54 protein-coding genes are annotated in these 57671 nt (G+C 36.1%); 38 read left to right on the top strand and 16 right to left on the bottom strand.

From position 1 onward, the window contains the following. Positions 1-328 precede the first annotated feature (328 nt). The 3 genes from QRN68_RS06630 (at position 329) to QRN68_RS26915 (ending at position 2530) form a co-directional block, all read left to right on the top strand. Positions 329-1948 carry an amidohydrolase gene (locus tag QRN68_RS06630; RefSeq protein WP_285395972.1) on the top strand — a complete coding sequence of 540 codons (1620 nt, stop codon included), beginning with the start codon at positions 329-331 and terminating at the stop codon, positions 1946-1948. A gap of 203 nt (positions 1949-2151) precedes the next feature. Then, complete coding sequence (locus QRN68_RS26920; RefSeq protein ID WP_350224342.1) at positions 2152-2370, top strand: transposase; 219 nt, start codon at positions 2152-2154, stop codon at positions 2368-2370. A 49-nt stretch (positions 2371-2419) separates the two neighbouring features. Then, a complete protein-coding gene (locus QRN68_RS26915) occupies positions 2420-2530 on the top strand; it encodes a hypothetical protein (RefSeq protein ID WP_350224341.1) in 111 nt (36 codons plus the stop codon). A gap of 271 nt (positions 2531-2801) precedes the next feature. Here the strand turns inward: QRN68_RS26915 and QRN68_RS06625 are convergent, their stop codons facing one another. Then, positions 2802-3713 (bottom strand): LysR family transcriptional regulator, encoded by a 912-nt coding sequence (locus QRN68_RS06625; RefSeq protein ID WP_285395970.1) that lies wholly within the window; start codon positions 3711-3713, stop codon positions 2802-2804. Positions 3714-3922: 209 nt separating this feature from the next. On the opposite strand from QRN68_RS06625, the gene QRN68_RS06620 reads away from it, so the two are divergent. From QRN68_RS06620 to QRN68_RS06565, 12 genes are all read left to right on the top strand, one after another. Continuing rightward, positions 3923-5299 (top strand): aminotransferase family protein, encoded by a 1377-nt coding sequence (locus QRN68_RS06620; protein ID WP_285395969.1) that lies wholly within the window; start codon positions 3923-3925, stop codon positions 5297-5299. A 62-nt stretch (positions 5300-5361) separates the two neighbouring features. Continuing rightward, complete coding sequence (locus tag QRN68_RS06615) at positions 5362-6783, top strand: NAD-dependent succinate-semialdehyde dehydrogenase (RefSeq protein ID WP_285395968.1); 1422 nt, start codon at positions 5362-5364, stop codon at positions 6781-6783. 167 nt (positions 6784-6950) lie between these two features. After that, the gene (locus QRN68_RS06610; protein WP_285395967.1) at positions 6951-7607 is read left to right on the top strand and encodes a GNAT family N-acetyltransferase; all 657 of its coding nucleotides are present in this window, start codon (positions 6951-6953) and stop codon (positions 7605-7607) included. Between the two features lie 157 nt (positions 7608-7764). Then, positions 7765-9399, top strand: coding sequence for an amidohydrolase (locus QRN68_RS06605; RefSeq protein WP_285395966.1), 1635 nt, complete (start codon positions 7765-7767; stop codon positions 9397-9399). 300 nt (positions 9400-9699) lie between these two features. Further along, positions 9700-11040 carry an APC family permease gene (locus tag QRN68_RS06600; protein WP_285395965.1) on the top strand — a complete coding sequence of 447 codons (1341 nt, stop codon included), beginning with the start codon at positions 9700-9702 and terminating at the stop codon, positions 11038-11040. A gap of 58 nt (positions 11041-11098) precedes the next feature. Beyond that, the gene (locus QRN68_RS06595) at positions 11099-12487 is read left to right on the top strand and encodes an APC family permease (protein WP_285395963.1); all 1389 of its coding nucleotides are present in this window, start codon (positions 11099-11101) and stop codon (positions 12485-12487) included. A gap of 77 nt (positions 12488-12564) precedes the next feature. After that, positions 12565-13818: an ArgE/DapE family deacylase gene (locus QRN68_RS06590; protein WP_285395962.1), complete on the top strand. Its 1254-nt coding sequence runs from the start codon at positions 12565-12567 to the stop codon at positions 13816-13818. 863 nt (positions 13819-14681) lie between these two features. Further along, on the top strand, positions 14682-15992 hold the full coding sequence (locus QRN68_RS06585; RefSeq protein ID WP_285395961.1) for an aminotransferase family protein: 1311 nt from the start codon (positions 14682-14684) through the stop codon (positions 15990-15992). 22 nt (positions 15993-16014) lie between these two features. Next, on the top strand, positions 16015-17436 hold the full coding sequence (locus tag QRN68_RS06580; protein ID WP_481817434.1) for an aldehyde dehydrogenase family protein: 1422 nt from the start codon (positions 16015-16017) through the stop codon (positions 17434-17436). A gap of 26 nt (positions 17437-17462) precedes the next feature. Further along, positions 17463-18608: an alanine dehydrogenase gene (gene ald / locus QRN68_RS06575; RefSeq protein WP_285395960.1), complete on the top strand. Its 1146-nt coding sequence runs from the start codon at positions 17463-17465 to the stop codon at positions 18606-18608. A 350-nt stretch (positions 18609-18958) separates the two neighbouring features. After that, a complete protein-coding gene (locus QRN68_RS06570) occupies positions 18959-20230 on the top strand; it encodes an MFS transporter (RefSeq protein ID WP_285395959.1) in 1272 nt (423 codons plus the stop codon). Positions 20231-20396: 166 nt separating this feature from the next. Next, positions 20397-21155 (top strand): IclR family transcriptional regulator, encoded by a 759-nt coding sequence (locus tag QRN68_RS06565; protein WP_285395958.1) that lies wholly within the window; start codon positions 20397-20399, stop codon positions 21153-21155. Between the two features lie 111 nt (positions 21156-21266). On the opposite strand, the gene QRN68_RS06560 is transcribed toward QRN68_RS06565, so the two are convergent. Further along, positions 21267-22268, bottom strand: a complete 1002-nt coding sequence (locus QRN68_RS06560; protein ID WP_285395957.1) for a 5-oxoprolinase subunit C family protein — start codon at positions 22266-22268, stop codon at positions 21267-21269. Continuing rightward, on the bottom strand, positions 22259-22999 hold the full coding sequence (gene pxpB, locus QRN68_RS06555) for a 5-oxoprolinase subunit PxpB (RefSeq protein WP_285395956.1): 741 nt from the start codon (positions 22997-22999) through the stop codon (positions 22259-22261). The genes QRN68_RS06560 and pxpB overlap by 10 nt, the downstream gene beginning before the upstream one ends. A gap of 278 nt (positions 23000-23277) precedes the next feature. On the opposite strand from pxpB, the gene QRN68_RS06550 reads away from it, so the two are divergent. From QRN68_RS06550 to QRN68_RS06525, 6 genes are all read left to right on the top strand, one after another. Beyond that, a complete protein-coding gene (locus tag QRN68_RS06550; protein ID WP_285395955.1) occupies positions 23278-24042 on the top strand; it encodes a LamB/YcsF family protein in 765 nt (254 codons plus the stop codon). Positions 24043-24085: 43 nt separating this feature from the next. After that, positions 24086-25303, top strand: a complete 1218-nt coding sequence (locus QRN68_RS06545; protein ID WP_285396027.1) for an NRAMP family divalent metal transporter — start codon at positions 24086-24088, stop codon at positions 25301-25303. Positions 25304-25559: 256 nt separating this feature from the next. Further along, entirely contained in the window at positions 25560-26351 is a 792-nt protein-coding gene (locus tag QRN68_RS06540; RefSeq protein ID WP_285395953.1) for a putative hydro-lyase, read from the top strand. A 268-nt stretch (positions 26352-26619) separates the two neighbouring features. Then, positions 26620-28050 carry a MocR-like pyridoxine biosynthesis transcription factor PdxR gene (gene pdxR / locus QRN68_RS06535; protein ID WP_285395952.1) on the top strand — a complete coding sequence of 477 codons (1431 nt, stop codon included), beginning with the start codon at positions 26620-26622 and terminating at the stop codon, positions 28048-28050. A 192-nt stretch (positions 28051-28242) separates the two neighbouring features. Further along, on the top strand, positions 28243-28668 hold the full coding sequence (locus tag QRN68_RS06530; RefSeq protein ID WP_285395951.1) for a YfmQ family protein: 426 nt from the start codon (positions 28243-28245) through the stop codon (positions 28666-28668). 312 nt (positions 28669-28980) lie between these two features. Further along, positions 28981-30111 (top strand): DUF4261 domain-containing protein, encoded by a 1131-nt coding sequence (locus tag QRN68_RS06525; RefSeq protein ID WP_285395950.1) that lies wholly within the window; start codon positions 28981-28983, stop codon positions 30109-30111. A gap of 174 nt (positions 30112-30285) precedes the next feature. On the opposite strand, the gene QRN68_RS06520 is transcribed toward QRN68_RS06525, so the two are convergent. Both QRN68_RS06520 and QRN68_RS06515 read right to left on the bottom strand, forming a co-directional pair. Then, a complete protein-coding gene (locus tag QRN68_RS06520) occupies positions 30286-30768 on the bottom strand; it encodes a hypothetical protein (RefSeq protein WP_285395949.1) in 483 nt (160 codons plus the stop codon). Between the two features lie 543 nt (positions 30769-31311). Then, a complete protein-coding gene (locus tag QRN68_RS06515; RefSeq protein ID WP_285395948.1) occupies positions 31312-31839 on the bottom strand; it encodes an AAA family ATPase in 528 nt (175 codons plus the stop codon). A 407-nt stretch (positions 31840-32246) separates the two neighbouring features. Here QRN68_RS06515 and QRN68_RS06510 point away from each other — a divergent pair, with 407 nt between their 5' ends. The 3 genes from QRN68_RS06510 (at position 32247) to QRN68_RS06500 (ending at position 35161) form a co-directional block, all read left to right on the top strand. Next, positions 32247-33779 (top strand): thiol-activated cytolysin family protein, encoded by a 1533-nt coding sequence (locus QRN68_RS06510; protein WP_285395947.1) that lies wholly within the window; start codon positions 32247-32249, stop codon positions 33777-33779. Positions 33780-34106: 327 nt separating this feature from the next. Beyond that, positions 34107-34814 (top strand): DNA alkylation repair protein, encoded by a 708-nt coding sequence (locus tag QRN68_RS06505; RefSeq protein ID WP_285395946.1) that lies wholly within the window; start codon positions 34107-34109, stop codon positions 34812-34814. A 146-nt stretch (positions 34815-34960) separates the two neighbouring features. Next, positions 34961-35161, top strand: a complete 201-nt coding sequence (locus tag QRN68_RS06500) for a hypothetical protein (RefSeq protein WP_285395945.1) — start codon at positions 34961-34963, stop codon at positions 35159-35161. A gap of 221 nt (positions 35162-35382) precedes the next feature. Here QRN68_RS06500 and QRN68_RS06495 read toward each other — a convergent pair whose 3' ends face one another. Further along, entirely contained in the window at positions 35383-35949 is a 567-nt protein-coding gene (locus QRN68_RS06495) for a histidine phosphatase family protein (protein WP_285395943.1), read from the bottom strand. 597 nt (positions 35950-36546) lie between these two features. Here QRN68_RS06495 and QRN68_RS06490 point away from each other — a divergent pair. After that, on the top strand, positions 36547-37782 hold the full coding sequence (locus QRN68_RS06490) for a chloride channel protein (RefSeq protein WP_285395942.1): 1236 nt from the start codon (positions 36547-36549) through the stop codon (positions 37780-37782). Between the two features lie 301 nt (positions 37783-38083). Next, complete coding sequence (locus QRN68_RS06485) at positions 38084-38461, top strand: SET domain-containing protein (protein ID WP_285395941.1); 378 nt, start codon at positions 38084-38086, stop codon at positions 38459-38461. 392 nt (positions 38462-38853) lie between these two features. Here the strand turns inward: QRN68_RS06485 and QRN68_RS06480 are convergent, their stop codons facing one another. Next, positions 38854-39798 (bottom strand): tetratricopeptide repeat protein, encoded by a 945-nt coding sequence (locus tag QRN68_RS06480; protein WP_285395939.1) that lies wholly within the window; start codon positions 39796-39798, stop codon positions 38854-38856. Between the two features lie 446 nt (positions 39799-40244). On the opposite strand from QRN68_RS06480, the gene QRN68_RS06475 reads away from it, so the two are divergent. Next, complete coding sequence (locus QRN68_RS06475; protein WP_285395938.1) at positions 40245-40532, top strand: hypothetical protein; 288 nt, start codon at positions 40245-40247, stop codon at positions 40530-40532. A gap of 93 nt (positions 40533-40625) precedes the next feature. On the opposite strand, the gene QRN68_RS06470 is transcribed toward QRN68_RS06475, so the two are convergent. From QRN68_RS06470 to fdhF, 3 genes are read right to left on the bottom strand one after another with little or no spacing between them, the layout of a single operon-like run. Beyond that, positions 40626-41669, bottom strand: coding sequence for an Mrp/NBP35 family ATP-binding protein (locus QRN68_RS06470; protein ID WP_285395937.1), 1044 nt, complete (start codon positions 41667-41669; stop codon positions 40626-40628). Between the two features lie 15 nt (positions 41670-41684). Then, complete coding sequence (locus QRN68_RS06465; RefSeq protein ID WP_285395936.1) at positions 41685-42161, bottom strand: helical membrane plugin domain-containing protein; 477 nt, start codon at positions 42159-42161, stop codon at positions 41685-41687. A 4-nt stretch (positions 42162-42165) separates the two neighbouring features. Further along, the gene (fdhF, locus tag QRN68_RS06460; protein WP_285395935.1) at positions 42166-45099 is read right to left on the bottom strand and encodes a formate dehydrogenase subunit alpha; all 2934 of its coding nucleotides are present in this window, start codon (positions 45097-45099) and stop codon (positions 42166-42168) included. A gap of 604 nt (positions 45100-45703) precedes the next feature. Here fdhF and QRN68_RS06455 point away from each other — a divergent pair. The 3 genes from QRN68_RS06455 to moaA all read left to right on the top strand — a co-directional run bounded on the left by QRN68_RS06455 (position 45704) and on the right by moaA (position 48059). Next, positions 45704-46051 (top strand): Na-translocating system protein MpsC family protein, encoded by a 348-nt coding sequence (locus tag QRN68_RS06455; protein WP_285395934.1) that lies wholly within the window; start codon positions 45704-45706, stop codon positions 46049-46051. 12 nt (positions 46052-46063) lie between these two features. Then, entirely contained in the window at positions 46064-46870 is an 807-nt protein-coding gene (gene fdhD, locus QRN68_RS06450; RefSeq protein WP_285395933.1) for a formate dehydrogenase accessory sulfurtransferase FdhD, read from the top strand. 172 nt (positions 46871-47042) lie between these two features. After that, the gene (gene moaA / locus QRN68_RS06445; RefSeq protein WP_285396026.1) at positions 47043-48059 is read left to right on the top strand and encodes a GTP 3',8-cyclase MoaA; all 1017 of its coding nucleotides are present in this window, start codon (positions 47043-47045) and stop codon (positions 48057-48059) included. An 82-nt stretch (positions 48060-48141) separates the two neighbouring features. On the opposite strand, the gene moaC is transcribed toward moaA, so the two are convergent. Genes moaC through QRN68_RS06430 form a run of 3 tightly spaced genes read right to left on the bottom strand, consistent with a single transcriptional unit; the run spans position 48142 to position 49698 of the window. After that, entirely contained in the window at positions 48142-48624 is a 483-nt protein-coding gene (gene moaC / locus QRN68_RS06440) for a cyclic pyranopterin monophosphate synthase MoaC (RefSeq protein ID WP_285395932.1), read from the bottom strand. Further along, on the bottom strand, positions 48617-49201 hold the full coding sequence (locus QRN68_RS06435; protein ID WP_285395931.1) for a molybdenum cofactor guanylyltransferase: 585 nt from the start codon (positions 49199-49201) through the stop codon (positions 48617-48619). The genes moaC and QRN68_RS06435 overlap by 8 nt, the downstream gene beginning before the upstream one ends. A gap of 2 nt (positions 49202-49203) precedes the next feature. Continuing rightward, on the bottom strand, positions 49204-49698 hold the full coding sequence (locus QRN68_RS06430) for a MogA/MoaB family molybdenum cofactor biosynthesis protein (RefSeq protein WP_285395930.1): 495 nt from the start codon (positions 49696-49698) through the stop codon (positions 49204-49206). Between the two features lie 119 nt (positions 49699-49817). Between QRN68_RS06430 and QRN68_RS06425 the strand changes: the two genes are divergently transcribed. From QRN68_RS06425 to QRN68_RS06400, 6 genes are all read left to right on the top strand, one after another. Then, positions 49818-50834, top strand: a complete 1017-nt coding sequence (locus tag QRN68_RS06425) for a thiazole biosynthesis adenylyltransferase ThiF (protein ID WP_285395929.1) — start codon at positions 49818-49820, stop codon at positions 50832-50834. Between the two features lie 13 nt (positions 50835-50847). Further along, a complete protein-coding gene (locus QRN68_RS06420; RefSeq protein ID WP_285395927.1) occupies positions 50848-52140 on the top strand; it encodes a molybdopterin molybdotransferase MoeA in 1293 nt (430 codons plus the stop codon). Beyond that, entirely contained in the window at positions 52107-52631 is a 525-nt protein-coding gene (mobB, locus tag QRN68_RS06415; RefSeq protein WP_285395926.1) for a molybdopterin-guanine dinucleotide biosynthesis protein B, read from the top strand. Before QRN68_RS06420 ends, mobB begins: the two co-directional genes overlap by 34 nt. A 180-nt stretch (positions 52632-52811) precedes the next feature. After that, complete coding sequence (locus QRN68_RS06410; protein ID WP_285395925.1) at positions 52812-53291, top strand: molybdenum cofactor biosynthesis protein MoaE; 480 nt, start codon at positions 52812-52814, stop codon at positions 53289-53291. Beyond that, positions 53284-53517 (top strand): molybdopterin converting factor subunit 1, encoded by a 234-nt coding sequence (moaD, locus tag QRN68_RS06405; RefSeq protein ID WP_285395924.1) that lies wholly within the window; start codon positions 53284-53286, stop codon positions 53515-53517. Before QRN68_RS06410 ends, moaD begins: the two co-directional genes overlap by 8 nt. 205 nt (positions 53518-53722) lie before the next feature. Continuing rightward, positions 53723-54028 (top strand): hypothetical protein, encoded by a 306-nt coding sequence (locus tag QRN68_RS06400; RefSeq protein ID WP_285395923.1) that lies wholly within the window; start codon positions 53723-53725, stop codon positions 54026-54028. Between the two features lie 112 nt (positions 54029-54140). On the opposite strand, the gene modB is transcribed toward QRN68_RS06400, so the two are convergent. Together modB and modA are read right to left on the bottom strand one after the other, a co-directional pair. After that, positions 54141-54797 carry a molybdate ABC transporter permease subunit gene (gene modB / locus QRN68_RS06395; RefSeq protein ID WP_285395922.1) on the bottom strand — a complete coding sequence of 219 codons (657 nt, stop codon included), beginning with the start codon at positions 54795-54797 and terminating at the stop codon, positions 54141-54143. Between the two features lie 3 nt (positions 54798-54800). Beyond that, positions 54801-55586 carry a molybdate ABC transporter substrate-binding protein gene (modA, locus tag QRN68_RS06390; RefSeq protein ID WP_285395921.1) on the bottom strand — a complete coding sequence of 262 codons (786 nt, stop codon included), beginning with the start codon at positions 55584-55586 and terminating at the stop codon, positions 54801-54803. A gap of 163 nt (positions 55587-55749) precedes the next feature. Between modA and QRN68_RS06385 the strand changes: the two genes are divergently transcribed. Together QRN68_RS06385 and QRN68_RS06380 are read left to right on the top strand one after the other, a co-directional pair. Continuing rightward, positions 55750-56673, top strand: a complete 924-nt coding sequence (locus tag QRN68_RS06385; RefSeq protein ID WP_285395920.1) for a helix-turn-helix transcriptional regulator — start codon at positions 55750-55752, stop codon at positions 56671-56673. A 76-nt stretch (positions 56674-56749) separates the two neighbouring features. Beyond that, the gene (locus QRN68_RS06380; RefSeq protein ID WP_285395919.1) at positions 56750-57232 is read left to right on the top strand and encodes an NUDIX hydrolase; all 483 of its coding nucleotides are present in this window, start codon (positions 56750-56752) and stop codon (positions 57230-57232) included. A gap of 83 nt (positions 57233-57315) precedes the next feature. On the opposite strand, the gene QRN68_RS06375 is transcribed toward QRN68_RS06380, so the two are convergent. Further along, the coding region (locus QRN68_RS06375) for an ATP-binding protein (RefSeq protein WP_285395918.1) at positions 57316-57671 on the bottom strand (356 nt) is incomplete at its 5' end.

Here is a 57671-nt window from a genome sequence, read left to right as displayed (position 1 = left end):
TTCGCTAATGTATTCCAATCTAAAACTGATTGTAGCGTCTCCGCAGGAAATCGAGAAAGACGAGACCCTGCACGAGCGAATGTTTTCTGTGGAAAGCGTAGTGCTAACGTAGCGACAGCAATGTTTTATCTGTGCGAAAGCGGAGTGTTAACGAAGCAGCAGCGACAACACCAGAGGAGGAAGCGGCTCGGCGCTCACTCGCAGGAAAGCGATTGGCCCGTAGCGGAATCAGCCTCTTCGAATTAATTTAAATGTATAAAAATGGTTAATCAACACACCCGCTGATATTTATTAGATGAATTCAAAGAGTCGAAGGAGGATGTAACAAATGAAAGCAGATTTAGTATTTATAAATGGTGAAGTTATTACAATGGATGCAGATTCTCGAATTGAAGAAGCTGTTGCAATTAAGGAAAATCGTATTATTTTTGTAGGTTCTACCTTAGAGGTACAGCAAATGATAGACAGTAAAACAGAAATTATTGATTTGTGCGGAAAATCATTGCTACCAGGGTTTATAGATGCTCATATTCATTTAGTTATGTATGGATTAAACCAACTAGCTATTAGTTGCAAGGCTCATAATATTACTTCAAATGAGGACATAAAACAGGAATTACGAAAAAAAGTTCAAACTGTTCCTAAAGGTCAATGGATTCGAGCGTGGGGCTTTAATGAAACGACAATAAAAGAAAATCGTTACTTATCTATTAAGGAGCTAGATGAAATTTCTACAGAACATCCGATTATGATTACTCGTACTTGTGGTCATATTTCTATTGTAAACAGTAAAGCATTAGAATTAGCCGAAATTGATGCTAATACAAGCAATCCTGATGGGGGAATAATTGAGCGAGATACTAATGGTGCATTAACAGGTAAATTAATTGAAAAAGCGAATATGCGAATGAATGAAATTGCTAAATATACAGAGGTTGAGTTAAGACAAGCGATGAAAATAGCCTCTGATCATTTTGTTCAAGCAGGTATTACTAGTATCCATGAAGCAGGTGTTTCTGATACAGATACCTATCGTCTTTTACAGGAAGCGGTAAAAAATAAGGATATCGCTGTTCGTGTTTATGCAATTATTTGTACTTTAAATAATTCACATGAATTTGTAGGGAAAATGCTATCTGCAGGAGTACTAACAGGTACGGGTGATGAACGCTTTAAAATTGGTCCAGCCAAAATTTTTACGGATGGAAGTAGTACAGGTCCTACTATTGCAACAAGAGAGCCGTATACAAGTAACCCAAATGATCATGGCATTCTTTACTATAGTGAAGAAGAAATCTATCGTGTATTAGGTGAAGCTCATAAAAAAGGATATCAAATAACTGTACATGCTCAAGGGGATCGAGCTATTGAAATGTATTTGAATTGTGTAGAAAAGGCGCTTAATGAGCATCCAAGAGAAGATCATCGCCATCGAATTGAGCATGCGGGCATTTCTACACCAGATTTACAAGATAGAATGAAGAACCTTGGTGTTATTCCAATTCCAAATCCACCTTTCCATTTTGAATTCGGAGATATTTATGTGAAGAACTATGGAGAAAGAGTTAATTATATGTATCCAGTACGTGACTTTATTGATAAAGGTATTATATGTGCAGGTGGTTCTGATGCACCAGTTACGGATTATAATCCTCTACTAGGCATTCATACAGCAGTCAATCGAATAAGTAGCAGTAATTCTGAAATTGGAGTGAATCAAAAAGTTACAATATTGGAAGCTATAAAAATATATACGATCAATGGAGCATATGCGAGTTTCGAAGAAGATATTAAAGGTAGCTTAGAGGTAGGGAAATTAGCAGATTTAGTAGTATTAGATAACAGTATTCTAAGTCAAAATAATCATAGTATAAAAGATTTAAAAGTAGAAATGACGATTATAGATGGAAAAATTTTATACAAAAATGAAGCTCTAGTAAAAGCATAGAATAACATTTCGTATAACTTGAAAAGAATGTAGCACGATGTTATGTATTGGTCTGCCATACCTAAAAGTAACGCATAATGACCTGGTCCGCCATGTACACATAATATCAAGCACAATGGACATATAAAAATCCTAATCCGTACACTGACCGCCTTGTTTTTTTGTGTCGATTCATCACCCTAGAATTTCCTTGATGATGGTATATCGATAGAATAGTAGAGAAATGTAGTTTAATACTGAGTGGTCCAACCACAATTCGAGTAAAAGTTCTAATAAGACGGAGTTGTAAAGTAAGGGGAATCATCATTTTGCAAGGCAGTGTTGGGAAAGACCATATTCATTTGTTACTATCATGCCCACCAAGTTTGGCACCAAGCAAAATCTTGCAATTTCTAAAAGGAAGTTCGTCAAGACTGTTGTAAGACGAATTTCCTGAATAAAAAAAGATATTGGGACCAACATCTATGGGCGATGGGATACTTTTGTGTGACAGTTGGTACAGTAAACGAGGAAATTATAAGAAATTACATTGCGAAACAATTTAATGAACATGAGAATGATGTTTTCTGTATTGAAGAATGAGTTTAGTCCATATTCACTGTGCTTGAGCACAAGAGCTTTGAGAAGGGCTTCAGCCTTAGATAAAAAAGACTTTAGTCGTGGACATTCATGACAAAATCCACCTGCTAAAAAAACTCGATCCATTCAGTATATTGGGCGAGTTTTTTTAGCAGGTGGTAATTTAAAGCACTCTTATCTTAACTTAACTGATGTTAAAGTGAGAATGCTTATTTTGACTTATTATGCATTATCTACCGAGTAATTTAACTTGATGGCCATTACTTAAATCACATTAATCATTGAAAATGCTTGTCATTTTCTCTGCAACCTCTTCGGTAATCGCAAGAAATCGTTTGGAAATTGATGTCATGTAACGATCCTTAAGTGTAATTATATTAAGTTTTGTTTGTAACACTGGATTTGCTAGTGGTCTAAGTACCGGTAAATCAGGAGAATTAAGTAGCTTGAAACAGCTAGGTACAAAACAAATTCCTGCGTCTTTCATTACCATCATAAGTGTTGGTAATGTTTCTGTCCCCCAGTAAACGACATTAGGCGTAAATCCACTTTTTTGGCATGCCTCAATCACATCATCAGCAACACCTGATCCATAAGATGTTGTATTTAAAAGAAATCGTTCGTTCTTCAAGTCTGCAATATCAATAGAATCTTTTTCACATAGATGATGGTTTGGTGGAAGAGCTAAAAGTAAAGGTTCTGTTAGTAGTAATGAAGTATGGATGTCCTCAGCTCTCACTGAAGTTCGGACAATTCCAATATCTATTTTATGACTTCGTAATTCTTCTAAAATATAGGATGTATTACCCTCACGAACATGTGTAACTATGTTAGGAGTTTCCTTTTGAATTTTTTTTAAAACATTTGGCAAAATAAATAGATTTGCTGAAGTAGTACAACCCAATTTCACAGTACCTCTAATTCCTTCATGAAACTCGACTAATTGCTTCTCCGTATTCTCAGATAAATCAAGTAATTCTTTTCCTTTTTCATATAAAAATACTCCACTTGGTGTTAATTCAAGAGATCTACCTAAACGATTAAACAAAGTGACATTTAATTCTTGTTCAAATTTTCTAATTAAAATACTTAAGGGGGGTTGAGTCATTTGCAGTACAGTAGCAGCTTTTGTAATGCTACCTTCCTCAACTACTGTAATAAAACAATGTAAACGATGAAGGTTCATTTTGATAACTCCTCCTTTTAGTATTCATAAAATATATGGAAGTCATATAAATATTATAATTTACATTATAAAAATGTAAAGATATACTATTTTTATAATTAAGAATAGTTAGAAAATTGGTTCTGAACTGTATTTCAGTTTTAAGTTAGTTGATACCAGAGTGTGTCCATCCAATCGCAAATATTAATTTATAAATGGAGGTTTTATCAATGACAACTAAAATTACTCAACAATCAAAAACTGTAGCGTTAGCTAAACTGGACAAAAAGCACTTGCTACATCCAGCTACAAATCCGAAGGCTTTAATTGACAATGGACCGCCTATTATCTTTGTTAAAGGTAAAGGCGTTACAGTTACAAGTACGGATGATGTGGAATACATCGACGGGATGTCAATGCTTTGGAACGTGAACTTAGGGCATGGGAATCAAGAACTTGCAGATGCTGGTAATAGTCAATTATCTACCCTCGCGTATGCATCATCATTTAAAGGATTCTCAAATGAACCATCCATTCTACTTGCTGAAAAATTAGCTGAGTTAGCACCAGGAGATTTAAATAGTGTATTCTACACTTCTGGTGGGTCAGAATCAAATGATACAGCAATTAAATTAGCTCGTTTCTACTGGGAGCTTAAAGGGAAATCAGAAAAAAGAAAGATTATTGCGCTAACGAATGCTTATCACGGTGTAACAATAGGAGCGCAAACAGCTACTGGTCTTGCAGCATACCACAAGTTCGCATCATCAAATATAGAAGGAGTTGTTCGTGCAACAGCCCACCTATTAAACAGCGAGTTAGGTGATAAAAGTGACCCGAACTATGCAGATTCTATCCGTGGAACAATTGAAAGAGAAGGTGCGGAGACGATTGCCGGAATTATTATTGAACCTGTGCAAGGTGCGGGCGGAGTTAATATTCCACCAGAAGGTTACTTAGAAGCAGTTCGTAAAATCTGTGACGAGCACAATATCCTTTTCATGGCAGATGAAGTTATTTGCGGATTTGGTCGTACGGGGAAAATGTTTGGTGTAAGCAACTGGAATGTTGTCCCTGATATGATGTCAATTGCAAAAGGAATTACGAGTGGTTATTCGCAACTTGGCGGGGTCATGATGAATGATGAAATTAGAGAAACAATTGCTAACTTCGATGCTGTTATCCCACATGGTTTCACATATAGTGGCCATCCGACTGCTTGTGCGATTGGACTGAAAAACATTGAAATACTAGAGCGTAATCATATTATTGACCACGTAAACGAAATGGAGAAAGAACTTAAAAAAGGTTTAGATTACTTAGCTGAAAAACATAGTATTGTAACAAATTGCAGAGTAATTGGTCTGTTGGCTGCATTTGAACTTTATGAAGATCCAACAAATGGAAAATTGTTTGATCCAACTGTTTTTCCAGCAAACGCGGTAGTTGACGCATGTTTCAATCGCCAATTAATATTAAGAGCGCTTGGAGCGTATAACCAAATTGTGGCAATTGCACCACCGCTTATTATTAACAAAGAAGAAATTGAAAAAATGATTCAAATTATAGACGATTCGATTACTGCTTTTAAACAGACACGCAACTAAACTATTCCTATAAAGTAAGTTGAGTAGTGGTGGTTAAAGTTAAAAAAGGGGGAGGTGCTCTAGTGCTTTATATAAATGGTGAATGGCGAGATACAGGAAATAAATTGGATGTAACAAATCCTGCGACAGGAGAAATAATTAGAACTGTTGCTACAGGTGGTAAAACTGAAACTAAAGAAGCAATCGAAAGTGCGAAGAGAGCATTTGAATTCTGGGGTAAGACAACTGGAAATGAGCGCAGCAACTACCTGTTTCAAGTGGTTCAATTGATGAAAGAAAAAACAAAAGAATTAGCTGAAACAATTACACTTGAAAATGGTAAGCCTTTACCAGATGCTACTCGTGAAGTTGCAGGTGCGATCGGTTATTTAGAATGGTATGCAGAGGAAGCTAAGAGAATTTATGGGGAAACAATTCCTGCATCTGCAGCTGATAAACACTTAATGGTAATTCGCGAACCTGTTGGGGTATGTGCAGCTATTACACCATGGAATTTCCCGTTATCGATGATTACAAGAAAAATTGCACCTGCACTTGCTGCAGGTTGTACGATTGTTTTAAAACCGGCTGACTTAACTCCTCTTTCAGCGATAAAAGTATTCGAATGCTTTCATGAAGTTGGACTACCTGCTGGAGTTGCAAACCTGGTAATTGGCCCAGCTGAAGAAATTGGAAACGAGATGACGAGTAACCCAGACGTTCGTAAAATCACATTTACTGGCTCGACGCGTGTGGGGAAAAAACTTATCCGTGATTCGTCTGATACAGTGAAGAAAATATCAATGGAGCTTGGTGGACACGCACCGTATATTGTGTTTGAAGATGCTGATATTGACGCAGCAGTTAATGGTATCTTAGTGTCTAAGTTTATTAACTCAGGTCAAACTTGCATCAGCACCAACCGGATTTACGTAGCAGAAACTGTAGCTGATGAATTCTCAGGAAAGTTAGCTGAAAAGGTATCTAAATTAGTTGTAGGAAATGGATTAGAAGATGGCGTAAATGTCGGTCCAGTAATTAATAAAGTGGCTCTTGAAAAAGTGAAAAGTCAAGTAGAAGACGCTGTGAAACATGATGGTAAAGTAATTGCGGGTGGTAATGTATTTACATTAAATAATGGTAGCGGTTACTTCTTTGAGCCCACAGTTATTCAATATGCAAGCGATAATATGAAGATTACAACAGAAGAAACATTTGGACCAGTTGCACCAATTTATACATTTAAGACGGAAGAAGAGGTAGTTGAAAGAGCAAACCATCCTGAATATGGTCTTGCAGCTTATTGTTATACGCGAGACATTGGTCGAGGCTTACGAATGATGCGTGCTTTAGAGTTCGGAATTGTTGGTATTAATGATCCAGCTCCAGTGGTTGTACAAGCTCCGTTTGGTGGTATGAAGGAAAGTGGAATGGGGAAAGAAGGCGGTTGGTACGGACTTGAGGAGTACTTGGAGAAGAAGTTTGTATCGATTTATTTAAAATAATAGAAAATGTCACTAATCTAGGTAACTAAATATATTGTAGTAGACTTATCTACATTCTCCATGTCTCCCATACCGTGTTTCTAAAGAATGTATGGGAGACAGTCTACACAATTAATAAAGTTATAAACTTTAATTTTATTCCAATAAAAGAAGAGGGTGAATTTATTATGTCTCAAGTAAATTTAAAAAATAATGGACAAGAAATAGTTGTCCGCAATATTTTAAAAGAGGATCTTGCTGAAGTTGCCGCACTTTCTATGAAGTGTTTTGGACCTGATATGGCATTAAAATATGAGCATTTTGAAAGTCAGATTGAGTTGTTTCCAGAAGGTCAAATTTGTCTAGAATATAACGGTAAAATTGTAGGAACCGCTTTAAGTCTAATTGTAAATTTTGAAGATTACGGAGATAGTCACTCATATTTTCAAATCTGTGATTTAGGATTTATTCGAAATCATAACCCTAATGGTAGAAACCTATATGGTATTGAAATTGGAGTACACGAAGATTTTAGAGGGTTACAATTGGGACGTCATTTGTATGATGGCCGAAAAAGAATATGTGAGAAACTTAACTTAGAAAGTATCTTAGTAGGTGGTCGTATACCTTTTTACTATAAATATGCTGAGCAGATGAGTGCAGATGAGTATGCACTAGAGGTAATGAAAGGGAAAATATATGATCCTGTATTAACATTCCAAATGAAAAACGGATACGTATTAAATAAAGTAATGCCAGGCTATTTACCTGGGGATGTTGAGTCATTAGAATATGCAACACTTTTGGAATGGAAAAATCCAGTTTACAAGCTTAAATTAGTATGAGTCTTTTGTCCGTTATGTTCGCCTATTTTTATAGGCGAACAGTGGATGTCCATTGTTTAATGCGGTTATTTAACTTCTTTATTTGTGTAAGCGCTTTCAATTGATTGTTATAAGAGTTCCATTAGAAGTAAATCTTAGGTAAAGAGAGGAGTTATAAATGGTTATCGCTGATAAAGTTATTTCGAGTGAAGCAGTATTTACAGGTTTAGAAAATGAAGCAAAGCCAGCTGCTATTGCGATTAAAGGTAACAAAATCATTGCGGTAGGTTCGATGGATGAAATAAAACCATTTATAGGTTTAGACACGAAGGAATTTCATTATGGCAACCAACTCATTATGCCAGGATTTCATGATGCGCACCTTCATCTCATGTTTGGTAGTCTTTTCACGCATGCAAGTATCAATTTATCGGATGCTCATTCGGAAGAAGAAGTTGCTAGTTTAGTAAAGCAATTCTCGGAAAACGTGCATGCTGATGAGTGGATTATAGGTTATGGATGGGATCATACAAATTGGCCAGAGAAATGCTTGCCGACACGTTTTTCTTTAGACAAAGTAGTTCCTAATCGCCCGATTATTCTTTTCCACGCAGAAGGTCATTATTCGTGGGTTAATAGTTTAGCACTTGAAAATGCAAGGGTTACAAATGAAACTGAAGACCCTCCTAATGGTACGATTCAAAAAGATGAAAATAATGAAATCACAGGAATTCTTCTTGAAACAGCAATGAATTTAGTTGTGGATATTGCTCTCGCATTTCCGGATAAACGAAAAGAAGAATTGTTTGAAGAGTTCTTAAAAAAATCAGCTCAATTAGGCATTACATCAGTAAATGATTTGTTTGCAAGTAGTTTTGATAAGTTAAATAGTTTCGATATGTATAAGGCATATGAGGAAGCTGGAAAACTTACGACTCGAATTCATCTTTACCCTGAGTTAAATGATGATATAGATAGAGCGATAAGCTTGCGAGAAAAGTACAATTCCGAAAAAATACAGCTTGCAGGACTTAAGCAGTTTATTGATGGCGTTGTAACTGGACATACCGCATACATGTTAGATCCTTATTTAGACAAACCTATAACACGAGGGAGTACAGCTTTTCCTGTAGAAACAATCAAAAACTGGGTGACAAAAGCGGACAAAGAAGGATTTCAAATTCGCTTCCACACAATTGGTGATGGTGCAGTTAGGCTTGCTCTAGATATATTTGAAGCAGCAAGGATGGATAATGGTGTGAGAGATTCACGACACGCGCTAGAGCATATTGAAGTGATTCATCCGACAGATATTAAGAGATTTAAAGAATTGGGGGTTGTTCCATCTGTACAGCCTTCTCATCTAGCATTGATGCCAAAAGAAAGTCATACTTTGCGTGTCGGTAAAGAGAAAGACCCTTATACGTATTTATGTAAAACGTTATACGACGCAGTCGAGTATATTGCTCTTGGTACAGACTATCCAATTGCAACATTAGACCCTTTTAAAGAAATTTTCCATGCGATTACGAGACTAGACTTTACTGGTGATTATGAGTGGAATAGTCAAGAGCAGATAACACTCGCAGAAGCGTTGAAATCGTATACAAAAGGTTCAGCATACAGCACATTCAGAGAAAAAGATTTGGGTACATTAGAAGTTGGAAAATTAGCAGATATTATTGTACTAGATAAAAACCTCTTTGAAGTAGAAAATAAAGAAATTCTTCAAACGAAAGTTTTGTTAACAATTATGGATGGTGAAGTTGTTTATCTTTATTCAGCAGAAGACTCCCACCTCTATAGGTGGTGAGATGAATGCGATTTTTGGTACCTTTTCAGTGGGTGTCCAAACACCTACTGAAATAGAGGAACGCCGTCTAAAAGGGCCACGTCCTGTGGCAACGACGGCATGACCAACATAATGTTGGCCTAAAGCCTCCGGCGGATGTCACGGATTTTTAAAGGAATGAATTGTGCGGGCACAATTCAAAATCCGGACGCAATTACGCCAAGGCGTAATTGATAGTGAATTAGTCTACGATCCTACTATTTTAGTTAATTGATCATTTTACCGGGAAGATTTTTTTATTACTATTCGAGGAGTGAAAAAATGAAACATCCTGTTAATTTGTCTAGATCGCTTTCTTTAACGTCTGTTGTTGTTACTGGGTTGGCCTTTATGGCTTTAACTACAGTGTTTAGCACATACGGCATAGCCTCTCAAATATCTCATGGTATGGTCGCTGGATCGTATGTAATTGCATTAATTGTGATGATGTTTACAGCTCATAGTTATGGTCAAATGGCAAAAGCGTACCCCATTGCGGGATCTGCCTATACTTATGCGCAAAAAGCGATTAATTCTCATGTTGGTTTCTTAGTGGGATGGGCAATTTTAATGGATTATCTCTTGATCCCAATGGTTAATTTTTTACTATTTGGTATTTTCTTCTCAGCAGCCATACCTGAAGTTCCACAGTATGTTTGGATACTTACATTAGTAGTTCTTGTGACGTTTGTAAATGTTAAAGGTGTAAAGTTAAGCGCAAATATCAACATGATTGTAATAGGCTTATCGGTATTATTTATACTTGTCTTTTGCATCTTATCAGTTAAATCAATAGTAACTGGAACCGGGACTGGCATTTTATTTAACCTTGATCCCTTTATTAATACCGAGGAGTCATTTAAGTATATAGTTGCTGGTGCTGCACTATTATGTTTCTCTTTCCTCGGTTTTGATGCAGTTTCTACTTTTTCAGAAGAAGTAAAAAATCCGGAGAAAAACATACCACGTGCAATATCTTTAGTAACAATAATTGGTGGATTATGTTTTGTAGTCGTATCTTATCTTGCACATAATGTTTGGCCAGATTATACGAGTTTTAAAGATGCTGATTCTGCTGCCTATGAAATTGCTTTCCTAGTAGGCGGGAATGCCTTACAAGCAGCATTCCTAGCAAAAACTGCAGTGGTTGTATTTGGTTCCGCGTCCGCATCTCAAGCAAGTGCTGCACGTGTATTATACGCAATGGGAAGAGATGGACAATTACCTAAAAATTTTTTTGGAAAACTAAATAAAAGAACGAGAACCCCAGTCAACAACATTTTATTAATTGGTCTTTTATCATTATCTGCAATGTTTTTAAGTCTAACCTTTGTCGCGTCTTTCATTAACTTTGGCGCCCTACTTGCATTTACTGCTGTGAATCTATCCGTTGTATTTTTATATTACGGTAAGCGAAAAGAACGCTCCTTAAAGGGGATAATCTTCTATTTGATTTTTCCATTAATCGGAGCAGTACTGACAACTTGTTTGCTTTTCAATCTAGATGTTTATTCGATTACTCTTGGTAGTATTTGGTTGGGTATTGGTGTTATTTATTTATTATTTATGACAAAAGGTCTTAAGCATAAACCACCAGTGCTCAATACAGATCAGATTGATTAGTCGCAGTTTAAAACATTAATGAAGCAGCTAAAAATATGTAAAGAGGATGGATGAATGAATGACAGATAACACTACGCTCAAAAGGTCATTAGGTGTTTGGTCAATTGTTGCATTGGGATTAGGATATATGACGCCTACAGTGGTCTTTGATACGTTTGGAATTGTATCAAAATTAACAAATGGTGTAGTACCAATGGCTTATTTTGTCGCCTTGTTAGTAATGGTATTGACAGCGATTAGTTATGGAAAGATGGTACAGGTATTCCCGGCTGCTGGTTCAGCATATACATACACCCGGGAAACAATGGGGTCTCATCTAGGATTCCTAGTAGGATGGGCATCGTTATTAGATTATTTATTATTACCTTTAGTTAATGCATTAATTATTCGAATATATATGGAATCTCTGTTTCCGAATGTACCTGTTTGGATTTGGGTTTTTGCTTATGTCATTGTAGTTACTGCAATTAATGCTTATAGTATGGAATCAACATCCAGCTTAAACTTTATACTCGTTGTTTTCACGATTTGTTTAATAGGTATCTTCATAATACTTGCTTCTGTACAACTTTATAACGGTATGGGAACTGGTACTTTATTCACGATTCATCCACTATCACATGAAAATGTAAAATTAATAGCCGTTTTAACTGGGGCAACAGTAGTAGCTTTCTCGTTTATCGGTTTCGACGCAATAACAATGTATACGGAAGAAGCAAAGGATACATCAACAGTTCCTAGAGCAATCCTTCTAACTGTTTTAATCGGTGGGGGTATTTTCTTTATTGCTTCTTATTTTACACAAGCATTATTCCCGGATGTTTCTGTGTTCAAAAATGTAGATGATACATTGCCGGAAATTGGTTTATATGTAGGAGGTAAGTTATTCCAACTGCTTTTCATTGCAGGAGCTTTCGCTGCTACTGTAGCTTCAGGACTTGCATCTCATGCAAGTGCATCTCGTTTGCTGTTTGTTATGGGCAGAAATGGTGTACTTCCTAAAAAAACTTTCGGATACTTACACCCTAAATTTAGAACGCCTGTTTTTACGATTGTTTTGACGGGAATCGTATCATTATTTGCAATAGGACCAAATTTAGAATTAATTGCTTCAGTCATTAACTTTGGGGCATTAATTGCATTCACATTCGTTAACCTATCTGTTATTGTTCATTTCTATATTCGTCAGAAAAGGAGATCAGGCAGTGAAACCTTTAAGTACTTAATTATGCCTTCTTTCGGAGCATTAGCTACTGGAGTTCTTTGGTATCATTTACACGCTGATGCATTTATAGGTGGAATCGTTTGGCTTATAATCGGAATCATTTACATGCTGTTTATAACAAGATTCTTTAAAAAAGAACTTGGAAGCATGGACTCTATTGATGACTTGGAGTCATTAGATAAAGAGATTTTTAATGAAGATAAGATTAAAGTCTTGAATTAACTATTTAGAGGATGAGAATCTCTTAGATAATCTTCCTCTTTTTAATGACACAAGAAGTAAATAAAGGAGTGATTGCTTTGAAAGAAAAAATTCGACTGTATATAGAAGAAAATAAAGAAGAATTATTTAAAACAATTCAAGATGTCGTACGTATAAAAAGCGTTGTTGGTAATGAACAAGAGATGCAATTATACATGAAAAAAAAATATGAAGAACTTAACTTGATTTTGCATGAGATTGAACCAAAATATGAGAAGGTTTCAGCTCATGAAGCGTTTATTGATTCAGGTATTCCGTTTGAAGACCGAAAAAATATTATCGGAATACATAAAGGTGTCTCCAATGGTAAGTCATTAACGATTCATGGGCATGTAGATGTTGTTTCTCCAGAACCATATTCAAATTGGACGATGGACCCATGGAGTGGAGATATTATTGGAAACAAGTTATACGGTCGAGGCTCTGCAGATATGAAAGCAGGACTTATTTCAAATTGGTTCGCATTGAAAACATTAATTGATTTAGGTTATCCAATTGCTGGAGATGTTCAGCTACATTCAGTAATAGAAGAAGAAGCTGGTGGTGGAGGCGGAGCTTTAGCATGTTTGGAGGAGGGCTTCGTAACAGATGGGTACATTTCGACAGAGCCACATAATTTGAATATGACAATAAGTCATGGGGGGATTATGTATTTCCGAGTGTACGTAAAGGGAAGAACAGCACATGCTGGTTTAGCGCATGAAGGCATAAATGCTATTTCAAAAATGATGAAAATCCTTAGTGCGCTGGATGAATTAAGTGAATGGCGTGCTAAAAATGTTAAGTTTGATTTATTTGAAAAGGGGTCTGGACAGTCCGTTCACTTAAACTTAGGTGTACTAAAAGCTGGGGACTGGGTATCGACAGTTCCAGGGGAAGCGATCCTCGAAGGAAGAATTGGTTTTATCCCAGGGGAAACTCGCGAAGAAATTAAGCAACTAGTACAAGACACGATTATGAAATCTGTCTTAGGCGATGAGTGGATGGATAAAAATCCACCTGTTATAGAGTGGTTTGGATGGTCAACGGAGCCATGGTACCAAGATCCTGAGAACCCTTTTGTAAAATTATTCATCGAAAATTCAGAAGATGTTATGGGACAAAAAGTAATAATGGTTGGAAGAGCTGGAGGAAATGATGCACGATTTACTCAGTATTACGGAAAACAAGGATTGTGCTTTGGGCCAATTGGAGAAAATATGCATGGACCAGATGAATGTGTTCATTTAGATAGCGTAGTAGAAGTAACGAATGTTTTGGCAAATTATATTATTAAGTGGAGCGAGAGTTAATCATCGTTAACTTTTGGGAATATCCATTTCAAACTAATAAAGTGTCTCTCATAATGCTTCTAGTTTGGGTAGCTGAATGATTAGGAATGTTATGGGAAAAAGGTGTAGGCTTAATGCAATTGGGATTAGATTTAAAACAAAATCTAGCATTAAAAATGACACAAGAAATGCAACAATCTTTGCAACTTCTATAAATGTCGTCTTTTGAATCCATGACTATTTATTGGACAAGGCGATCGAAAACCATTTAATAAATATTGAGAAGATGGCACTTATGAATAATCAGCCTAGCACTGCTAGTACAACCAAACGAATACGTGAGGATTATTTGTACACTAAAAAAACTTTTATTCAGAAAATTATTATTGTGGAAAATTATTTGATAAAACAAATCTCTCTTAACGATTAAATCGACGAAACAATTCCTGTATTAAAAATTAATTGAAAATTAAATTAATTTATTTCCGAGATGTAAGTAAATCACTTTTTAGTAGTTGGCAAGCTTATTGTTTATCTTCATTCAGCAGAAGACTCCCACCTCTATAGGTGGTGAGATGAATGCGATTTTGATTACTTTTTCAGTGGGTGTCCAAACACCTACTGAAATAGAGGAACCCAGGCTAAGAACTTCACATCCTGTGAAAACGCCTGAGTGACCAACATCGTGCTGCTGACGCTGCGTTAGCACTACGCTTTCGCGCAAAAAACATCTGTTGGCCTAAAGCCTCCGGCGGATGTCACGGATTTTCAAAGGAATGAATTGTGCTGGCACAATTCAAAATCCGGACGCAATTACGCCAAGGCGAAATTGATTAATTGTGAGTGTATTGTTTAAAAACATTTAAAAGAGAGGATGTATTTTTATGAAAAGAAATTATTCTATTGAAGAACTTAAAGTGTTAGACCAAAAGCATTTTCTACACCCTACTTCACCAGTAAAGACGGAAAATGGACCGGTATTTATTTTTACAGAAGGAAAAGGTGTTCATCTGTATGATATTACAGGTAAAAAAGTTATTGATGGTATGTCTTCACTTTGGAATGTGAATATCGGACATGGTAGAACAGAACTTGGTGAAGTAGCGAAGGAACAAATGGATAAATTAGCCTTCAGTTCTTGTTTTGCAACGTTTAGTAATGAGCCTGCTATTCTATTAGCAAAAAAGTTAGCAGAATTAGCACCTGGTGATTTAAATACTACATTTTTTACGTCCGGTGGTTCCGAATCCAATGATAGCGCCTATAAATTGGCTCGTCATTATTGGATATTAAAAGGGGAGACTTCTCGAAAAAAAATTATCTCAAGATCGAGATCTTATCACGGGGTGGCAATCGGTGCTACAAGTGCGACGGGTTTAAAAGGATTTCGTGATTTTACAAATTCTAATGCACCGGATTTTCTATTCGTAGATCATTTCTCCATACAGGCTTTACGTGATTTGATTGAAACTGAAGGTCCAGAAACAATAGCTGCATTCATCACCGAGCCAGTACAAGGTGCAGGTGGGGTGCATGTTGCACCAGATAATTATTTTAAAGAAATTCGTGAAATTTGTAATGAGTACGGTATTTTGATGATAACTGATGAAGTTATTACAGGATTTGGTAGGACGGGTAAGTTCTTTGCGATGGAACATTTTAATGTGGTACCGGATATGATGTGCTTTGCAAAAGGTGTTACTAGTGGATATGCACAATTAGGTGGTGTAATGATCTCAGAGAAAATACACCAAGAATTTTCTGAGTTATCAGAAGGAACTATATTGCATGGATACACTTATAGTGGTCATCCAATGGCCTGTGCAGTTGGGTTGAAAAACATTGAAATTATAGAGAAAGATAATTTAGTAGCAAATGCAGAAATTCGTGGTCAAGAGCTATTAGCGGGGTTAAAAGTATTACAAGCGAAGTATCCATTTATTGTAGAGGCAAGAGGTTTAGGTTTAATGGCAGGTATAGAAATCTCTTATGAAGGAAGACTCCTCGCTCCGCAAATAGTGACAGAGGCAGCAAAGTTGGGATTAATATGTCGCTCTGTTGTACTAGATGCTCAAGATATTGTTGTATTTTCACCACCATTATCTATAAGCCAAAAGGAGTTAAGAGATTTATTGGATATTCTAGAAAAAGCGATTCAAGAAGTAGAGAATCAGGTGTTGGCAAATAAGTTGTAATACGAAAGGTGAGGTAATTATAATGAGGAAAAATTTATTTATCAATGGGGATTGGGTGGAAGCAGCAGAGTATACAGAATTACGTTCTCCATATAGTAGCGAGGTCATTGCAGAAATACCGAAGGCAAATGTCGAGGAAGTAGAAGCAGCTTTAGTAGCTGCCGATGCTGCACGTAAAACGATGGCGAATATGCCTTTGTATAAGCGTGCGATTATTCTTGAAAAATTAGCTTCTTTATTAGAAGCACGTGCTGAAGAAGCAGCAGAGCTAATAGCACTAGAAGCGGCCAAGCCTATCACAACCGCCAAAGCTGAAGTTCAGCGTACAATTCAAACGTATAAATTTGCTGCTGAAGAAGCAAAGCGAATACACGGAGAAACAATTCCTGTGGATGCTGCCCCCGGTGGAGACGGGCGCATTGCCTATACGGTTCGTGAACCATTAGGCATCGTGGCAGCTATTACACCTTTTAATTTCCCAATGAATCTAGTAGCTCATAAAGTAGGGCCAGCAATAGCATCAGGTAACACAGTTGTATTAAAACCTGCAAGTCAAACACCATTAACTTCCTATTTTATTGGTGAATTATTAGTAGAGGCAGGATTACCGAAGGGTGCGTTAAATATCGTTACTGGTGCAGGTTCTTTAATTGGTAACAAATTAGTCACGGATAATCGCGTGAAAAAGATTTCTTTTACAGGTAGCCCCGCTGTAGGTATTGGCATACGCAATCAAGCAGGTCTTAAGAAAGTAACGCTTGAATTGGGTTCTAATGCGGCTGTTATTATCGACGAAAATGTTAATATTGATAAATTAATTCCACGTGTCGTTTCCGGTGCATTTGCATTCCAAGGGCAGGTATGTATTTCAGTTCAACGAATCTATGTTCACGAAAAAATGTATGATTTGTTTGTAGATAAATTTGTAGCAGCTACAAAAGAGTTGAAACTTGGTGATCCCCTAGATCCTACAACGGATGTTTCAGCCTTAATTAGTCCACAAGATGTAAAACGAACATTAAGTTGGATTGAAGAAGCAAAGGGGCAAGGGGCAATTATTGCAACTGGTGGAGAATCTGAAGGGAATATCTTACAACCTACCGTACTATTAAATGTAAAATCGGAGCAGAAGGTTTCCTGTCAGGAGGTATTCGCACCAATCGTATCTATTATGAAGTTTACATCTATTCAAGAGGCATTTGATCAAGTAAATGACTCCAAATATGGTTTGCAAGCTGGTATTTATACAGATAATATCCATGTTGCTTTACAGGCAACGCAAAAACTCCATGTAGGTGGTGTCATTATAAATGATATTCCTACATTCCGTTTAGATCATCTACCATATGGTGGCGTAAAGGAAAGTGGTATGGGAAGAGAAGGGCTGAAGTATGCAATTGAGGAAATGACAGAAATGAAACTTGTAGTAATAAACCAAAACTAATAAAAAAATAGGTAGGAGGAAATATAATGATAATTGGTGTACCTAAAGAAATAAAAAATAATGAAAATCGAGTAGGAATTACTCCAGCAGGTGTTGTGGCTTACAAAAAAGGTGGTCATGAAGTAATAATTGAATCGAGTGCAGGGTTAGGTAGTGGATTTACAGACCAAGATTATTTAGATGTAGGCGCTCAAATTACTAAATCGACTAAGGAAGCTTGGGATGTTGATATGGTGATTAAAGTGAAGGAGCCGATTCAGGAGGAGTACAAATATTTTAAAGAGAATCTAATTCTCTACACATACCTACATTTAGCTCCAGAGCCAGAATTAACGAAAGCTTTGCTTGAAAGTAAAGTTACTGGAATTGCTTATGAAACAATTCAATTAGATTCAGGTGCCTTACCGTTGTTAACGCCAATGAGTGAAGTTGCAGGCCGAATGTCTGTACAAATTGGTGCACAGTTTTTAGAAAATTCCAAAGGAGGCAAAGGAGTTCTCTTAGGTGGTATTCCTGGTGTTGCACCTGGAAATGTAGTGATTGTAGGTGCTGGAGTTGTCGGGACGAATGCTGCGAAAATGGCAGTAGGATTAGGTGCAAACGTAACAATTTTAGACGTTAATATTACACGCTTAAGTCAAATAGATGATATGTTCCAAGGACGTGTTCGTACTCTTGCATCAAATACCTACAATATCGCTGAAGCAGTGAAAACAGCAGATTTGTTAATTGGTGCTGTGCTAATTCCAGGTTCACGTGCACCACAATTAGTTTCAAAAGAAATGATTCAAACGATGCAAAAGGGGTCTGTTGTAGTGGATGTAGCGGTAGATCAAGGGGGTTCTATTGAAACAATTGATCGAATTACTACTCATAGTAATCCTACTTATGAAGTATACGGTGTTGTGCATTACGCAGTTGCGAATATGCCAGGTGCTTGCGCGCGTACCTCAACATTGGGCTTGTCAAATGTAACTGTTCCATACGGTTTGCAAATAGCTAATAAAGGCTATCGCCAAGCTGCTTTAGATAATCCTGTTTTAGCGAAGGGGATAAACGTAGTAAATGGAAAAATAGTATATAAAGCGGTAGCTGATGCACATGGATTACCATATACGGATCTACAAGTAGAATTAGCAGAAGATTCAACTTCGGCGTTAGCAGTTAAATAGAATAAGAGAAATAATGTTCTTTTCTATCTTTAAATTTCGATTAATTTTCAAAACACATGAAAGAGCTAGATTATGTGTAAGCCCGTAATCAAATAACGCATATAAACAACCAGGCACCCCCTGTACAATAGACGTTACAATTAAGGAGGGTGCTTTTTTTATGTCCACTACACAAAACTAACAATAAGGAACAATGCGTATGGCGTAAACTATGCGTTGTAATTGTGGGTAGCTTATACTTTGTTTGAACCTGTAGCCAAATTCCAATCATAAAACTACTTTTAAAAACAGGTTTTAACGTTACCTGTATTTCATATATATAGAGTAAAAGCTTATAGGAGTAGAAATCATTGGACAAACAAAATAGCAGATATAGATGGATTGTATTTGTTTCTGTATTATTTACTTATTTGTTAATGGCGAGTCAACGAACCGCCCCAGGACTGATTACAGACCAATTGATGCGAGATTTTAATGTAACAGCATCTACGATTGGGTTATTGACGAGTATACAATTTTTTGTCTACACGAGTTTGCAAATTCCGATGGGGATTTTAGCTGATCGATTTGGACCGAATTTTTTTCTAATTATTGGTGCTACTCTTACAGGTTTAGGGACAATTATTTATAGTCTGGGTACACATGAATTCGTCCTGTTTTTTGCCAGAATACTAACTGGGGTAGGGGATGCGACCATATGGGTTAACATGGTGCTAATTTTGGCCCAATGGTTTCATACAAAGGAATTTGTTCGATTAATTGGACTGGCAGGCATGACAGGAAGTCTTGGTTTCTTATTGGCGACAGTACCTTACTCCACGTGGATACTTTTATTTGGTTGGAGGGTAACATTTTTCTCAGTAGGACTACTATTATGTTTATGTGGCATTCTCCTTTATTTTGTACTTGTGAAAAAAACAAAACATGTTTTTGGGGATGAGCAAGAAGTAGATACAGCAGAAGTGCAACGTGAAAAAACATCCGTTTTACTACGAAGAATATTTTCAAATCCGCAAGCATGGGCTCTATTCTGTTGCCATTTTGGGGTAGTCGGCGGTTATGTAGGGTTTATCAGTTCGTGGGCAGTACCATATGGGATGAATATGTATGAAATGACTCGTTCAGATGCCAGCCAACTAATTATGATCGGTCTTATCGGGGCACTTATTGGAGCACCTCTAGCTAGTTGGATTTCAAGTCTGTTAGAATCAATTAAAAGACCGTATATTGTCGTTCATATCATTGTTTTATTAGGGTGGTTTTCTTTCCTTTTATGTAATGGGCATCCTTCCTTGTTCTTTCTAATTATTATTTTCTTTATCATTGGCTTTGGATATGGGGCAAGTGCATTAACCTTTGCAGCTGTACGTCAATCTTTTAAACTGGAGGAATCAGGAATTGTTTCAGGGATTGCGAATACGGGCGGCTTTCTAAGTGCTGTATTGCTACCCATCATTTTTGGATATATATTGGATCATTTTCAATCAACTTCAGGAAATCTATTTGATGGATATTACTATGGTTTCATCACGCCGGTTATCTTCTCCATCGTTGGTTTGATTGGAGTGATTTTATTGAAGGAAAAACGTCAGAGCTTAAATAAGAATTATAAACAGGGGTAAAGAGCATGGAAGCAAAGCAACCATTCTCTTGCTCCTGTTTTTTATTCTTTTGTCAACCTGATTTACAGGCTATATAAAAACAGTAAGATGTTAGGTATAATTATTAATTGAGAGAAAAAAATTATGATTAGATTAAATCTAGTATAGAAGGAGGAGAAAACTTAAATTGACAAATAATAATAAAACGGTTATCCGTTCTATGGATATATTAAATTTATTTATCGATCATACTGAACTGACATTTCAAGAAGTAATTGAGTTATCAGGAATCCCTAAAACCTCTGCTTTTCGCATGTTGAAATCTTTTGAGGAAATGGAATTTTTAGAAAAGGGAACTGATGCAAAATATAGGTTAGGTATTCTCTTCCTTAAATTTGGACATCTAGTATCAATGCGCCTAGATGTGCGAAAAATTGCAGATCCAATTATGAATGAGTTACATAATGATGTAAAAGAAGCGATTAATTTAATCGTTCGTGATGGTAACGATGCTGTTTATATCGAGAAAATAGATACGAAGCAAAAAGTTCGACTCTACACAGCAATTGGTAGAAAAAGTCCTCTTTACGCAGGGGCATGCCCTCGTGCTGTATTATCCTTTTTACCGGATGCAGACATAAAGGAATATCTTGAATCGGTAGAACTTAAATCGTTTGCCATGGGGACGATTACAGAAAAGGAAAGGCTTTTTGAAACGATTGTGCAGGCTAGAGAACTTGGTTATACAATCAGCCATTCAGAATTAGAAAATTATACATCTGCTGTTGCAGCACCGATTTACGATCATAAAGGGGAAGTCGTTGCAGCAATGAGTATTGCGGGACTAGAAACCAATTATCAAGGAGAAAACGTTGAAATCTTCGTCGATAAACTTAAGAAGGCTACCGCCGAGATTTCTAAACAATTGGGGTATGAACAGCTTTAAAAAATGGGTAGTCTCAAAAGTCACTTGAGATTACCCATTTTGCGCTGAAGTTGCTGATTTTTGAGAAATATCACTATCTAAATAATCGAATTTTGGGCGATTGAATAGCCATTACTTAAAGTTGCTATAACCTTTTAAACGGAGCCCAAATGCTAATTCATTTCGTTTTTTTTCTTGATGGATTAATGCCAATTGAGCTTCTTCAAGAGTGACCTCTTTAAAAAAGACTCGACCATTTGCTTGCATTTGTGCTAATGATGGCAAATCTGCTGAAATCACTTGAGCTATTTTAGGATATCCACCAGTTGTTTGACGATCTGCCATTAAAACAATAGGTTGCCCATTGGAGGGCACTTGAATCGTTCCAAATGTAACCCCTTCGGATAATAATTCAAATGGCTCTTTTAATTGAATAGCTTCTCCTTCTAATCGATACCCCATTCGATCTGCGTGTGTTGTGATGGTGTAAGGCGTTGAAAGGAATTTTTTTAAACTCTCCTCATCGAAATGCTCATATTCAGAGCCTCTTATGAAGCGGATTGTTTGCGTTTTCTTAAATGTAACAAAGGATGTGTAATCAGCTGACCAAGGAAGGTACGTTGGTTCTTTTTTTAATTGTTCAAAAAGATCCTCTCCTAACTCTGATCGTCTATCTAATTCAAAGACATCATTCTTCAGCAATTTTCTTCCTTGAAATCCTCCAATTCCAGCACGTATGTAGGTACTTTTACTGCTCATCACTTCGGGCACTTGAATTCCCCCACTAAACGATACGTAGGCTCTGCAACCACTAATCGCAGTATTAAATTTTAAAACAGAGCCTTTTTGAATTAAAAGTGGTCGCCACATGGGTGCTTCTTTGCCGTCTATTGTAGGTTGTAAATTACCACCTGTAATTGCGATCAGTTCATCCGTTTCGAATAAAAGGGATGTTCCATAAAGTGTCACCTCAAGAGCGCCTTCTCCTTCCAAATTTCCAACAAGTAAATTCGCAATTCGTAAGGAATTTGAATCCATTGCTCCTCCGACGATAACACCAAACTTTTGTAGCCCATATCTTCCTAGGTCTTGAATAGTTGCCAGTATACCTGGCTGTAATACCTTTATGCCCATGTTTTCATCTCCCAATCGCTCTTATATTCTTCCAACGAAATTGGTACAAACTGAATTCGATCACCCGGTTGTAATAAGGTTGGAGGAGATTGTTCTGGTAGAAACAAACGAGAAGGTGTTCGTCCGATGATTTGCCATCCCCCTGGAGTTTCTAATGGGTAAATACCTGTTTGATTTCCCGCAATTCCAACAGATCCCGGAGTAATCGATAACCGTGGAGTTTCTTTACGCGGTGTTGCTATTTGTTTGTCCATTCCTCCCATAAACGGAAAACCTGGAGCAAAGCCTATCATGTAAACAAGATATTCTACAGAAGAGTGAATGTTAATAACTTCATTAGGTGTTAAACCATGATAAGAGGCTACAAATTCTAAATCTGGCCCCATTTCACCACCATATACTACAGGGATTTTTACGACACGTTCCTTCGTTGTTTCAACTATATAAGATTGATTCATTAAAGAAAGAATTGTTGCTTTCACCTTTTCGTAAGGCATTTCTCCTTCTTTACCTATATTAGAAAAGTATACTTCAATCGGATTGTAATAAACTGTCACATTATTATAGGCAGGCACAACCTCGACGAATCCTTCAAATGGATTGCTCTCTAATAAATTCAATATATTTTTAACTTTGTTGTGAATTGCCTCACTAATACCTTCACCTACATGTATGACTAGTGCAGAATCACTTAAAGGTCTTATTTGTACATTCTCTTTTAAATTCAGCATAAAAACCATCTCCCTGAAGTTTCGTAATTCGGTATATAAGTTTTAAATAACGGATTTTTTAATATTATATTTAAACAATAAACGAAAACAAGGTTAATTTAAATGAAAATTTCAAAAAAAATATTCTTTCTCAAAATTTTAAATTTATACTTTTCAGCAATAATAAAGTATGTTAAGATTTTTTTAAATTTCAAAACTTAAGTTCCGGATATCGGTACAAAATGTTTGTAAACGTATTCAGTTTAACTACTTTAGTGGGAAGAAAATGGGGGAAGAAGATGTTTCGAGTTGATTTAAACTGTGATTTAGGGGAAAGTTTTGGTCGTTATCGACTTGGAGAGCAAGAAGAAATCTTAAAATATGTAACCTCTGCTAATATTGCTTGTGGATTCCATGCTGGAGATCCAACAGTCATGCGAGAGACAGTTAAGCTAGCCATTGCTAATGGTGTGAAAATCGGGGCACATCCAGGATTACCGGATTTAAATGGCTTTGGACGACGTGAGATGAACATCACACCACAGGAAGCCTATGATATGGTCATTTATCAAGTTGGAGCATTGCAAGGTTTTCTAACGGCTTCCAATGAAACCATGCAACATGTAAAGCCACATGGCGCACTTTATAATATGGCTGCTAAAAATCCAGCGATTGCTGAGGCAATCGCACAAGCCATTTATGATATTTCACCTACACTTGTGTTATTCGGTCTCTCAGGTAGTGAATTAACAAAAGCTGGAGAAAAAGTAGGGCTTCAAACAGCCCATGAAGTGTTTGCAGATCGTACCTATCAGAAGGATGGTTCTTTAACATCTCGTAAACAACCTGATGCATTGATTACTGATAAGGAACAAGCTGTGAATCAAGTTGTGAGAATGGTGAAAGAGGGAATTGTGCTGTCACAACAGCAAATCGAAATCCCATTACAGGCAAATACTATTTGTATTCATGGGGACGGGGAACACGCTGTAGAATTTGCAAAATATATTCATTCAAGATTAGCAGAACATCAAATATCAGTACGTGCAATCAAGGAGGGGTAATCCAATGGTGGTAGCAAAAAAAACGGAAGTTAGTGAAGTAGGAATCGAGCAAGAGAAAAAAGGTAAATTTGTTAAGAAAACAGCAAGTAAAAGTGTGTTAATAGGAGCAGCCTTTTTAATGGCTACCTCATCTATCGGACCAGGTTTTTTAACACAAACGACAGTATTTACCCAGCAATTAGCGGCTAGCTTTGGATTTGTCATTTTAATTTCATTAATTCTAGATATTGTCGCACAGGTAAACGTTTGGCGAATCATTGCTGTTTCTGGCTTGCGAGGGCAAGAAATTGCCAATAAGGTATTACCTGGATTAGGTGTTCTCCTTGCAATTATGATTGTTATAGGTGGTTTAGCATTTAATATTGGTAACGTTGCTGGAGCTGGATTAGGGTTAAATGCAATGCTTGGCATAGATCCAATTATGGGTGCCATTTTAAGTGCACTTTTTGCTATTTTTATATTTATCTATAAAGAAGCAGGAAAGGCAATGGACAAGGTTGCGCAAATTGCTGGCGGTGTCATGATTTTACTCATGCTATTCGTTGCTTTTAAAACTTCACCACCTGTAGGAGAAGCGATTGTAAACACCGTCTGGCCTAAAGAAATTAGCTGGTTTGCGATTGTAACTTTGGTTGGTGGATCAGTTGGGGGTTACATTACTTTTGCTGGTGGTCACCGCCTTTTGGACGCTGGTATCAAAGGACAAGAATCCTTGCCAGAAGTAACAAAAAGCTCTGTGACAGGGATTTTGATTACTGGCGTAATGCGTGTTGCTTTATTTTTAGCGGTTCTTGGTGTTGTTTCAAAAGGTTTAGTCATTGATCCTGCCAATCCACCTGCATCTGTTTTCCAACTAGCTGCGGGTAATATTGGTTATCGCATGTTTGGTATGATTATGTGGGCTGCAGCGATTACTTCTGTTGTAGGTGCAGCTTATACATCCGTTTCATTTATTCGTTCATTCCACCCTAACATTGAGAAATATCATAATTGGGTGATTATAGCGTTTATCGTCATTTCAACAGCAACTTTTGCCTTGGTTGGAAAGCCTGTTAATGTGTTAATTTTGGTAGGTGCATTAAATGCACTGGTTTTACCATTATCACTTGGCATTATATTAGTTGCTGCACACAAAAAAGAAATTGTTGGTACATATAAGCATCCACGTTGGTTAACTGTCACTGGAGCAATGGTAGTTGTTCTTATGGGGTATCTTAGCATTATTACATTAATTGGAGAAATTCCGAAAATTTTTAGTTAATCTAACAATCAACCATCCATGAGCATCTTTTCATGGATGGTTATTTTATCTTTATTCAGCAGAAAACTCCCACCTCTATAGGTGGTGAGATGAATGCGATTTTTGTACCTTTTCAGTGGATGTCCAAACACCTACTGAATAAAGATAAAAGCCTCCGGCGGATGTCACGGATTTTCAGAGGAATGAATTGTGCTGGCACAATTCAAAATCCGGACGCAATTACGCCAAGGCATAATTGATAAGGAGTGAATGGATGATGACAACATATAGTGCTTTAGAGCCGAATGAAATCCGTAAACTTATTCGCAATCAAGAAATCTCTGGACCTACTTCTGGCATGTCGATTGGGTTTACACAAGCAAATTTAGTGATTTTGAAGAAGGAGCATGCTTTTGACTTTCTACTATTTTGTCAGCGAAATCCAAAGCCATGCCCATTATTAGACGTGACAGAACCTGGATCATTTATTCCTTCAAAAATTGCTAAAAATGCAGATATTCGCAAGGACATTCCGAAATATCGTATTTATCGGGATGGTATTTTAACGGAAGAAGTATTAGATATTACAGATTATTGGGAAGAGGATATGGTAGGTTTTTTAATCGGATGTAGCTTTACATTTGAAACACCTCTTCTTGAAGCAGGTATTCCAATAAGAAATATTCAAGAAAACTGTAATGTGCCAATGTATAAAACAAATATCGCATGTGAAAAAGCAGGTGTGTTTAAAGGACCAACTGTTGTCAGTATGCGCCCTATGACACCAGAGGATGCGATTCGTGCAATCCAAATTACTTCGCGTTTCCCAAATGTACACGGTGCTCCAATTCATATTGGAAGTCCAGAACAAATAGGGATTACAGATATTTCAAAGCCAGATTTCGGTGATGCCGTGTCCATTAAGCCAGGGGAAATACCAGTATTTTGGGCTTGTGGCGTAACCCCTCAGGCAGTGGCAATGGAAAGTAAACCTTCTATTATCATTACCCATGCACCGGGTCATATGTTAATTACTGATATAAAGGAAACAAGCTTGAGCATACTTTAAGGTATAATCGAAGACATCTATTTATTTTCTTCATAAGTAAGCGTCAAGAAGTTGGGACAACACCAATTTCTGAAATCTAAAAAGCTGGTGAAATTTTACGACGGGTAAAATTCCACCAGCTTTGATTTTTTTAATCGGATGGCTAAAATAACAAGGAAGTGGATGGTTGATTACAATTGAAATAATATTAATATATAATCTTTTATCAGGAATAACACTGCTAAAAGAAGAAAGCGCAAGTTTGAAGGACATAATGAGGTGAGTATAGTTGGATTGGAAACCTGATAGAAAAGCGAAAAAAGCTATCTATAAACAACTCGCAGAATATATTGAAAAGGGAATTGCAGATGGTACATTTCCACCTGATAAACCATTGCCATCAGAGAGATATTTAGCGAGTGCTCTAAATTTAAATAGAAGTACTGTCGTTCATGCATATGACGAATTAGAATCGATTGGGTTAATTGAAAGAAATAGAGGAAGTGGTACTACCATTAGTAAAGATATATGGGGGATAACAAAAAAGCGGATTCCTAGCTGGAATAGGTATATTGAGGCGGGTTCTTTTTTACCTAGTCAACCTGTCACGCAAAAAATAAGAAAAGAAGCTGTTGAACATAAATTAATCAATTTAGCTTCTGGTGAATTGTCTGAAGATCTTTTCCCAAAAAGTTTTTTAAGCGAGATAACGTCAACACGTTCTTTTATTGGAAGCCTAGGATACGATCATCCACAGGGGAATGAAATCCTTAGAACTACCATTGCAAAACACGTAAAAAAAAGTCGGGGAATTGAAACTAATCCTTCTTCAATACTGGTAACATCAGGAGCGCAGCAAGCATTACATTTGATTGTTCAATGTTTATTAAAGCCTGGAGATGCAATAGCGATAGAAGATCCTTCCTACAATTATAATCTTCCAATTTTTAAATCGGTAGGTATAAAAATACATTATCTACCTGTCGATAAGGATGGAACGAACCCAGAAGATTTGGAGTCATTATATAAAAAGCACCGAATTAAAATGGTTTTTTTAAATCCATGTTTTCAAAATCCAACGGGCTCTTTATTGAATAAAAAGAAAAAAGAAGCGATTTTAGACATATCCTCAAAGCTTGGAATTCCAGTAGTAGAAGATGATCCATATAGTTTAACAGCTTTTTCAGGAGAAAAAATCTCTACTCTTAAATCAATGGATAGGAATGGCAATGTATTATACATTAGTTCTTTGTCCAAAATTGTTGCCTCAGGATTAAGAATAGGGTGGATTATTGGCCCAACGTCAGTGATTGAAAGATTATCCGATGCGAAACAACAAATCGACTTCGGTCATTCTAGCTATACACAATGGGTAGCGAATGATTTTTTAGAATCAGAAAATTTTCATATTCATATAAAAAGTTTAATGAAGGAATTAGAAAAAAGGAGAGATAAAATTGTAAAAAGCCTTGATAATTATTTGAAAAAACTGGTTGAATATTCTATTCCTCAAGGTGGTATTCATCTATGGTGTAAAATACTTAAAAATTATAATGAAACCCAATTGCTTGAAGAATCCATTAAAAGAGGCGTCATTTATGTGCCTGGTTCTACACTGGGATCCAAAGATGGTTTTGTTCGTTTTACTTTCGCAAAGGAAGATGAAGATTCAATCGATGAAGGAATCAAAAGGTTTGCAGAAGCTCTTAATAGTTTATAGACAATTGGATGGTCAAAAAAGCATCGAAGTGGATGGTTATAAAAAATATAAATCCCTTATCATAGAGAGGTGGATGATAAAACATCGATATAGCCTAATTACTAATTATTTTTTATGAAACAATGTCCAATGAAGGTAATAATATAGTAATTGCTAATAAAATGATAAAATTTTTGAAAGAGTTGGTATTGTATGACATCAGGTTTGATTATTACGCTAGTGATTGGATCTATTATTAAATTGTTAATGAGCCCTCCCAGTATAGCTGTGGGATGGGGGGTAAGTAAATTTGAACTTCATAAAAAACTTGATTCAAAAGATGTTACGGTAACATTTAATGGGAAGTATTTAGATGAGGAAGAAAAAAATAGATTTACAGACTATTTTAATAAAGGTTCATTTTTGAAAAAACATTATATATTTCCTGGTAATGAAAAATTATTTTTACAGCCAGAGACTAATGTTACTCCATTTATCATGAACGTAAAAAGAGGCAAAAAAGATGTTAATTTCTTTGTTTTTAGTTACGACAATCACGTTGATGTAGTCAAGAAGTACAAGGAGAAGGTTGTTTCATATAGTATTAGTTCTGAACATCTACAAAATTTCACCGTTTAAACTACAAATGCAAACCATTGAAAAAAGGGATTTTCGAAAAATTAGGGATTCGGTTACTGAATAGAATCCCTCTTTATTTCCCTGAAAATAGTATCGAAATTATCTTCCAATTCAATTGAATGGAGGATTTTTTTATGACTAAAAAGTTGAAATTATATTACTCATCCCAGCACTCAATACTTGATGAACGACTTCCTATAATAGAAATAGGAGTAATCTACCATAAGAGGAATAATTCTTGCTTCAATATTTCTTTCCATAAAAGCTGGTATAATAATGGTAGAATCATACATTTGTGAAGGGGAGAAATTGATGACAGCACAACAACAAGCAGCAATGCAATCCATGATCGACTGGCTAGCAGATGAACACGAACTTGGGCAAGAACCCAAGAAAATAGAAATTGCAGCAGAATTTGATTTATATGATATGCACTACTATATATTCAAATATAAAAAAACTATGCTCGGAAAATGGCTCCTTGGCGTATGCGGAGGCTATGAGGATCCGTCTGACACTGAGCATTGCGGCCATGTATTCAGCGAGATGCAACCTTATGACCCTGCCACTGCAGAGCAAGAAGCTGTAAAGATGGTAGAAATGATCCGAGAATATTGGATGCAGCAGGCTGCAGCATATGAAGCTGACCAATCCATGGAGGACGAGACTGAAACGCGAGACAATGGTTCTGGTTTATTCAACGGGTTTGTTCTTCTTAACTCTGCAGAATGTGATATTGATCAGATAAAGGCCAACCTTTTGAATGATTGGAACATCTCCTGCTCGTTGACAGAGGATGAGGAAAACGCCGAAGAAACAAAGGAAGGAACTCTGGTCTTTGAAGTGGACGACTGCGTGTTAGCAGTTAGTTTTGTCGAAGCTCCCGTACCAGATGGTGAGGCTGAGTATTATGCACAGGGAAATTACATGTGGAAGGAAGCCGTGGAGGTTACTCAAACGCATGTAGCTCAAATCATCCTGGCTGCATTTACTCGCTCCGGCTCTCCGCTAGATAGTGGCAAGCTATACACTAAGCTGACGGCAAGTTGTCTGAAGCTTCCTAATGCAATAGGGATCTATACAGGCTGCACCGTATTTCAGCCTGAACTTTATCTAGATATGGCTGAAGTCATGAAAAATGATGACGACATGTTTCCTTTACTGAATCTGGTTTATTTCGGACTGGTCGGAACGGAAACCGGGTTAAATGGATATACTTATGGGCTAAAAGCCTTTGGTAAGGATGAAATTGAAATTCTTGACAGTGAAGCATCTCCTGCTGAACTACGTGATTTTTTAATTACGATTTCCGGATATATTGTAGAAGAGAACGTCACTTTAAGGGATGGAGAAACGATCGGCTTCTCAGCAGAACAAAAGCTACCGATTTCCCGTTCAGAGGGGGTTTATGTCGATGGGGATACTCTCAAAATCAAATATTAGTATCTCATTCCAAAAGGCATTTTTCAATGTCTCGCTCTAATAACTGAAAAACCTCAGAAGTAGATAAAATAATAGTTGCTCCAAAGTGTTACGATGAGAGAATAACAAAAGGACTTGCATATGTGAAAATCAATCATAAACGCAAGTCCTATTCTTGTTAAAGTAACGCCGTAATTATTTTTCTTTTATAAAAAAGAAGCCAGATCCATTTTCTTGTGGTACAAAGCCCTCTTTAGCTGACATATTTTCCACCATATTTTGTTCCTCGGCTGTGATTACAGTGGTAATATCCTTTCTTTCAGTTGAATCCTCTTTACTAAAAAAGAAGCCTGATCCATTTCCTTGTGGTACAAAGCCCTCTTTGGCTGACATATTTTCTACCATATTTTGTTCCTCGGCTGTGATTACAGTGGTAATATCCTTTCTTTCAGTTGAATCCTCTTTACTAAAAAAGAAGCCTGATCCATTTCCTTGTGGTACAAAACCCTCTTTAACGGACATTTTTTCCACCATATTTTGTTCTTCTTTTGTTATTACCGTAGTAATGTTTGTTTGTTCTTCTGCTGATACTTCTGTGATTTGCAAGTCTTTTGCAAAACCAATTGTTAATGCTAAAACTCCTGTTAAACCAAAAGTGAAGACTAACTTCCTTTTCATATAAAAACCTCCATTTGTATTTAGTTTGAACCAATAAAACATCTCACCAACTGAATAATTAGTTGCTTGGTAAAGTGTAACATATTTCCAAACATGGGTGTAGAGATATGTGAGCTTATTAAGCCAGTTATGATGAGATTGCAGTTGCACATCATTAAGTTAGTGTTTTGTTAATTCCCGCAAAGTAGCCCTCAAAAGATTTGAGAATCAGTTAGGGCGCATACTTGGTTGCATGGATTGTTCTCAGGTTAGTTTTGAAGGCATAGCAAAAGGACTTGTGTGAAATATTATGCACAAGTCCTGCATTTTAGCGCTTTAACTTCTTTTATTTTATCTGATCAAACAAAAATCGGCTAATTGGTTGAACTTCTCTCTGTCAGTAGTATCAACCATTATTTCTAATGCTGTTTGAACACTTCTGCATAAGATTCTACCTGATCAGCTTCTTGTGAACCATTCTTTTCGGTCAACTCTATGTAAGATCAACTTCTGATAATGCAATTTTACTTTTGTTAGCTCATTACTTGCTTGTATTTCATCTACTTAAAGATGTAACTTTTCTTTTATATCGTGAACAATGACATTAATCCCACCTTTTTCAGTATCTATATACTCTCCAAAATCATATTTGTTGTAGGCTTCCAAGCATTTATCGGTTTGTTGAAAACACCAGTTACCTTCTTCCTCTCCACGTAGTCTTAACCTTTCGTAAATTGTTTGTTTACTTGCACTCAAACAAAAATGATAGGTTTGTTCATCAATACTTTTGAATCCATTGTAAATGAAATGAAAGTATTCTAATTTCCGAATAGTCATTGGCACTATTAGATTCATTTTATATTTACTAATTAAACGTTTTGCTACATCGACGGTTAATTCTTTCCATAAATCTAAATCTTGAAAATCCCCTGTACAGGCTTCTACTCTTTTTATATCCTCGGGAACAACATTTCTTAACATATAACCTATTTCTTCAGGGTCATATATCATACTATTTTTAATTTCGTTTTGAAGCATATTTGCAATAGTGGTTTTACCCACACCAAATGCTCCATTTATCATTATAATCATTACACCATCTCCCTCGTATAAAGTATACACTGAAAAGCTCTCCAAACGGCGTTGATGAAGGTTATAAGGTTCATTTCGTATCGCTATAGCTTGCCCCCTGACCTCAGGGTGAGACTATATCCCTAAAATAAGGACATTCAGAAGCCAAAGTATTAGATGACCTCAATTAGAAAAATTAAAGATAAATGTCTCTATTAATTAGTCAGTAGCTCTATATAGAAGGAATAGTTGACGTACTCTCATTAGATGATCAGCGACTGATACGACTAGAGTAATTAAAACCGATAATTCAAATGTGCTATATATACTAATCGTTCGCTATGAAACGATTATAACACAAGACTAAATTACTATATTTAAATAAAGTATTTCTGTGGTATAATTTCCTAAAAAAGGAGAGGTTTTTTATGGAAAATCGAAATTATTTTAAAGTTATAAAATTTCTAGTAAGTTTATCTGTTTGTTTATGCATTATAAATTATCCGATTATTTCCTTTGCTGAAACAATTGATACTAATTTAGCTAGTGAAACAAGCAAAACTAATGACATTGATACTGGTATAGCAAACTTGAACTACAATAACAACGAAGTTTTAGCAGTGAATGGTGATAAGATTGATAGTTTTGTTTCAAAAGAAGGTACAAACTCAAATGATAAATTTATTGTAGTTGAACGTAATAAAAAATCACTTACAACGTCGCCGGTGGATATTTCAATTATTGATTCAATGGCGAATCGTTCCTATCCAGGAGCATTACAACTTGCAAACCAAGCTTTTGCAGACAATCAACCTAGTTTATTAGTGGCCAAAAGAAAACCGCTAAATATTAGCATAGATTTACCTGGCATGAAAAGAGAAAATACTATAACTGTGGATAATCCAACATATGGTAATGTATCTGGGGCAGTAGATGACTTAGTATCTACTTGGAGTGAAAAATATTCAACAACGCATACTTTACCTGCAAGACTACAATATTCAGAATCTATGGTTTATAGCAAATCTCAAATAGCAAGCACTCTGAATGTTAACGCCAAAGTTCTTGACAATTCACTGGGAATTGACTTTAATGCGATTGCAAATGGAGAGAAAAAGGTGATGGTTGCTGCATATAAACAAATATTTTATACCGTAAGTGCGGAATTACCTAACAATCCATCAGACCTTTTTGATGATAGTGTGTCTTTTGAAGAGTTAACACGTAAAGGGGTAAATAATGATGCCCCTCCAGTAATGGTGTCAAATGTAGCCTATGGTAGAACAATTTATGTGAAATTAGAAACAAGCTCAAAGAGCAAGGATGTACAAGCTGCTTTTAAAGCCTTACTGAATGATGTCAATACGAATGTAGAAACTAGTGGTCAGTACAAAGATATTTTTGAAGAAAGTTCCTTTACTGCTGTAGTATTAGGCGGAGATTCACAAGAGCATAACCAGGTTGTCTCAAAAGACTTTAATGATATTAGAAAAATAATTAAAGATAATGCAGAATTTAGTCTTAAAAATCCAGCATACCCAATTTCATATACAAGTGTTTTCTTAAAGGATAATTCAATTGCTGCTGTTCATAACAATACAGATTATATCGAGACGACATCTACAGAATACTCTAGAGGTCGCATCAACCTGGATCATTCTGGTGCATATGTTGCTCAATTTGAAGTAGCATGGGATGAATTTTCATATGATGAAAATGGAAAAGAAGTATTATCCCATAAAACTTGGGATGGAAACTGGAAAGACAAAACAGCTCATTTCTCTACAGTAATACCACTTCCGCCTAATTCAAAAAATATAAGAATTTATGCAAGAGAATGTACAGGTCTTGCATGGGAATGGTGGAGAACAATTATTGATGAATACAATGTTCCATTATCTAATGAAATAAATGTTTCAATTGGAGGAACTACATTATACCCAACCGGTAGTATTAATTAGGTATTAGTCATAATAGGTACTTTTTCAAAGGCTACAGGGAAGGTATAAAATTTGAACAAATCTATTTAAGTGTGTCAGATTAACTTCACTGTATAGGTTGATAATTTGTAATAAAGTTTGATGAAATCACCTCGTTAGTTCTAAGAGGTGATTTTTGTATTGTAAAAATAGATTTGTAGATTGTAATGAAATGTACTTAAACTAACAAAGCAGAATACTTGAAAACGATTATGGGTAAAATCAGGAAGTATGGAATGCCTAATAAAGAATAGGAACTAGTGGTTATAATTAAAAAGGTATTAATTTTAAGGAAGGAAGTATAAAACTATGGATTTCGAAACAGTTATGCAGGAGCTTGAATCCCTCGGAAAGGAACGAACTAAAAAAATATACAAATCTAATGGTGCGCACGAGCCTCTTTTTGGCGTGGCTACAGGTGCTATGAAACCAATCGCAAAGACAATAAAAATAAATCAACATTTAGCTGAAGAGCTTTATGCTACAGGTAACTATGATGCAATGTATTTTGCAGGCATTATTGCAGATCCAAAAGCTATGACTGAGTCGGATTTTGATCGTTGGATCGATGAAGCGTATTTTTATATGTTGTCTGATTATGTAGTGGCAGTAACTTTATCAGAGTCAAATATGGCACAAGACGTTGCTGATAAATGGATCGCAAGCGGGGACGTGCTGAGAATGTCAGCGGGTTGGAGTTGCTATTGCTGGCTTTTAGGGAATCGCAAAGACAATGAATTTTCCGAAAACAAGATTTCAAATATGCTTGATAGTGTGAAAAATTCTATTCATGATTCGCCAGAAAGAACGAAATCTGCTATGAATAATTTTCTATACACAGTGGGGATTTCATATTTGCCACTACATGAAAAGGCTGTCGAGACCGCAAAGGAAGTAGGTATAGTAGAAGTCAAACGGGACAAGAAAAAAACTAGTTTCCTAAATGCTTACGAAAGTATTCAAAAAGAAATGGATAGAGGGAGAATCGGATTCAAACGCAAGTATGTTAGATGTTAAAACCGTTGTTGCATCGGTTTTTATTAAACTTTATGTCAAAGCTACATTTTAATGCTATTCCTCCTCCGTAATGATTACTTTGTAAATTAGAATAATTTATGTGAAAAATGGAAAGAGATATGTGTAAAATGTTGGAGTTGATAGGTATGAAATTTGATAAAGATAAAGAAATTTACTGCTACAGCTGTCGTAAAAAGGCTGTGTTTACATGTAAAGATATGCATGAGAAAAGTGGAGTAGACAGTCATTGTAGTGAGTGTTCTGGAATTTGGTTTGAATGGCAAAATCGAGCCGTGGAGAGAGAAATGGAAAAGTGGATTGAATATAACCAAAGGCTCATAAATTAACTGAATGTCCTTTTGATTGAGCTATTTCATAAATTAAATCCCTTAGTATCAAAATTGGTTGAATTAGGCATTATTGAAAAGGTATCTGGAACATTGGAGCTACAGGAATGATTGAGGAAGCATAACAACTTGTGTGTATGTTTTATATCCACACAAGCCCCTAATTTGATATCTGAAGGTTTTTTTGGATTTTGAAAAGGTGATAATAGCCTCTTCGTTAGTCATTCCCATATTCTTTGTATTAATTGTAGCTTTTCCCCCGAAAATACCAACTTGTAAATGTCTGGTTTTGAAGTGTTTTTCCAAAAATCATAACCGTATTCTTTATTAAAATAATTCATAATAATAGTCATAACATTTCCATGAGTTCCTATAATAATTGTTTTTGTCTCATAATTATTTAGAAGTTCTTTTATTATAGGAATAGCTCGATTTTGGACGTCTCTTACTGATTCCCCGCCCGATAAGTTAAAATCAATATCTTCATAGGATTTTTTTATTGCCTGTTGTATTTCTTCTTCAGGTAATTTATAAACACCTTTTAATTGCCTTTCCCTTAATTCTTCAAATACTTTTACTTCTATATTTTTGGAATCGACAATTCCTTCGATTGTTTGAATTGCTCTTGTATAAGGACTTGAGACTACTAAATCGATCTCTTTCACATTCATTATCGCCGTTACTTTTTTTGCGTCTATTTCCCCTTGGTTGGATAGTTTTCTCGTTCGTTCTTGACCGAAAACAAATGGTGATTCTGCATGTCTTATCATATAGATGATGGTATCCATTATTCGATTCCTCTTTTCTCTTATTCAATAAAACTCGCTATTACCGTAATTAACTAAAAAACCTTTTATAAGGAAAATATAACATGTTAAATTGTGAGTTGGTAGACAAATAGTAAATGTATAACAAATGAGATTGATAGATGTAGTTAAAGGGCATGTGAAGGTTGACGTTGGAGCAGATGAATCATTTACACAGGCAATCTAATTCTTGCTACAGAGCAATGTATTGAGGTATAGGAGCGGTTGAGAAACATAACAAAAGAACTTGGCGTGTGATTTTACGCAAATGCCCTTAGATCGTTAAGTGATGGCTTTTATTTTATTGTTGAGAAGTCGATAATAGTCTCAAAGGTTTATTTCAGTTAAGGATATGAGTAGCAAAGAAACGGGAAGAATGATACTCATTTAAGAAATGAACTGGCAATCTATTTATTAGTTTGTTTGATTGGATTTAGAAAGGAAAATACTAGCCCTTTCAGCATAAAGTCTAGTATAGTTATATGGGCATTATAAAAATTATTTGTATTTCAAATAAATATAGTTACTTAATGCAATAAGAGAATCTTAATATACGTATAAAAAGTGGTGAATTTTATTTTGAATGAGAAGTATTTTAAAATAAGCGGATTACTTGTTTATGGCATAATTTTAAGTGGGATAATCGGTTTTATTTCTTCTGTTTTTTTAATTTTAGTTAATGGCTTGGCGGATTTTTTGTGGAATGACGTATCCAATGATTTAAAAATACCCGCTATTTATACATTAATTTTATGTGTTTTTGGTGGTATTTTAGTGGGTGTTAGCAAGTACAAGTGGGGCGGTCTACCTAAAACAGCTAATGAAGCTATTGCTGAATTAAAAACAACTCAAAGAATGGACTATTCCAATGTAGGTCTTAATTTCTTAATTGCTTTCTTAATTTTAATTTTTGGTGCAAGTGTTGGTCCAGCAGCAGCCATATTAAGTTCTGTTATTGCATTATCGGTATGGCAGGGAGATAAAATGCGTTACTTTTATTTTTCTTACAACGAATGGAAACAGGATTCTTGGTTAATTAAACTAAAAAAATTAGCTTTACCTCATAACTACCTTATTCCATACGATCCTGAGCGGGCTCCTAAAGAGAAAAAACTGCTTTTATTGAAGAAATTCTTATATATATTATTTATCGTTAATGGAATAGTGACCTTTATGTTCTTTATTAAAATATCAGATCAACCTCCTTTTGTGACAAAGTTAGGGGAAACTAATTGGGGATTGGATGAATTGTTTTTATTTATTCCATTTGTGTTGTTTGGTATTTTGTTTAGTAAACTTTATGAACTAATGGAAAGAGCAATGAAAAAATTCTTTTCTAAAATTAACAATAAAATTATTTTAAGTGCTGTTATCGGTGGTATTGGTATTGGTTTGATGTCTGTAATCGCTCCTAAGTTACTGTTTTCTGGCCAACTTTCTATGCAAGCTTTACCTAGTTTAGTACCGACACTTTCGATGGCTACTTTAATTTTAGCTTCTGTTTTAAAACTGATTTTTATGGAGTTTTGTTTTAAGTCAGGTTGGGTTGGTGGAAATGTTTTACCGGTTATATTCGCTTCTATTTTACAGGGCTACGCGATCGCAACTTTTTTTCCACAACTAGATATGCTCTTTATCGTAGCTGTTATAGGTGGAAGTGCTTCAATCGCTATTTTAAAGACACCTTTACTAGTAGGAATTGCTCTAATGCTATTTTTCCCAATAGAGTTAGCCCCGGTTATTTTAATCATTGTGTTTTTATTTATTTGGTTAAGTAAAATGGGTAAAAAAAATCCGCAAAAAATAACTGCTTGATTTTAGTTGGAAACGCTGGTTGAAACCAACTGAAAAGTGCTTCCAATCCTTTAGTATAAAAGGGGTGAGGACTTTACCTTTTTTGAGAATACGTTTGACAAGGATAGAAAATGAAAAGACAAACGGCTCATCGTACGTCCCCCCAGCTGGAACGGAAATCAACTACACGTTATGGTGATAAGCCATTATTCTGTGACAATAAAGGTATTTAATTAAAAAAAATATTGTTTTTTTAGAGCCCAATGTTCAAATTAATGTTACAGTTAGAAAGAAAATTTTATTAATGAGTAGGAGAACAAACATGATTGAAGTAAAATCATCTCCATTAAGTAATGGAGAATTCAATAGAGGGGTATTTGCTACATGTGATATCCAAAAAGGAGAGCTTTTACATGAGGCACCTGTAATTTCTTATCCAAATGAGGAGCATCAATACATTGAGCAAACTTTGCTCGCTGATTACGCTTTTGAGTATGGGATAGGTCGTTCTGCTATCCTTCTTGGTTATGGAATGTTGTTTAATCATTCATATGAACCAAATGCAACATATGAGATTAATTTTAAAAATCACACATTTGACTTCTTTGCTTATAAAGATATAAAAGCTGGAGAAGAAATTCTAATCAATTATAATGGCGACGTTGATAACAAAGATCAACTATGGTTTAATGAGGAATAAATGCTATAGTGATGAGTCGACTATTCAATAAATAATTATCTTTATATTGAATCCAGTAAGCATTGTTGCAAAGCTTTCATATTATTAAAATTGCAAAACGCGAGAAAAAACGCTTTAAATCCTTTAGTAGGGTTTAAAGCGTTTTTTAGCATAGTACGTACAACTTAGACTATTCTAATGGCGACGCAGCTTGAAGTCGTTGAAGGGTTGCGTTTAATACGTACGGCAACTTCATGAATAGAGTAATCTAAGCTTCTATTTTTGAACGATCAGATATGGTGAAATTTATCATTACTTTGCAAAACGACGAAAATTTAAATCAAAATTTTGATTTCTATTCCAGGCTTAAGAGTATAACCAAAAATTTAAAAAAACTTCACCTGTGAAACCTTCTAATTTAACTCCTGAGCTCGTTTTCCCATAAATGCTTCGGCGAGCGGATAAAATGAAGTTAGGTCATCAGAATATAGTTCAATACCTTGAAGGAGTTCTTGAGTAGCTAGATTAATTTCTCTATCAGCTGACATTACTTGCTCTTTTGTAGGAAGCGGTAAATATTTCTGTTTTGATTCAGTAGAAGCGATGAAACTTTTGCATATTCCGTGTGCTAATAATTCTCTTAAACGATTTGCATCAAGATGCTCATAATGCTCCGCGGATAACATCACCTGATGCAAATGATGAATAGTATGTTGATAATCCTTAATGTCTATAAGAATATTGGCAATAGACAGGTGTGACTCAAATTGATTTGGATCGATAGCAATAGATTTTTCGAAGGCCGCCATTGCAAGTTCAGGTCTCGCACCAGTAATGTATAAATTGCCCAGTTTATTCCATAATAACGCGTTGCTTGGTGAAGAAGAAATTAAATGTAAGAGGTGTTCTTCTCCATCTGTAGCATATTTTGGTGAAGTTCCATCAAAAAGTTGCATTTCACCAAATTGAACAAGAGTATTTTCGTTATCGGGTGCCAATAGAGCTGCAATGCTAAACATATATAGCTCTGATGACTCTTCCCACTGTCCAGCAGTATTGCAATGCTTACAACGGAAATACCCAGTGTACTGTTGTTCTGGTTTCTGTACATTTTGGTTATTTGTAGGAACATTAATGAGCATGGTTCCAATATTATATTTGCCTGATTGGTTACAGCTTTTACAAGTCATCATGATTTCATTTTTTTCATGCTGAGTCATTACTTTTTTTAAATTATCGACGATTGACTTTACATATGTCCCGCCTAAATTCTTGAACGTAGGGGATGATGGGATTTCAGTGATTTCTTGATTTGTTAATGCTTGAATTAACATTGGGTTAATTTGTTTTCCAGCCATGTAATTACTCCTTCTATTAAAAGTCTATAACCTTTTTATTATAACTCAACTTTCGTAGTAAAAAAATCCTTATTAACACTTCATATTATTAGCTATTTTGATATTCAAAAATCTATTTGACTTTTTGACATAACAATAAAACTTTCATGAGTTTTCGGACTCCTAACCCAATGATGAAAAGTTTTTTACATAAGTACTCGCTCTTTAAATAGTTTCTTCCAATAAATGATCATAAGTGTTCATCGTAGTCATACTATAAGAACGTATTTGATCGATTATAAAGGGGATACAAACTATTATTCATTATGTGAGCATCTTACATATTGAATAGGTATAAAGCTTATTATTTTATCAACCCAAAACAAAATATTTAAGAAACGAAAGCTTATAAAAAGAGTTATAATATAATAGGAAGAAACTCAATATAAAGAGAGATGGATTTTACAATGAACGAACAATTAGAAGATTGGATTACGCGTTTTCAAAAGGACAAAGATATAGAAGCCCTCGCAAACTTAAAGGACTATTGCTACTATATGATTGAACCTTTAATTGAGGAATTTACAGAGAAATACGGTGAAGATGCTGGAGAATTATTGCGTTTAAAATGGGATAAGCGTTTTTATTTTATTTTTACAAAGTATCAATTAAATGTTGGGCTACCTTTAGATTCTTTCGTTAAAAATATGTATCGTTTTTATTTTATGCAGGTTTTAAAAAAGGCTGGTTATTGAACTAAATAGTAGGGGAGTGTTTCGTCAGAACCTTACTACACTAAAATAACCCTTGTCTCGTGTAAGAACGAGGCAAGGGTTTTTATTGTTTTATTAAAAAATAATATCTTCTGCAAGGTGTGTAAATACTTCTCCGATAATAGAGTCTTCGTCGTATACGGAAGAACCTGTATTTTCCTCAGGTTGCGCAAATGGAACTTGAGCAATGATACTTGTTTGAAGCTCATCTGCCAATTTTTCGGCGCCACCTTGACCGAATAGATAGTTCTTTTCACCATTCGCATTTTCAAAGTAAGCCATGTTTTCAACAACACCAAGAATCGAGTGTTTCGTATGTTGAGCCATTAGACCTGCACGAGAAGCAACATGGGAAGCTGCAAGGTGCGGTGTTGTGACAATAATTTCTTGTGCTTGTGGAATCATTGCCGCCATATCAATGGCTACATCTCCTGTACCAGGTGGTAAATCTATAAGGAGATAATCTAGTTCATCCCAATGTGTATTGACAAGGAAGTTGCGAATCCATTTGTTCAGCATTGGACCACGCCACATAACAGGCTGGTTTTCGTTTGTGAAAAAGCCCATCGACATGATTTTTACACCATGACTAACAACAGGAATAGCTGTTTGGTCAAGCATCGTTGGTTTTTGATGAATCTTCATCATGGCAGGAATACTAAATCCATATATGTCGGCGTCTAAAATACCTACACGTTTGCCAAGACGGGCAAGGGATACTGCTAAGTTAATCGTCACAGTAGACTTACCGACGCCCCCTTTACCACTAGTAACTGCAATAAATTTGACACCAGAATCGGGTAGAAGCATTTTAGGCATACCTTTATCCGTAGCATTTTGTGATTTTAAAGAAGCTGTTAAACTACGACGTTCGTCATCTGTCATAGCACCAAATGTGATGGAGACTTTTGATGCACCGATCGCTTTTAACGCTTCTTCAACATCTTGTTGAATTTTAGCTTTTAAAGGACAACCTTGAATAGTCAAGACAATATCAAGTGAGATATCCGTACCGTTAACTTGAATATTACGTACCATATTCAAGTCAACGATGCTTTTATGAAGCTCTGGGTCATCAATTTTCTGCAAAGTTTTTAAAATGTGCTCGTTCGTTAGCATAAAGAAACCATCCTCCTATTTTAGGCCTTTGCCAAGCCCTTTTAAGAAGTGAACGCCAAAATTTACAGCACGATTAACATCAGGATCGTTTAACATTTTTAACAACTTGAAGGCACTAACTTTTTCATCAGATTCAACGGCTTTGTTCGCTTCATCTAAGCCAACATTTAAGCTTTCAATAAGCTTTGTTGTTGTTTCTGGATTCAGTTCGGTTAATGCGCCCGCAACACCCATTAAGTTGTTGATGATATTTGTAACAGGCTTGCGAGTTAATTGACCAAGTGCAATATGGGCAACATCTTCTTTTGCTTCAAGTAGTTTCGTAGCTGCTTCTAGTGCTCCAATATCATTTAATTCTGCCATGATCGTAAAGACCTGGTTAACCATTTCTTCATTCTCAGAAAGAAGTTCCTTTAAATTCTCTAACTTTTCTTCCTTTAGTTGTTCTTCTGTTTTTTGCGCTTTTTGAATTGTCGTAATTGGTGCAGCCATGAAATCACTCCCTTTCGTTAGTTGTTAAGTGAACGTAGCCAGGACGATTCCATTTACGTTGTACCTCAACACCATTTTGTGGATGACGTTTTTTATAACGCGGGTTTGTTCTAGGAAGTGGCGATTTTCCTTTTTGTTTCAATACTTCAACGCGTACTTTTGTTTGTTTATACGCCGGTGTCGATGTATTGATGTCTCCAGCTTGACCCGTTAAGAAATTAATCGCTGAATCTTTGCTAACAGAGTTCATTGGTAAGAATAGTTCATTTCCTTGTACGCGATCTGTCACTAGGGCATTTAATTTTAATGCACCCTGAGGAGACACTAAACGAAGAAGAGCTCCATCTTCAATGCCGCGTTCTTTTGCAAGTTCAGGTGATACTTCAACAAAAATTTCAGGTACTTTCGATTGAATACCTTTTGATTTATTTGTCATATTACCTTCATGGAAGTGTTCAAGCATACGACCGTTGTTAATATGGCAATCATATTGCGCTTCATATTCAACCGGTCTGATCCAATCATTTAAAGCAAAACGAGCTTTTTTGTCAGGGAAGTTAAAGCCATCCTCATATAGTAAAGGTGTGTCTTTACCATCATGGCTACCCCAACAGAAGCTACCCCAATTTTCTAATACATCATAGTTCGCTTGCGAGAAGAATGGAGCAAGACTAGCCATTTCAGCAAAGATTTCACTTGGGTGACTGTAATTCCAGTCAGCACCTAGGCGACGTGCTACTAATTGAAGGATTTCCCAATCGGCTTTTGATTCACCAAGTGTTGGTAATACTTGATATAGTCGTTGTACACGACGCTCTGTATTCGTGAAAGTACCTTCTTTTTCAAGAGAAGGTGCTGCTGGTAAAATAACATCCGCATATTGTGCTGTACGTGAAAGGAAGCAATCTTGTACAACAAAGAAGTCTAATTGTGAAAGTACTTTATCTACATGGTTAGCATCGCAATCTACAAGTGCCATATCTTCGCCAACTAAATACATTGCTTTCATTTTACCTTCCATGATAGCATCTAACATTGCCATATTCGTACGACCTGGTTCAGGTTTAATTTTCACACCATATGCTTCTTCAAATTTCTTACGTGCTTCGTCGTCTATTACTTTTTGATTACCTGGTAATAGATTTGGTAGTGTCCCCATATCACAAGCACCTTGAACATTGTTGTGACCACGAAGAGGGTAGGCACCTGCACCTGGACGACGATAGTTACCAGTAGCTAGAAGTAGGTTAGAAATTGCAGCTGATGTATAGGAGCCACCTGTATTTTGTGTAACACCCATACCCCAAAGTACACATGTACCGTCAGCATCACGAATCATTTCAGCAACATTTATCAACGTTTCTTTTGAAATGCCCGTTTCTTTTTCTGCATATTCTAGTGTGTATGTTTCAAGTACATCTTTAAAATCATCAAAGAAGTGCACGTTCTCTTTAATGAAGGCTTCATCATGCCAACCTTGATCGATCATATATTTTGTAACGGCCATTAACCATACTTGGTCTGTTCCTTGTTTTGGGCGCATGAAAATATCAGAACGCTCAGCCATTTCATGTTTACGAACGTCGGCAACAATTAATTTTTGACCGTGTAACTTATGGGCACGTTTTACACGAGTAGCTAAAACAGGGTGACCTTCTGCAGGGTTTGCCCCAACAATAATAACAAGGCCAGCTTTTGCGATATCTTTGATCGTTCCAGCGTCGCCACCTATACCAACTGTGCGTAGTAGGCCATCTGTAGCTGGAGATTGACAATAGCGTGAGCAGTTATCAACGTCGTTTGTTTCGAATAATTGACGTGCCATTTTTTGAATTAAGTAGTTTTCTTCGTTTGTAATTTTTGAAGAAGAAATAAAGCCGACAGAACCAGAACCGTGTTCTTTTTGAATGCCACCTAGTTTAGTAACAATTAAGTCAAGAGCTTCATCCCATGAAGATTCAACAAATGCATCATTTTTACGAATTAATGGTTTTGTAATTCGTTCTTCAGAGTTGATGAAGTCCCAACCGAATTTTCCTTTTACACAAGTAGAAATAGCATTTACAGGACCTTCAGAAGGTTGCACTTTTAAAATTTTGCGGTCTTTTGTCCACACTTCGAACGAACAACCTACTCCACAGAAAGTACAAACTGTTTTTGTTTTCTTCGTACGTTTACTACGCATAGCAGCTTCGACTTCAGAAACAGCAAAGATACCGCTATAGCCAGGCTCGACTTCTTTAATTAAACTAATCATCGGATCTAATGTTTCTTGCTTAAGCCCAGTCATAAAACCAGCTTCACCAAGCATTGATTTTTCCATTAAGGCATTACATGGACAAACGGTAACACATTGCCCACAGCCTACACATGAAGAATCATTAATGGCAACGCCTTCATCCCAAATTACTTTTGGTCTTTCAGCTTCCCAATCAAGAGATAATGTTTCGTTAACTTGTAAGTTTTGACAAACCTCTACACATTGTCCACATGCGATACATTGGTTTGGATCATATCGATAAAACGGATGCGACATGTCTACTTCGTGTGGTTCAACTTTTGGTTGATAAGGATATTTTTGATGTTCAATTTCCATTAATTCTGCTGTGTTGTGTAATGTACAATTTCCGTTGTTATTATCACAAACTGTGCAGTACAGTAAATGATTTTCTAGTAAACGATCCATCGCTTCTGTTTGTGCAGCTTTCGCTTTATCAGAAGTCAGTTGGATATCCATGCCGTTTACTGCTTTTGTTGAACAAGAGCGAACTAATTGTCCATTCACTTCGACGATACATGTATCACAAGTTTCGATAGGATCAACAGACGGTACATGACAAATTTGTGGATGGGCGATGCCATTTTGATTAATGGTATCAAGTATTGTAGCTCCCTCTGCTACATCATACGGTACGCCATTAATGTTAATTTTAGTCAAGGTGATTTCCTCCTTTTGTTCTTAGATGACTTATATGACAACAGGTTAATACTTAGGATAAAACAGGAATAGAATTTTGAGTTGATGATTTTAGTTAAAGATGTCTTGTTATACTTCTATTTCCCGATTTATCAAATTTCTACACCATAGTAGATGAAGAATCCTTTATTACGAGGTGTCAGTGTTGTTATTGCTCAAAAAATAAAAAAAACCACCATGAAACGGCACGTATATTACATGCTGATTTGTCATGGTGGATAAAATTCTTAACAGGCCTTGCTAAAAACTCAATCTACTTTTATTTTTTATTCAATATAACAATAGAATTCAAATATTAAAACCCACTATGCGAATAGTTCAACTTCATTTGAAAAAACCATGACATAAGAATCGAAATACTTTAATTCCATTTGCGTTATCATTTATTATAGCCCTTTCAGTAAAAATGGACAATAAGTATAATAAATTTTATCAATTGTGAATACTTATCAGCAGGTATTTTCTCTTTAATTTTTTGTCAAGTTGCTATATTATTAACAAACTGTAAGGGTGACCCCTATGACATAAGATATAAAAGTTTAATTACGTTGGGAGAAATATTAAAATGTCAAAAAAAGTGCATGAATTCAACGACATTATTCGAAAACTACGCAAAGATATATTTGGGAAAGGACCAGAGCGTATTCATACTGTTTTCGTCGAGAACATGGCTGTGTCAACTTTATATGGTAATATCACACCGACAGAAAAATTTATTGCGAGTACACCTGAAGGTTTAACAATGGTTCATGCTGCACGTACAAAGATGATTCAAGATTTGTATACTAAATCACCTCCGGAAGGCATGGAAGAATTGATGGGCAGTAAGTTACTCCATTTATTTTCAGATATCAAAATTGAAGAAGATTTTGCTATTTCTGTATTTGTTTTTGAAGATACTATTAGTGAATAAAGGGGATGCCAGATGGAAAAAGCAGTAGCAAGAGAAATAATACGCGTTGAAGGTAATCAAATCAAAGAAATGGAAGATATCGTTGTCACAGAATACGCTGTTACAGTGAAGATTAATCAGCAAGAATTTGTGACGATGGTTTGCACACCTGAGTATGTAGAAGAGATGGTTATTGGCTATTTGGCTTCTGAGCGAATTATACGTAATTACGAAGATATTGAAGAAATTTGGCACCAAGAAAAAGAAGGTTTTGTACACGTTAAAACAAAGCATGTGAATCCTTACTTTCAACAAATTCAAAATAAACGATACATTACATCTTGTTGTGGCATGAGTCGCCAAGGCTTTGTTTTTGCTAATGATGCATTAGTATCTAAAAAAATGGAAGGTATTCATGTGCGTATTACTCCAGATGATTGTTTTCGTTTAATGCGTGATATGCAAGATTCGGCTGACGTATTCAAACAAACGGGTGGTGTTCATAATGCTGCGCTTTGTGATGTGAATGGTATTGTATTAAGTCGAATGGATATTGGACGCCATAATGCTCTAGATAAAATTTATGGCTATTGCTTACGAAACAACATTAGCATGCAAGATAAAATTATCGTATTTAGCGGACGGATTTCATCGGAAATTTTACTGAAAGTGTCGAAAATTGGCTGTGAAATTGTACTGTCTAAATCAGCTCCAACAGAATTAGCATTGCAATTGGCAGAGCAACTCGGTATTACGACGGTAGGTTTTATTCGTCAAAATTCACTTAACATCTATACACACAAAGAGCGAATTCAATTACCTACAAATGAATCACTTTAACTTATTTCGGTGAGGGTCCAAACATCGGATGAAATAAATTAAAGCTTCCGGCAGATATCACGGATTGTTTTCTGTAGCGAAAGCAACAAATGTTTATTATCTGTGCGAAAGCGCAGCGACAGCAACAATTACGCTAAGGCGAAATTGATCAAAATGAAAGGAGGAGAGTACAATTACTAATCTACAAGACCAACTACACAGACCATTAAGAGATTTAAGGATATCAGTGACAGACCGTTGTAATTTTCGTTGTCAATATTGCATGCCTGCAGAAGTATTTGGTCCAGATTATGCTTTTTTACCGTCCGATAAAGTATTGAGTTTTGAAGAAATCGAACGATTAGTAAAGATTTTCGTTTCATTAGGTGTGAAAAAAGTACGCATTACGGGTGGTGAGCCTTTACTACGTCGTGATTTACCACTATTAATTGAACGTATTCACCGCATAGTTGGAGTAGAGGAAATTGCCTTAACAACTAATGGCACTTTATTGAAAAAATATGCAACTGATTTAGCAAAAGCAGGATTATCACGAGTATCTATTAGCCTTGATTCATTAAATGAGGAACGTTTTTTTGAGATGAATGGCCATCGAGGAAAAGTGACAACGGTACTAGAAGGTATCGAAAAAGCTGCAGAAGCGGGCTTACAAGTAAAGATCAATATGGTAGTTCAAAAAGGAAAAAATGAACAAGATATCGTTTCGATGGCACAATTTTTTAAAGAGAAACAGCATATTCTTCGTTATATTGAATATATGGATGTCGGTAATTCGAATGGTTGGCGGCTAGATGACGTTGTGTCGAAGAAAGAAATCGTTGACCAAGTTCATCAATTTTCTCCTTTGCGTCCTGTTGACCCAAATTATAAAGGGGAAGTAGCGACACGTTATCAATATCAAAATGCTCAGGGCGAAATTGGTGTGATATCATCTGTAACCGATTCTTTTTGCTCAACCTGTTCGCGTGCTCGTATTTCTGCAGAAGGAAAACTATATACTTGTTTATTCGCAACAGAGGGTACGAACCTACGAGAATTATTAAGGTCAGGAGAAGATGATGAAGCCATCACCCAATGCATTTCAACTATTTGGGAAAATAGAAAAGATCGCTATTCGGATGAACGAAATGAACAGACAATGAAAAAAAGAAAAAACTCAAAAATTGAAATGTCACACATCGGTGGTTAGACGCAATAGAGAGGAATTACTTTGGGTTGACTATGTAAAAAAACAGAAAAAAATCGGCATAAAAATGCCGGATTTTTTCTGTTTATTTATGCACAAAGGTGCCACTTTTTCCGCCTGTTTTTTCAACAAGGTATGTTTCTTTAATGACCATAGATTTGTCAACGGCTTTACACATATCATAAAAAGTCAGTGCGGCAATGGATACAGCAGTTAGTGCTTCCATTTCGACACCTGTTTTACCACTACATTTCACAGTAGCTTGAATGTGTAGCTCGTAACCAACCTTTGCTTTTATATAGTCAAATTGAAGATCTGTCCCTTGTAACATAATCGGATGGCACATTGGGATAATATCGGCAGTTTTTTTAGCACCTATAATCCCAGCAATTTGTGCTACATGTGTAGGGTCGCCTTTTTTAATGCCTCCTTGTTGGATAGCTTGATAGACTTCATCGGATAAAGTGATCGTACTACGAGCGATGGCTGTGCGATTTGTGCTTGTTTTTTCTGAAATGTCGACCATTTTAGGACGACCTTCTTCGTTCCAGTGTGTAAAATTACTCATTATTAGATTTCCTTTCAAATGTTTGTAGCCAATCTTGTTGCGAGTTGATATTGATAAATGTTGAGCTTTCGTCATCAAATGGAACATAACATACTTGAAGCTGCTCTAACAAGGCTTTCATACTTCTCTTGTTTTGTTGGACTAATTGATTTGCTTTTGGTAAAGCACGACGTCGATATAAAGCAGCAAGAGGTTGTAATCTCGATCCTTGTTTAGGAACGATGGCATCATAACGATCATCGATAAATGTGAGCATCGTTTGGACGAATTCTGCATTGATAAAAGGCATATCACTAGCTATTACAAAAAACCACTCAACATCTGGGAAATTAGTCATAATATTATGCAAGGCAAACAGAGGTCCTTGATGAGGCTGTTTTTCGATGATCCATTGGACATTTTCTTCTACAAACTTCGATTGCAAGCTAGCATTAGTAGCAATAATCAAAGGCTGTAGTTGATTTTTTTGTAAGGCTATGAGACTGTGCTTATACAAAGGTAGACCAGCAAACAATTCAAACATTTTCGGTTGACCATACCGGGAAGATTGACCACCTGCTAAGACAACACCAGCCATTTTCATACGCGATTCAACTCGCCGACGAAATGTTGAACAGTAGGAAGAATCAGTTTTGTCATGGCAAGTGTCACGGCATTTGTGGAGCCTGGCAACACATAGATAGCCGTTTTATTGCGACTACCTGCAGTAGCACGACTAAACATGGCTTTTGGTCCAATCTCTTCATAGCTTAGTGTTCGAAACAATTCACCAAATCCCATCATTTCTTTTTCAAAAAGAGGAAGAATCGTGTCATAAGTTTGGTCTCTTGGTGTAAATCCTGTTCCACCTGTTACGATAATCGTATTGATAGTGTGATCAACGCACCATTTTTTCACATGTTTTGAGATTTCAAGTGGTTCATCCTTTGTCATTTGGTAGTCTACTAAATCGAATGAAGCCTCTTGAAGTAACGATTGAATACGCTGACCACCGTGATCATCCGCCTTTGTGCGTGTATCACTCACAGTTAAAATGGCAGCTCGTATTGGAAGTTGACTATGTGTGGGGTGCAAGATAAAGGACCTCCTTTTATAGAGTTGATTTTGTTTTTGCTGAAAAACATTGCTTTTATTATAAAGCTATAAATGAAAAGGTCAAACTAAAATTCTTAGAAAGAAAGGCAAAAACGTTTATGCATAATAGATATTCTAGACAACAATTATTTAGCCCAATCGGAGAAAAAGGGCAGCAACTACTTAAACAAAAACATGTCCTGATGATAGGAGTTGGTGCTTTAGGTAGTGCTAGCGCAGAGGCTCTTGTGAGGGCAGGCGTCGGGAAGTTGACGATTATTGATCGTGATTATGTGGAGTGGAGTAATTTACAAAGACAGCAACTATATACCGAGCAAGATGCACAAGAAAAAGTCCCTAAAGTAATCGCTGCCAAAAAACGACTAAAAAGTATTAACTCAGAGGTGGAAATCAACGAATATATACTCGATGCAAGTACAGAGCAAATAATATCACTGCTTGTAGATGTAGATGTTATGGTGGATGCAACGGATAACTTTGATATTCGCTTTATGATGAACGACCTTGCACAAAAATATCAAATTCCATGGGTTTATGGTTCTTGTGTTGGTAGTTACGGTGCTACGTATACGATTGTGCCAGGTAAAACACCTTGTTTACATTGTTTGCTAGCTGCAATGCCCAACACAGGGATGACATGCGATACAGTTGGTATTATCAGTCCAACAGTTCAAATCGTAGCAGCGTATCAAGTAGCGGAGGTTTTCAAACTTTTAGTAGGCGATGAAGAATCCTTACGAAAAAGTTATTTAACTTTTGATGTTTGGCAAAATCAACACTATGAAATAAACGTGGACAAAATACGTAAAAGTGATTGTCCATCTTGTGGAAAAAACCCGACATATCCGTATTTGTCCTATGAAAATCAAACAAAATTAGATATTTTATGTGGTCGCGATGCCATTCAAATCCGTCCACCAAAACCGATTCACTATAATTTTGATCAGCTTGCTGTCCAACTTCGTCCTTATGGAGATATTCAAAAAAATCACTACTTACTATCTTGCCAAGCGGAAGATTATCGACTGGTGATTTTCCAGGATGGTCGTGTTGTTATTCATGGTATACAAGATTTACAAAAAGCTAAAACCATTTATTATCGTTTACTCGGATAAAGGAGTGTTCCAAATGTTAGAAAAAAGAAAACCAATTGCTGTGGGTGAAGCTGTTCAACGTGTAATGGAGTTTGCATTCCAAGAAAAAATAGAGATTGTTTCACTATTGCAAGCACATGGACGATTTTTAGCAGAGGATATTGCTGCTGACCAAGATGTACCAGCATTTGATCGTTCACCTTATGATGGTTATGCTATTCGCTCGGTTGATAGTCAAGAAGCAAATTCTGAAAATCCAGTAACCTTTAAAGTAGTCGGAGAAATTGGCGCGGGCTATGTATTTGAGGACATAGTAGGTCATCAAGAAGCGGTGCGCATTATGACAGGAGCTCCTATCCCAAAAGGATGCGATGCAGTCGTTATGCTAGAATTAGCGCATACATTTGAAGAAGATAATCAAATGTATATGTCGATTAAACGCTCTTATGCAACAGGAACAAATATTTCATACCAAGGAGAGGACGTTCAAAAAGGTGCCATCCTTATTGAAAAAGGACAAGCTATCAATCCGGGTGTTGTCGCATTACTTGCTACTTTTGGTTATGATCAAGTACCTGTTTTTCGAAAACCAATCGTAGGCGTTATTGCAACAGGAAGTGAATTATTAGAACCAAGTGAATCTTTACAGCCAGGGAAAATTCGTAATAGTAATGCATACATGATCATGGCACAGATTGAACGTGCTGGGGCAACCTTCAAATATTTTGGTAAACTTAGCGATGATCTAAATTTGTGTATTGATGTAGTTGAGAAAGCTCTACAGGAAGTAGACATATTGATTACAACAGGAGGGGTATCAGTAGGTGATTATGATTACTTACCTGCCATTTATGAAGCCATTGATGCCAAAGTACTTTTTAATAAAGTAGCGATGCGACCAGGTAGTGTAACAACTGTTGCTGCTCGAAACGGTCAGTTATTATTTGGCCTTTCAGGTAATCCATCAGCTTGCTATGTTGGCTTTGAACTATTTACACGACCTATTATTCGAACAGCATTTGGTAATAAACAACCACATCTACGTAGAGAGCAAGCTGTTTTAGGTGCGGACTTTAAAAAACCGAATCCGTTTACCCGTTTTGTACGAGCTAGTGCTTCTTACGAAAACGGTCAATTAGTTGCTGTTCCTTCTGGTTTTGATAAATCTAGTGCAGTTTCTTCTTTAGCAGAAGCCAATGCCTTTATTGTATTACCGGGCGGGTCACGCGGCTACGAAAAAGGCATGCAAGTAGCTGTCTTATTGTTAGAAGATTTGCAGGGAAGTGAGTGGCCATGGGGCAACATCGAAAAATCTTACAAATCGTAGGCTATCAAAATAGTGGGAAGACGACATTAATGGAACAACTCATTACACAAGCCACCACTGAAGGTTTTCGTGTAGGGACGATCAAGCACCATGGACATGGTGGTATTCCTATGATAGAAAGTTCGAAAGACAGTGTTCGTCATGAGAAGGCTGGCGCAAGTGTGACAGCAGTTGAAGGAGAAGGTACTTTGCGCATGAGTATTCACCAAAGTAACTGGCAACTTGCTGATATACTAGCTATTTATGAATCAATTAAAATGGATATCATTTTAATCGAGGGATATAAAAACGAACACTATTCGAAGGTTGTTCTTTTACGACAAGCAGAAGATCAATCTTTGCTACAAAAAGTAACCAATATCGTCTGTGTTCTTTATTGGCCAACCTACCCACTAGATAAACCATTAGACTATCCAACTTTTTCAATTCATGAAAAAGCACAATACATGAAATTTTTAACTTCTTTCATCAGAAGTCTCCCACCTTTATAGTGATGAGATAAATGTGGATTTAAGTTATTTTTCAACGGGGATCCATACACCTGCTGAAAGAAGTTAAAGCCTCCGGCGGATGTCACAGAATCGGAAAGGAGTTCTTTGTTCAAGCACAAAGCCGATTCCGGACGCAATTATGCCGAGGCATAATTGAATACATGAAATGAGGAGAAAATCATGACTACGTCGTTGTTTGAAATCATCGATAAACCAATTGATGTTGAGGAAGTTAGACAAAAAGTAACAGATCGAAACGCTGGAGCGATCACTGTTTTCATCGGAACAGTACGTGAAATGACGAAAGGAAAGAAAACATTACATTTGGAATATCAAGCCTATCCACCTATGGCCATTAAAATGTTTGAACAAATTTCCAAAGAAATACAAGAGCAATGGCCAGAAGCGCAAGTAGCCATTACACATCGTGTGGGTCATTTAGAAATTTCGGATATTGCCGTAGTCATTGCGGTTTCATCACCACATCGTAAAATGGCCTATGCAGCAAATGAATTTGCTATTGACCGTATTAAACAAATTGTGCCTATTTGGAAAAAAGAGCATTGGGAAGATGGCACCGAATGGATTGGTGATCAATTAGAAAATGTCCCTTATCCAAAAGGAAATCCATCAATCAATGAGGAGGAATTGTGTGATTAACATTTTATTGTTTGCTCACTTACAAGAAATCATCGGTGAGTCAAAATTATGTGTAGAGCTGGAAGACTGTACAGTTGGACAAATTAAAGAATGGATGGAAACTCAATATCCACAAGTTTCTTTACAACATGTTATGACAGCGGTCAATGAGGAATTTGCAACAGATTCAACGATTATAAAAAAAGGGGACACAATCGCCTTTATTCCACCAATTAGTGGAGGGTAAAAAGAAAAGTGTCGTTGGTATAGTTTTGTAAAAAAGATTAAATAAAGCTTAATGAAAATTATCTTTCTTCTATTTCTTAGGGGTAAAATAATTTTTTTGTCGGATATTCATGTTTATCTGACGATGGAGATTGTGAATTTTTGTAACGAAGCAGAATATGATGAAAGGATAGTAAAATAGTGATAAATGATCAAGGTGGGATTTTATGGCTGAAAAGATTTTATTTTTTATTTTAATGATTCCCATATATGGTTTGGTAATTTGGTCTTATTATGATCCTGAAGAAAGCTTATTGTTTGGGAAAAGATGGATGTATAAAGAGGAACCAGAGTTATCGAATGAAGTAATCCGTTATACTAAATTCGCATCAATGGTACTTATGATTGGATTACCCATCATTGTCATTAGTTTCCTCTTTGATATTTACTTTCTTAGATTTGCGCTAGTGCTAATCCCTTTAGTAGTGATATTAGGGGCGCTAAAAATATTCACAGATAAATATAATTCCTAAACTCACATTAAATAAGAGCATGTTTTGATCAATCTTTTTTCAAAACATGCTCTTAGATTTGTTCCCATATTAAGGGTAATATACAGTTGGTAGAGTTTAGTTCGTATATATTTTATGCTTTCAATAGATGAACGCTCAGAAGCATAAGGAATGAAATAACTATCATACAGATCACCCAAGACCAAGCGAGTGACATGTTCCCCGATTCAATCGCCATATAAATAGCTAGTGGCGTAGTTTGCGTTTTGCCTGGAAGGTTTCCTGCAAACATTAAAGTTGCACCGAATTCACCTAAAGCACGTGTGAAACTTAAAATCCCACCTGACACAATTGCTTTTAATGTAAGAGGGATTGAAACGAAGAAAAATACTTGCCATTCGTTAGCACCATCAACACGTGCAGCATTTTCGATGTCCGCATCAACTGCTTCAAAGCCAGTTTTTGCTGATTGATACATTAAAGGAAATGCCACAACAGTAGAGGCGATAACTGCCGCCCACCATGTGAACATAACGGGTTGGTTAAAAAGCCATGTAATCAAGCTACCAAACACGCTGTTTTTGCCAAAAATAATAATTAGAAGGAAACCTACTACAGTAGGAGGTAATACCAATGGTAAAAGTAGTACCGTTTCAAGAAATAATTTTCCTTTGAAATTGCGTTTCGCCATCCATTTACCAAGTAGAATACCTGCTACTATAACAATGATTCCAGACACAAATGCAATCTCAATAGAAAGTTTAAGAGGTGACCAGAAATCAGTACTCATTGATTAATGAGCTCCTTGAAAGCCGTATTTTTTAAATACCTTCATCGCTTCATCACTTTGTAAATAGTTATAAAAATCTTCCGCTTCTTTTACATGCTTACTATCTTTGATAACACCTACAGGATAAATAATAGGTGTATGTGTATCTCCTTTAGCTGTTGCAACGACATCGACTTTGTCTGAAACAAGGGCATCTGTTTTATAAACGATACCTGCATCAACATTTTCAGTTTCTGAATAAGTAAGTACTTGTCGTACGTCTTTTGTATACACAACTTTTGATTCTAGATCTTCCCAAAGTTTCATGTTTTTCAATGTTTCTACACCATACTTGCCAGCGGGCACCGTTTCGGGTGTACCAACGGCAATCTTATCAGCCTTCGTTAAGTCCTCAAAAGATTGAATCTGTTTTTCATTTTTCTTAGGAACGATTAAAACTAATTCATTAGCTAAAAGGTCAGTTCCTTGTTTATTGTCAATTAACCCTTTTTCTACTAGTCCATCAAACTTATCTTCTGCTGCTGAAAAGAAAAGATCTACAGGAGCACCTTGTAAAATTTGTTGTTGTAATGCTCCAGAGCCACCAAAGTTATAGGTGATTTTGATATTAGCGTGTTCTTTTTCATAGTTTTTTTGAAGTTCTTCTAGTGAATCTTGTAAACTAGCTGCTGCGGAAATCGTTAATTCAACTTGTTCGTTTGTTTTCGTGTTGCTTCCTTGGCTACCACAACCTGCTAAAATGCCAACAAGTAGTAATAATGAGGCTAATAAACTGTAAAACTTTTTCACTTTAATTTTACTCCTTTTATAACTCGTTATAACAAGACATAACTAATTATAATGAGTTATGTCTAAAAAAGAAATACCAAGTCGTTTAAAACTTTCAAGATGTTAAAAAAACATAATTACGTTAGTATAGTAATCAATAGAAGCATAGGAGGAGATTTTTTACATGTCACATGAACATTCCTATACGATTGAAGAGGTTGCACAACTATTAAAAGTTTCGAAATTAACGATCTATGACTTGGTGAAAAAGGGAGATTTACCTGTTTTTCGTGTAGGTCGACAAATGCGAGTAGATAGAACAGATTTACAATTGTATATTCAAAAGAGCAAAACTGGAGCAACTCCTACTCCGTCTACTACATCTACTACTATTACGACAAAAAATAAAAAAATTATTATTAGTGGACAAGATTTAGTATTAGACTTATTAGGGAAATATATTGAGAAAAAGCAATCAAATAAAGTATTGCGCTCACATGAAGGTAGCTTTAATGGTGTCATGGCGATGTATAACGGAGAATGTGATATTGCTAGTTTACATTTGTACGACGGTGATACGGGGAACTATAATACGCCTTATTTGAAAAAGATTTTTGTGAGCCATTCTTATATTCTCATCAATCTGATTTCACGCCGAGCAGGCTTTTATGTTCAAAAAGGAAATCCATTGCAAATTCAATCATTTGAAGATTTTAAGACCAAATCACTAAAATTGATGAACCGTGAGAAAGGCTCAGGTGCTCGTACTTTATTAGATGAACAATTACGCATTCACCATATATCTTCATCCTCGATTGAAGGGTATAACGAAGAAGAAATGAGCCATATCGATGTGGCTTCTGCTGTGGCAAATGGGTATGCGGATATTGGAATAGGCATTGAAAAAATATCTAAACTCATAGAGGTTGATTTTATACCACTTATTAGAGAACGTTACGATATCGTCCTTTTAAAAACACTTGAAAATCAACAACTGATTGAATCCGTAAAAGAGATTTTAAATTCACCAGATTTCCAATCAGCAGTAGCTGCACTGGGTGATTATGACGTCACACAAATGGGACAAATCATATATGAAACACCTTAATAAAGAATGACACTAATCCTCTTTGTGTAAGAGAATATGTTTTCATGATTTTAAGATGGAGTGTAGGAGGTCGTTCATGGAAGTTTGGGATGTTTACGATAAGAATAGAAATAAAACAGGTAAAAGTCATGTACGTGGAGCTAAGTTAGCAGATGGTGATTATCATATAGTTGTACATGTATGGATAAGGAATAATAAGGGTGAAATTCTTTTAACGAAAAGACATCGGGATAAATCTTACCCTAATTTATGGGAATGTCCAGGAGGTTCTATTTTAGCAGGTGAAAGCAGTCTCGATGGTGTTATAAGAGAAGTAAAAGAAGAAATCGGGATAAATTTATCTAGGTTGAACGGTAAAATGATAAAGAGTGAACGTAGGGATACGTACAATGATTTTTACGATGTATGGCTTTTTGACCAAAGTTTTGAAATTACAGAAACAGTACTACAAGAAGATGAAGTGACCGATATTAAATGGGTAACAAAGTCTGAGCTTGAAAATATGTATAATTCAAAATATATAGTACCAACTCTTGAATATTTTAGATTAATCTTATAACCACTCTATGATGATCTTAAATGTGAAGGATATAAATGTCAACACCAATATGTACATTTTCGCTCGTTTAAGGATGTACAAAATTACTCGTTTTCCGAGGTTAAATGATGCTTTAATCGGTATGAATCACCGACGATTGTAACAACGCTAGCGTGATGTAAAATACGATCTAAAATTGCATTCGCTAACTTCGGTTCAGGGAATATTTCATCCCATGATTTGAAGTTCACATTCGTTGTGAAAATCGTGCTACGTTTCTCATAACGGGCATCAATGAGCTGGAAAAACAGTTTCGCATCCTCTGGATCGATTGGTAAATAACCGATCTCATCAATGATTAGTAATTTATATTTCGTATAATGCTTTAAACGGCTCTCTAAGCGATTTTCTAAGCGAGCTCTCTTCAGATTCTGAATTAAGTCATGGCACTTAATAAAAT

This window comes from Lysinibacillus sp. fls2-241-R2A-57, from assembly GCF_030209535.1.
Lineage (GTDB): Bacteria > Bacillota > Bacilli > Bacillales_A > Planococcaceae > Lysinibacillus.
This window is presented reverse-complemented; position numbering and strand designations above follow the sequence as displayed.

Coding starts and splice junctions, on each gene's coding strand:
- QRN68_RS06510 (WP_285395947.1), top strand. CDS start 32,247: ATGGAAAATCGAAATTATTTTAAAGTTATAAAATTTCTAGTAAGTTTA.
- QRN68_RS06420 (WP_285395927.1), top strand. CDS start 50,848: ATGTTAGAAAAAAGAAAACCAATTGCTGTGGGTGAAGCTGTTCAACGT.
- QRN68_RS06475 (WP_285395938.1), top strand. CDS start 40,245: ATGAACGAACAATTAGAAGATTGGATTACGCGTTTTCAAAAGGACAAA.
- QRN68_RS06580 (WP_481817434.1), top strand. CDS start 16,015: ATGAGGAAAAATTTATTTATCAATGGGGATTGGGTGGAAGCAGCAGAG.
- pxpB (WP_285395956.1), bottom strand. CDS start 22,999: ATGCTGAATTTAAAAGAGAATGTACAAATAAGACCTTTAAGTGATTCT.
- QRN68_RS06585 (WP_285395961.1), top strand. CDS start 14,682: ATGAAAAGAAATTATTCTATTGAAGAACTTAAAGTGTTAGACCAAAAG.
- fdhD (WP_285395933.1), top strand. CDS start 46,064: ATGGAAAAAGCAGTAGCAAGAGAAATAATACGCGTTGAAGGTAATCAA.
- QRN68_RS06385 (WP_285395920.1), top strand. CDS start 55,750: ATGTCACATGAACATTCCTATACGATTGAAGAGGTTGCACAACTATTA.
- QRN68_RS26915 (WP_350224341.1), top strand. CDS start 2,420: ATGGGATACTTTTGTGTGACAGTTGGTACAGTAAACGAGGAAATTATA.
- QRN68_RS06410 (WP_285395925.1), top strand. CDS start 52,812: ATGACTACGTCGTTGTTTGAAATCATCGATAAACCAATTGATGTTGAG.
- QRN68_RS06455 (WP_285395934.1), top strand. CDS start 45,704: ATGTCAAAAAAAGTGCATGAATTCAACGACATTATTCGAAAACTACGC.
- QRN68_RS06550 (WP_285395955.1), top strand. CDS start 23,278: ATGTTTCGAGTTGATTTAAACTGTGATTTAGGGGAAAGTTTTGGTCGT.
- QRN68_RS06425 (WP_285395929.1), top strand. CDS start 49,818: ATGCATAATAGATATTCTAGACAACAATTATTTAGCCCAATCGGAGAA.
- mobB (WP_285395926.1), top strand. CDS start 52,107: ATGGGGCAACATCGAAAAATCTTACAAATCGTAGGCTATCAAAATAGT.
- QRN68_RS06470 (WP_285395937.1), bottom strand. CDS start 41,669: ATGCTAACGAACGAGCACATTTTAAAAACTTTGCAGAAAATTGATGAC.
- QRN68_RS06630 (WP_285395972.1), top strand. CDS start 329: ATGAAAGCAGATTTAGTATTTATAAATGGTGAAGTTATTACAATGGAT.
- moaC (WP_285395932.1), bottom strand. CDS start 48,624: ATGAGTAATTTTACACACTGGAACGAAGAAGGTCGTCCTAAAATGGTC.
- QRN68_RS06525 (WP_285395950.1), top strand. CDS start 28,981: ATGACAGCACAACAACAAGCAGCAATGCAATCCATGATCGACTGGCTA.
- QRN68_RS06600 (WP_285395965.1), top strand. CDS start 9,700: ATGAAACATCCTGTTAATTTGTCTAGATCGCTTTCTTTAACGTCTGTT.
- QRN68_RS06605 (WP_285395966.1), top strand. CDS start 7,765: ATGGTTATCGCTGATAAAGTTATTTCGAGTGAAGCAGTATTTACAGGT.
- QRN68_RS06500 (WP_285395945.1), top strand. CDS start 34,961: ATGAAATTTGATAAAGATAAAGAAATTTACTGCTACAGCTGTCGTAAA.
- QRN68_RS06540 (WP_285395953.1), top strand. CDS start 25,560: ATGACAACATATAGTGCTTTAGAGCCGAATGAAATCCGTAAACTTATT.
- QRN68_RS06435 (WP_285395931.1), bottom strand. CDS start 49,201: ATGGCTGGTGTTGTCTTAGCAGGTGGTCAATCTTCCCGGTATGGTCAA.
- QRN68_RS06505 (WP_285395946.1), top strand. CDS start 34,107: ATGGATTTCGAAACAGTTATGCAGGAGCTTGAATCCCTCGGAAAGGAA.
- QRN68_RS06465 (WP_285395936.1), bottom strand. CDS start 42,161: ATGGCTGCACCAATTACGACAATTCAAAAAGCGCAAAAAACAGAAGAA.
- QRN68_RS06625 (WP_285395970.1), bottom strand. CDS start 3,713: ATGAACCTTCATCGTTTACATTGTTTTATTACAGTAGTTGAGGAAGGT.
- QRN68_RS06530 (WP_285395951.1), top strand. CDS start 28,243: ATGACATCAGGTTTGATTATTACGCTAGTGATTGGATCTATTATTAAA.
- QRN68_RS06610 (WP_285395967.1), top strand. CDS start 6,951: ATGTCTCAAGTAAATTTAAAAAATAATGGACAAGAAATAGTTGTCCGC.
- QRN68_RS06495 (WP_285395943.1), bottom strand. CDS start 35,949: ATGGATACCATCATCTATATGATAAGACATGCAGAATCACCATTTGTT.
- QRN68_RS06515 (WP_285395948.1), bottom strand. CDS start 31,839: ATGATTATAATGATAAATGGAGCATTTGGTGTGGGTAAAACCACTATT.
- QRN68_RS06400 (WP_285395923.1), top strand. CDS start 53,723: ATGGCTGAAAAGATTTTATTTTTTATTTTAATGATTCCCATATATGGT.
- QRN68_RS06480 (WP_285395939.1), bottom strand. CDS start 39,798: ATGGCTGGAAAACAAATTAACCCAATGTTAATTCAAGCATTAACAAAT.
- ald (WP_285395960.1), top strand. CDS start 17,463: ATGATAATTGGTGTACCTAAAGAAATAAAAAATAATGAAAATCGAGTA.
- modB (WP_285395922.1), bottom strand. CDS start 54,797: ATGAGTACTGATTTCTGGTCACCTCTTAAACTTTCTATTGAGATTGCA.
- QRN68_RS06520 (WP_285395949.1), bottom strand. CDS start 30,768: ATGAAAAGGAAGTTAGTCTTCACTTTTGGTTTAACAGGAGTTTTAGCA.
- QRN68_RS06380 (WP_285395919.1), top strand. CDS start 56,750: ATGGAAGTTTGGGATGTTTACGATAAGAATAGAAATAAAACAGGTAAA.
- QRN68_RS06595 (WP_285395963.1), top strand. CDS start 11,099: ATGACAGATAACACTACGCTCAAAAGGTCATTAGGTGTTTGGTCAATT.
- QRN68_RS06620 (WP_285395969.1), top strand. CDS start 3,923: ATGACAACTAAAATTACTCAACAATCAAAAACTGTAGCGTTAGCTAAA.
- QRN68_RS06560 (WP_285395957.1), bottom strand. CDS start 22,268: ATGGGCATAAAGGTATTACAGCCAGGTATACTGGCAACTATTCAAGAC.
- QRN68_RS06485 (WP_285395941.1), top strand. CDS start 38,084: ATGATTGAAGTAAAATCATCTCCATTAAGTAATGGAGAATTCAATAGA.